Consider the following 53224-nt stretch of genomic DNA (forward strand, 5'->3'; position numbering starts at 1 on the left):
ACGCCACGCACAATGGGCGACGTCGTCGAGGGCCAGCCGATGCTGGTGCCGACGCCCCGTCAGGTCGATGATTTCATCCGCACGATCCCCAACGGCGTCGAGATGGATGTACGCGCCTTGCGCACCGCGCTCGCCATCGAGCATGGGGCGCAAGTGACATGTCCGGTTACCATCGGCTATCATCTGCGAACCGTCGCCGAAGCCGCCAATGAGGATCTCGAACGCGGCATGACGCTGAACGATATCACGCCGTACTGGCGTGTGCTCGACGTGAACACGCCGACAACGAAGAAGTTGTCCTTCGGCGCGGAATTCGTCGCCGTGCAGCGCAAGCGCGAAGGACTTAAACCATAATGCGTGTCGCCCAAAAGTGCGCAGCGGTTTTTGGGAGAACGACAAGCATAAAACAGGACATGGATGTCACCCGGAACCGGTTTTGGGACCATGTCATTCATAGACAAGCAGCCGAGGGACCATACGATGCGACGTGCCGACAGGCTCTTTCAGATCGTGCAGCACCTGCGTGGCGGCCGGCTGGTCACCGCCCAGAAGCTCGGCACATGGCTCGAGGTTTCCGAGCGGACCATCTACCGCGATATCGCCGATTTGCAGTCGACCGGAGTGCCGATCGACGGCGAGGCCGGCGTCGGCTACATGATGAGGGAGGGTTTCGACCTTCCGCCGCTGATGTTCACGCGTGACGAAATCGTCGCGCTGGTCGCCGGCGCCCGCATGGTGCGGGCCTTTGGCGGCGCGGCCATGGCGCGTGCGGCCGACGAGGCGCTGGTCAAGATCGGCGCCGTCCTGCCCGACGCCGAGAAGGACCGCATCGCCCGCACCGAGATCCACACGCCGATGTGGGTGGTGAGCGACGCCGCGCGTGAGGCGATCGACGTGATCGAGCGCGCTGTCGAGAAGCGACAGGTGCTGACCATCGACTACCGCGACGAGGCCGGCCGCGGCACCGGGCGTGACATCCGTCCGCTCGGTCTGTGGTTCTGGGGCAAGGTATGGACGCTGGTTGCCTGGTGCGAGATGCGCGACGATTTCCGCGCCTTCCGCATCGACCGCATCGCCTCGGTGGTCATCGCCGGCCGCATCTTCAAGCCTGAGCGCGGCAAGCAGCTTGCCGACTTCTACCGCGCGGTCGAGCGCAGCGAGGATTATGGCATGACGCCGGACCGGGCGGCGCGCAGCTGAGATTTCGACAATCAGTTAAAAAGCCCGCTCGAAGCGGGCTTTTTTGTTGAACTGTCGCAAACCTCACTCGTCGTCCGCATCTTCCTTCTTGGACTTGAGCGCCGAGAGCTTGGCGAACACGGCGTTGGCGTCCAGTTCGGCATCCTCGTCCTTCGGCTTCTCCGGCGCCGGCACCAGGCGCTCGGTCACGGCAGCCGGCAGCAGCGTGTCGCCGACAGGCTGCGCCTGCTCGCGGCCGCGCGAGGCGCGGTTGACTTCCATGTCGAGGTCGATCTGCGAAGCGAGACCCAGCGTCACCGGGTCCATCGGCTGCAGATTGGCCGAATTCCAGTGCTTGCGCTCGCGGATCTGTTCGATCGTCGACTTGGTCGTGCCGACCAGGCGCGAAATCTGCGCGTCCTTCAATTCCGGATGGTTGCGGACCAGCCACAGGATGGCGTTGGGCCGATCCTGGCGCTTCGACAACGGCGTGTAGCGGGGACCCTTGCGCTTGGATTCCGGCACCCGCACCTTGGGGTCGGACAGTTTCAGGCGCTGGTTCGGATCCTTCTCGGCGCGCGCGATCTCGTCGCGGGTCAGCTGTCCGGTCATGATCGGGTCCATGCCCTTGATGCCTTGCGCCGATTCGCCGTCGGCGATCGCCTTGACCTCGAGCGGATGCAACCCGCAGAACTGCGCGATCTGCTCGAAGGACAGCGCGGTGTTGTCGACCAGCCAGACGGCGGTCGCCTTGGGCATCAGCAGCGTATTGGCCATTTCAAAAATCCTTCTCGTTCGCCCGCGTTCCCGCGCGGGCGGTGGTTTAGAGCCACCAAAATGGGAAATTCGCGGCCTGTATAACCGCTCCGCTGCCGTTTCGCAATGTTTTTGGCGCAGGGCGCAGCCGTCGGACACCGGACAGCGGGGGAGGCCAGGAGGACCTCGGCTCCGGCGATCATTGATGCCGAGTTGTACAGGGGGTCCAAAACGACAAAACCCGCCGGACAGGGTCCAGCGGGCTCGGAACCGGCGACGGGATACCGTCTGCGGCGGCTCTTGCTTCTGCCGCGTGGTCAGGCCTCATCGGCCGACCAGGCTTCGAATTAGATGGCCTTGCGGGCAATCCTCTCGATGTCGCCGCGGCTGATGCCGAGGTCGCTGAGCTGACGGGCGTTGAGCTTGTTCAGCTCGCGCACGGTTTCGTTGTACATACGCCAGTTACGGAAAGCGCGGATCGGGTTCATGGTTGTCCTCCAGTTGTTAGATCAAATCGTTTCGATGACGCTTAGATAGGCAGTGCTGCCCACGAATTGAACAGACGTCTTTGCATAGCCGCAATGCAAATGCTGCATTGCAGCATTAAGCTTGTGTTCATCTTGCCGACAGGCTGAGCGCGGAGCATGGCGCGAGGTTCAGGTCAGGCCGAGCAGAGAATGGCGGCTCCCGAGAACCGGAGCGAAGCGTACTTCAGTACGAAGCACCGGCCTACGCCGGCCGTAGCCTTAACTGCCGCAACGCCTCATGAGGGCTTCGGCCGGCGAAGGCCGGAAGCGCAGGGAGCCGCCATTCGCAGGCCGGCCTCGCCTAAATCTCGCCCCATCTAGCCGACGTCGAGAACGATCTTGCCTATATGCTCGCCCTCTTCCATGCGCTCATGCGCCCGCCAGGCGTCGGTCAGCGGGAAGATCATGTCCATCACCGGCGCTACCTTCCGGGTGCCGAGCAGCGGCCACACCTGTGCTTCCAGTGCGGCGGCGAGCGCCGCCTTGAACTCGACCGTGCGAGGCCGCAGCGTCGAGCCGGTGTGGGTCAGCCGCTTGACCATGATTTTCGAGAAATCGGCGCTCGCCACCGCGCCGGCCTGGACGGCGATCTGGACGATCCTGCCCTCGACCGCGGCGGCCTCGTAGTTGCGCGCGATATAGTCGCCGCCGACCATGTCGAGAATGACGTCGGCCCCCTTGCCGCCGGTCGCATCCTTGACCGCCGCGACGAAATCCTCCTCGCGGTAGTTGATCGCCCGGTCGGCGCCGAGTTTCAGGCAGGCGTCGCATTTTTCCTTGCTGCCGGCGGTGGTGACGACATAGGCGCCGAAGGCCGACGCCAGCTGGATCGCCGTGGTGCCGATGCCCGATGAGCCGCCATGGACCAGCAGCGTCTCACCCTTTTTCAGGCCGCCGCGCTCGAACACATTGTGCCAGACGGTGAAATAGTTTTCCGGAACCGCGGCCGCCTCCGTGTGGGTGAAGCCGGCGGGCAGCGGCAGCACGCTGCCGGCATGAACCTTTACATATTCGGCATAACCGCCCCCCGGCGTCAGCGCGCAGACCCGGTCGCCGATGCGCCAGCGCGATATGTCGTCGCCAAGGACGGCCACTTCGCCCGATGCCTCGAGACCGGGCAGGTCGGAAGCGCCGGGCGGCGCCGGATAGGCGCCCTTGCGCTGCTGCACGTCGGGGCGGTTGACGCCGGCCGCACGCACCCGGATCAGGATTTCGCCGGGACCAGGCACCGGCACGTCGCGCGTTTCCGGTTTCAGCACCCGCGGCCCGCCCGGTTGCGAGATTGCAATGGCCGTCATCGTGGCTGGAATTTTATGTCCGCTCGCCATGAAATTTCCCGTCTCGGTCCGCCGGCTGCCAGCTTCTTGCCGGCTGTTTGCATCTACGCCCCTGCCCTATGTATGCTGATTGCCGGATCAGGCAAATGGCCAAATCAGCCCCAATACTGAATAGGGAGGAGCGACGATGGCGATCTTCGACGACGAACCCAAGAAGAAAGCCCGCCCGCATGAGATCGGACAGGATCTGTCGCTGCTTTCGGTCGGTGACCTGACCGAACGGATCAGCATCCTGCGCGAGGAGATTGCCCGGCTCGAAGCCGAGCTCCAGACCAAGGGCAGCACCAAATCGGCGGCCGAAGCCCTGTTTCGCCGCGGCTAGTTTTCGCGTTAGTTTCGGCGTTGAGCATCCGCCGCCGAAAAGCCCGAATGCGCCTGTCTTCAGACCCCGCCACCGAATCTCCAGACGGATCAAACAATGTTTGCAAGCTACAGGCCGATCCTCTCGCTGCTTCGCGGCACCGCTTTCCTGCTCGCGGCTTCGGGATTGCACGGCCTGTTGTTGCCGTTGCGCGGCCAGCTCGAAGGGTTTTCGACCGCATCGCTCGGCCTGATGGGCACGGCCTGGGCCGGTGGCTTCGTCACCGGCTGCTTCTTCGCACCGCGCCTGGTGCGCCGCGCCGGCCACGTCCGGGCGTTCGGCGCCTTTGCCGCTTCGGGCGCCATCGTGGCGTTGCTTACCGGCCTGATCATCGACGAATATGTCTGGATCCTGCTGCGCGCCTTCACCGGCTTCACCATGGCCGGAGCCTTCATGGTCATCGAAAGCTGGCTGAACGAGAAGGCCACCAACGAGAACCGCGGCACCGTCTTCGGCCTCTACATGATGGTCACCTATGCCTCGATCATGGGCGGCCAGATGATCGTTGCCGGCGGCGACGTCAGATCGGCATCGCTGTTCATGATCACCGGCATATTGTTCTGCCTGTCGCTGATCCCGACCGCGGTGTCGTCGGCTTCGTCTCCCAAGCCTTTGCAGGACGTCAAGCTCGACGTCAAAGGTCTCTACGCCAACTCGCCGGTGTCGGCGATCGCCTGCCTGTTGGTCGGCATCGCCAATGGCGCCTGGGGCACGCTTGGCGCCGTCTACGGCGCCCGTATCGGCATCTCCACCGCCCAGATCGCACTGATGATGAGCCTTGTCGTTATTGCCGGCGCGGCCATGCAGCTTCCGGCCGGACGCCTCTCCGACAAGACCGACCGCCGTTTCGTGCTGGCGGGCGCGGCTTTCGGCGCCGCACTGTTCGCCATCCTGATCTTCCTGTTCGAACCGCGTTCCGCCGTCCTCGTCATTGTCTTCGCCGCTGCCTACGGCGCCTTTGCCTACACGCTCTATTCGATCGCCGTGGCGCATGCCAACGACCACGCCCGATCGGAGGATTTCGTCAAGGTCTCGGGCGGCCTGCTGCTTCTGTATGGCTTCGGAACCATGATCGGGCCCTTGCTGGCTGCCGCCCTGATGGGCTGGCTCCGCCCCGAAGGCCTGTTCCTGGCCACCGCGCTGGCGCATCTCAGCCTCGCCGCCTACACGTTGCTGCGCATCAGCCGCCGCGCGCCGGTGCCGATCGAAGACCGCGATGCCTTCAAGACCCAGCCGGCCGATCGCTCGGTCACCCCTGAAGCACTGCGGCTCAGAAAAGCGGAAGCCGACGGTTGAGATTTGAAAAGCTTTGCCCCACAAGTATAGGCATGATCTTTTCTGACGCCTTCATGGCGATTGCCGACCCCAACCGGCGCTATCTTCTGGAAGAGCTCCGGCGTGGCCCGAAAACCGTCAACGAGCTGGCTTCGGGCCTTCCAGTCTCCCGCCCGGCCGTGTCCCAGCACTTGAAAGTGTTGCTGGACGCCGGTCTGGTTCAGGCCAGGGCCGAGGGCACGAGGCGCGTCTATACAGTCAGCAGTGCCGGCTTCCTCAAGCTCAATATTTGGCTTGATCAGTTCTGGGAAGCATAGGCCGAGATTCCAGCTCGCCTCCCTGGCTTTCAAGTGTCCGTTGCCAGCGCCTTGCCCAGCGCATCGAGCAGGAATCCGGTACCATGCTCGCGCGATGACGGTGTGTCGTGCCCATCGAGAAACGCGCCCTGCTCGGTGAGCACCAGACGCGTGCCCGTGCCTTCCGGGCGAAGCTCAATTGTCGCCAGCGAAACCGAGATTCTGACATCACCGAACAGCATGTCGTAGCTGTAGACGATGCGTTGGTTGGGCACGATGTCCTGATAGGTGGCGGTATAGGTGTGGATCGGCCCGTCCTTCGGCCCGCCGGCTGACCGCCGACGCGAAAATCCATTTCGTGCCTGTGGGTCATCGGGTTGTCGGGGTCGGCGAACCAGCGCCGCTTGGCGGCCGGATCGCTGAGCGCGAAATAGACTTTCGCCGGTGCAAATGGATAGAGGCGCTCGAGGACGAAGGTGGAGTGGACGACGGATCGTTCGGCCATGGTCAGGTCCTCTAGGTCAGCTTGATGGTTTCTGCGCGACGAAGACGCCGTCGCGATAGGACGCGCCGAAATAGACTTCGACGGCGCGCAACCTGTCGTCATGGAACAGATGCAGTTCGGTGTTGCGGAAGGTCTTTCCGTCCGCCGTCTCGCAGCGATAGAGGACAAAGGCGGCGTCCTCGTCCTCGCATATCCGCTCGATGACGATCGAGCTGAAGGCCGGGCTGTCCGGCCAGCAGCGCTCGAAATAGGTCGCACGGTCGATGGCGTCGTCATAGGGGCTGGTGAAGGTGAAATCGTCGGCGAGCACCGCCGCGACGGCAGCCTTGTTATTCGCCTGGTAGGCGGAAAAATAGCCGCGGATCAACTCCGCTCTGCTTTTGCCGGGCATGGTCATTTCTCCTCTGCTTCAGGTCATTCGGTCCCGGCGAGAAAATCGCCGAGCCGGTCGAGCCGACGCTCCCATGTCAGCCGCCGTTCGTTGATCCAGTGTTCTGCGCTGCGCAGCGCCTGCGGCGCGATCTGGCAGGTGCGCACGCGGCCGAGCTTTTCCGAGCGCACCAGCCCGCTTGCTTCGAGCACGTTGAGATGCTGGACGACGGCCGACAGCGACATCGCCAGCGGTTCGGCCAACTGGCTGACCGAGGCCGGCCCACGCGACAGCCGTTCGACCATGCTGCGCCTGGCCGGGTCTGCGAGCGCCTGGAACATCAGGTCGAGCTGGGCGGGATCGTGCAGCATCGCGATCAGCCGTTATTGTAGGGAAAGAACTTGAAGTAGGGCTGCGCCTCCTCGACCACCCGGGCGAAGGACGGCCGCTTGAGCAGGCGGTCGTGGTAGTGTTTCACGGCCGGATAGCTGTCGCCGAACGGCTCGACCTTGTTGGCGTAGAACAGCGCCGGCGAGGCCGCGCAGTCGGCCATGGTGAAGGTGGGGCCGGCCGCCCAGATTTTCGAACGCATCTCCTCCTCGATGATCGCATAGGCGTTGCGCAGTTGCGCGCGCGCTTCCTCGACCCCGAACGGATCGGTCTTGTCCTGCGGGCGCAACCTGTCGCCGACGATCTTCTGCATCGGAGCCTGCACGTAGAAATCGTAGAAACGGTCGGCCTGGCGGACCTGGAGAGCAAGGTCGGCCTCGGCCGGGATGAGCTCGACCGGCCCGGGATAATGCGCGGCCAGATATTCGATGACGATGGTCGATTCCAGCACCGTGCGATTGCGTGCATCGTCACGCAGCGCCGGCATCTTGCCGGTCGGCGACACCTTCAGGAATGCTGCCCGCGACTGCTCGTCGCCGAGGTCGACGATAACCGGCGTGAAGGGCGTGTCGTTCTCGTAGAACGCAATCAGCGGTTTCCAGCAGAACGATGCCAGCGGATGGAAATGGAAGGTCAGGGACATTTTTTGCTCGTCTGTTTGTGGTTCGCCGATGCTGGAGCGGTGCCAGCCTGCGCCGACACTGAAGCAATTACTTAACTATTTCCGTGAGGCGAATGTGTCAAGGTTCCAGACTGCCTTCAGGGTTTGGTATGCGTGACGATGGCGGCAACGATCGTGCCCCAGTCGTCGGGATGCAGTTCGTGGCCACCGCCTTCGACGCGGACAAGCCGCCCGCCGGCAACAGCGTCGGCAAGGGCTGCGCCATGCTCGACCGGAAAGATCGGATCCGATGTCCCGTGAATGACGAGCAGCGGAACCTTGATCTCGCGCAGGCGTCCTTTCAGATCCTCGCAGCTCTTCAGCATGAAATGGTTAGTCGCGCTCAGGAAGCCGCCGGATCGGTCGTAGTCCCGTTCGACGAACGCCCGCATCGCCTTCTCGTCGAAGTGATGCGCGGTGCTGGCGATCGCACGCGCATCCTTGACGACGAAGCCGACCACCTGGTCGCGGTTCGACCAGTCGACTCTGGCGCCATCGGCCGAGTGCTCCATATAGGCTTCGGTCGTTCCCGGCAGCTGCGATGTGTCGATCCCCACCGGCGAACTGCTGATTACGGTCAGCGAGATGACACGCAAGGGATGTTTCAACACCAGTCGTTGCGCGATCATGCCGCCCATCGACATCCCGATCACATGCGCCTTGCCGATGCCGCAACTGTCGAGGACGCGCACCGCATCGTCCGCCATGTCGTCGAACGTATACGGCGGCTCGCCCGGCGTATATTTGGTCGACAGGCCGGTGTCACGATTGTCGTAGCGGATCACGAAGTGGCCTTCGCCGGCGAGCTTTTTGCAGAGCGCCTCCGGCCACCAGAGCATCGAGGCCATGGCGCCCATGATCAGCAGAATGGCTGGATCTCCGGGATCGCCAAACGTCTGGGAGACGATTTCGGGTGCTGCGGCCCTTGTCATGGGACTCTCCTCCTATCGGCCAATCAAAGGCCAATCAAATTGGTTGCATTTTGCAATCGGTTGCACGATAATAAAACTGATACGATAATGCAACCGGTTTTTTGAGGAGAGTCGGATGAAAACCGAACACCGCTCGGGATGCCCTATCAATCTGTCGCTGGAAGTTTTCGGCGATCGCTGGAGCCTGATCATCCTGCGCGACATGATTTTTGGCGGCAAACGCCACTTTCGCGAACTGCTCAACGGCTCGATCGAGGGCATCGCTTCCAATATCCTGGCCGACCGGATGAAGCGGCTGATGGAACTCGGCATGCTGACCAAGGCCGACGACCCCTCGCACAAGCAGAAGGCGATCTACAGCCTGACCGAGATGGCCATCACGCTGGTGCCGATCATGGCGCATCTCGGCGCTTGGGGCCGCGTCTGGCTGCCGGTGAGCGAGGAGCTTTCGATCCGCGCCGAGCTGCTGGAGAAAGGCGGGCCGCCAATGTGGGAGCAGTTCATGGACGAGTTGCGCCACGACCATCTGGGCACGCCTGTCGCCACACCCGCGCAGCCTTCCGTCCGCGCTACATTGCAGGCCGGATATGAGGCGGTGGTAGCCCGCAAGGCGTCGAGCGGCATCGAGGCCCCGGCCGCTTGACCAACTTATTTCCCCATTATCAGGCCGGCTCTGCTATCAAGGGGCTGAAAAACATAATTTACGGGATTGGATAACGCTCTTGGTCGAGAACTCTAAGGATACTGCCCGCGCCAGGGCAGATATGCGTTTCAAGAAGCAGGAAGAGGCAGCCACGGTGCGGCAAAAGGCGATGGCGGAGTATGTCGCCGAGGCCGACGCCCGCCAGGCCAAGACCAACAAGCTCCGGGCATTGCGCCTTGCCAAGGAAGCGGAAGACCTCGCCAACGCCCCTGCCGTTCCGGTCAAGAAAGCGCCCCGAGCCAAGAAAAAATAGCGCGGCCTTCTTCATCGACGCCCGATCTGGATGCCGGCGGATCGTATCCGCCATGTGCCACGATCAGCAATGCCCGCCATTTCCGCTTTCCCACGCGAAGCAATTTCAACCGCAACCGGGATTTCGCATCCCGCATGTCAGGCGATGATTGACGCGTTTTGATCAGGAGACAGCCATGACCGCACTGACCCTCGAAAAAGCCAAGCACATCATCGACGCCGCCTTCGCCAAGGGCGCCGAGATGAAGCTCAAACCGCTCGGCGTTTCCGTGCTGGATGCCGGCGCGCATCTCGTCGCCTTCCAGCGTCAGGACGGCGCCTCGTTCCTGCGCCCGCAAATGTCGGCCGGCAAGGCCTATGGGGCGCTGGCCATCGGCATGGGCTCGCGCCGTGTCGAGGCTTTCGCCAAGGAGCGGCCGCATCTCGTCGCCGGCATTTCGGACGTTTCGGGTGGACGCGTATTGCCTGTCGTCGGCGGCGTGTTGATCCGCGACAAGGCAGGCGCCGTCATCGGCGCCGTCGGAATTTCGGGAGATACGTCGGACAATGACGAAGCCGCCGCCATCGCCGGCATCGAAGCGGCGGGCTTCATCGCCGATCCGGGCTGAGTGTAAGCGGAGCAGAATTCTGCACCGTTGCAACGCCTTAGCTTCACGGAATGGATCCCAAGGTCTGCGCCGTGTTGCTTCGCTCCTTGCTTCGCCCCAGGATGACGACCAGAAAGAGCAGCCACGCCAATCGCAAACGGATGCGATCATCCAACGAAGGCGGCTAGTTCAAATTTATGTCTCTACTCGCCGACCGCATCGACACCGAAAACCCGGCCAGCACGTCGAACAGCGCGATCACCATCAGCGTGAAGAAGACGGAATGCGCCGCGCCCTTCACCAGCAGGAACTCGACCAGGAACGCCACGAAGACCAGCGTCGACAACAGATGGTCCATGATCGAGGCGTTCGTGGTGCGCACCGACTTCACCATTTCGAGGAACAGGAAGATCAGCCCGACCACCACCATCAGGTCGCCGAGCGTCATCGAGAACACCCCGCCCGACATCATGCTGAACGAGAAGATCTCGGTCGCCCACGGATCGTCGCCGCTGCCGAATATTCCGAGGAGTCCGAGATTGTAGGCCACGAAGGGCACGATCAGCAGCGGGATGGCACCGAACATCAGGCGTCTCCTCTAGCAATTCCAGGAAAGCGGTTTCCCAAGGAATTGCCTAAACAATGGGGGCACCTTCTGTAGAATGCCCCGCAGGCACGCCGTCAAGATTTTTCGCTAGCGCCCGCAAACACGGAAAAAGACCGCGCGAAACAACCCTGTCAGCCACAGTTGCCCCGGCTGACCACCGACACGCCGGGATTCAGCGCTTGAACTGGCCTGTCCGCACGGCGGCGCCGATAGCGTTCAGGATGAAAAGGCCGGCGGTCATCGAGGTGATCTCGTTGACGTCGCGCGCCGGCGCGATCTCGACGATGTCGATGCCGACGACACGTCCCTTGGCGAACAGCCCCTTGATCAGTTCGATCGTCTGCCGGTAGCTGATGCCGCCAGGCGCCGGCCCTTCGACCGCCGGCATGACAGCGGGATCGAGACCGTCGGCATCGATGGTCAGGTAATAACGGCCACCGCCCGGGATGCGCTTGAGCAGCGCCGCCGTACCGATATCCTGCCATTCATTGGCGGTGACGATGTTGGAGCCGTAGGCGCGGGCCGCCTCGACCTCCTCAAGCCGGGCGCTGCCCTGGCCACGGATGCCGAGCTGGAAAATCCCGGCTATATGCGCCATCTCCGAAGCGCGGCGGATGGGGCTGGAATAGCCTTCCCTGACCCCGTTGACATTGTCGCGCCAGTCGAGATGGGCATCGATCTGAACCAAGGTGATCGGCCCTTCGCCGTCAAGCGCCCGCAGGATCGGGATCGGGATGCCGTGATCGCCGCCAATGGTGATCGGCAAGGCGCCGGCGACGCGGATCTTGCGGATCGCCGTTTCGGCCAACCTGTAGTGGCCGCCGGCGGCATCGCCGGGAACATCGCCGACATCGACCACCTTGACGTCCTGCCCGTCGAACAGGGTTCCGCCAATGTCGAAATCATAGCGGTCGAGCCCGAGGCTGATGCGCTGCGAGGCGCGCCGCACCGCGGTCGGCGCGTTGGTCTGGTCGTTGACCAGCTCGTCGATCGTGTAGGGACTGCCGTAAGGCATGCCGATGATGGCGACATCCGCCTTCAGCGCATCGAGGTCCTCGACCAGCGGGAAGTTCATGAAGGTCTGGAAGATATCGCGGGGTGCTGTGGTGAGCTTGGTCATGCGGTCCCTCTGAAGCCGGTCGATCATCGCGCGGAAGCGCCGCGACAAGGCATGCGGACTCAATACAGCACCGCCGCCGCAGCTTGTATCGCCACGGACGCCCGGTCTTTGGCATAGTTGGCGGCGCGGCGCACCAAACGCAAAAAAACCGGCCAATGGCCGGTTCTTTTGGCATTCAAACCCTTCGAAAGCTGGTCTCAGCTTTCCTTGGGCGTCAGCACCTGGCGACCGCGATACATGCCGGTCTTCAGGTCGATATGGTGCGGGCGGCGCATTTCGCCGGAATTCTTGTCCTCGACATAGGTCGGGGCCTTGAGAGCGTCGGCCGAGCGGCGCATGCCGCGCTTGGACGGAGAGGTTTTTCGTTTCGGAACGGCCATGGATATGCTCCACTACATGGTCAAAATGCCCCGATAGCCCTCGTGAAAGGGCCGCGTCAGGGCCATAATCTGAGAAAGTCGGGTGCCTATACACGCCCTGCGCCGTTTTGGCCAGCACCGTGGCGATTTTTTTTGAGCCGGCAGCGGTTCGACCTAATCAAGACAACCGACATACGCGCCCGAACGGCCGGCGCGGCGTTCGATCAGCGACGCCAGGCGCCGCAGACCCGGACCGGGCTTGGCCGGATTGCGGGCGATCGGATTGGGCAACGAGACGGCGAGCAATGCCGCCTGCCGCCGCGACAGCTGTTTGGCCGAAACCCCGAAATGATGCTGCGCCGCCGCCTCGATGCCGTAAATGCCCGGCCCCCATTCGGCGATGTTGAGGTAGATCTCCATGATCCGTCGTTTTGACATCACCGCGTCGAAATAGACGGCCAGCGGCAGTTCGACCACCTTGCGCACCGAGCCCAGCGGCCGTGACCACAGGAAAAGGTTCTTCACCGTCTGCATGGTGATGGTGGAGGCGCCGCGCGTCGCTTCGCCGGCCAGCGCGTCGTCGACGACGCCGCGCAATTCGCCGAGATCGATGCCGCGATGGAAGCAGAACTGCCCGTCCTCCGACATGATCACCGAATTGGCCAGCACCGGCGACACATCGTCGATCGACACCCAGCGCCGGTCGTAACCGGAGAAGGTCGCGAGGTCTTTGACCATCAAGGTCGATATCGGATGCACGAAGGACGGCAGATAGAGGAAGGTCAGCCCAATGGGTATCGCCGCCAGCACGACGGCGACGACCAGGCCGCGCCGTGCCAGGCGCTTCAGACCGGCGCGGTTCACGCGCCTTGGTCGCGCCATCTCAAACCCTTCGGTTTCATGATCGACGATCGGTTCCGTCAAGCCGCCCCCACCCGCGCCACTCTCCCGCCTCCGGCATAATGGCGCGAGGCTTCTTGCGCAACGTCTGAGTGTCGGCTACCGCTCCCGGCCATGACGAAAGACGAGCAATTGGCCTTTGAGGCCGCACTTCTGGGGCGGGCGGCGGCGATCGAGGCCGGGCTCAGGCTGCTGCTCGACGGCCGCACGCTTGCCGGCGAGATCGCCCGGCCGGAGCGTCTGATGGCGGCCATGCGCCATGGCGTGCTGAACGGCGGCAAGCGGCTGCGCCCCTTCCTGGTCATGGAAAGTGCCGCCCTTTTTGGCGCCGATGGCGAGGCGGCGATGCGCGTGGCGGCGGCCATCGAATGCGTGCATTGCTATTCGCTGATCCATGACGATCTGCCTGCCATGGACGACGACGATCTGCGCCGCGGCCAGCCGACCGTGCACAAGGCCTTCGGTGAAGCCACCGCCATCCTTGCCGGCGATGCGCTTCTGACGCTTGCCTTCGATGTCCTCGCCGATGAGGCGACGGCGCTGCCGGCGGAGCGCAGGGCGGCACTGGTGCTGGCGCTGGCGCGCGCGGCCGGCACTGGGGGCATGGTCGGCGGGCAGACGCTCGATCTCGAAGCCGAGCGCAGCAGGCCGGACGAAGCCGGCATTATCCGGCTGCAGGCGATGAAAACCGGCGCGCTGATCCGCTTCGCCTGCGAAGCCGGCGCGATTATTGCCGGCGCCGCACCGCAGGACCGCGACCGGCTGGCCGAATTCGGCTCGGCGGTCGGGCTTGCCTTCCAGCTCGCCGACGACCTGCTCGACCTGACCGCCGATGCCAGCCAGATGGGCAAGGCGACCGGCAAGGACGCAGCCGCCGGCAAGGCGACGCTGGTGGCGCTGCATGGCGCGAACTGGGCGCGCAGCCAGCTCCATGGGCTGGTCAAGCAGGCCCATGAATTGCTTGAGCCTTACGGTGAACAGGCAGCCTTGCTGAAGGCAGCGGCAAGCTTCGTGGCAATCCGCAACAACTGAGGTTGGGCAATCGGATGCCGAACCGTTTTCGGAATTTGTCGGCCTTGCGCTGCCTTGCTTTGGTGTCTCTCAAATGCCCCAAAGCAACTGGGCGCGCTATCTGACCTTGACGACGACCTTGCCCTTGGCGCGTCCTGTTTCGACGTAAGCCAGCGCCTCATTGGTCGCTTCAAAAGGAAAGACCCTGTCGACGACCGGGCGAATCGCCCCATCTTCGATGAGGGACGTGATTTTGCTCAGTTGCTCACCTTGCGCCGACATGAACAGGAACGAAAATCCCACGCCCCGGCGCTTGGCTTTGGTCCTGATACCACGGCTCAGCAGCCGCAGCAGCAGCCTTAGCACCACGTTCAGTCCCTGTTTCCTGGCAAATTCGGGATCCGGAGGACCGGAAATCGAGATGAGCTTCCCACCCGGTTTCAGCACAGTCAGGGATTTCTCAAGCGTCTTGGCGTCCTGGCTGTTCAGGACGACGTCGTAGCCCGACAGGATTTTCTCGAAGTCGTCCTTCCTGTAGTCGACGACGACATCGGCGCCGAGATCCCTGACCAGATCGGCGCTTGCCGCGCCCGCTGTTGTCGCAACGATCGCGCCGAGGTGCTTTGCCAACTGGATGGCGAATGTCCCCACGCCGCCGGAGCCAGCCTGGATGAAGATCTTCTGGCCTGTCTTCAGACCCGCCCTCTCGATGAGAGCCTGCCAGGCGGTCAGACCGACCAGCGGGATCGAGGCCGCCTCTTCCATGCTGAGGTTCGCCGGCTTCAGCGCCACGTCGGCTTCATCGATTGCGATGAATTCGGCGAATGTCCCGATCCGGCCGTCGGGCGGCCGCGCATAGACGGCGTCGCCGGGTTTGAATTTGCGGACTTTCGAGCCCACCCTGACAACCCTCCCGGCAACGTCGTGACCGAGGATGAAGGGCCGGCGATAGGGAAGGACGAGTTTGAATTCGCCGGTCCTGATTTTGGAATCCAGCAGGTTCACCCCGGCGGCATGGACCTCGACCAGGACGTCATTGTCCAGCAGCTCCGGCTCCGGCATCTCGGCCAGCCGCAAAATGCCTTTCTTGCTATAATTATCGACAACGAATGCCTTCATGGCAGTGACTTTCTGGAAGTGTCCGTTGGTGTGCCGTTTGTGTGTGAAATTCTCCGTCCCATCGTTGTTCAGACCGGCAGGCGGAACTGCTTGCGCAAGGTCTTGTCGAACATCCCCGCGGGGGCGAAGCGGCGCAGCAGGCTGACCTGGCGCGCTGCCTTCCCTGCGGTATAGCGCCGTCGCGGACGGGCGTCGGTCGCTGCCTTGACGACCACATCCGCCACCACTTCCGGCCGATCGGCTTTGGGCATCACATCGGCAAGCAGCGCCTTGAGACCGGCGCGCGCCTGATCGTAGTCCTTCAACAGGGAATCCGGCTCGATGCCGTTCTGGTCGAAGACGGTGCGCACGAATGCCGGCTCGATGACCGAGACGCGAATGTTGAAGGCGCGAACCTCATGATCGAGCGATTCCGAATAGCCCTCCAGCGCGTGCTTGACCGCCGAGTAGTGCGCTGAGTATGGCGCGGGCACCAATCCTAGAATCGAGCCGATGTTGACGATGCGCCCTTGGCCGCGGCGCCGCATCGACGGCAACACCGCATTGGTCATGCGCATGACGCCGAACAGATTGACGTCGAACAGAACCTGCACCTGTGCGACCGAAGATTCCTCGGCGCCGCCAAGCAGGCCGACACCGGCATTGTTCACCAGCAGATCGATACGACCGGTCTGGGCCAGCACGGTTGCAACGAGGGCGCTGACGGACTCCCCGTCGGTCACGTCGCAGGTCAGCATGGACACCTTAGCCGGGCCGTTGCCGGCCTTGCTGCGGCTTGTCCCGAAGACGGTATACCCCGCCCGCGCCAAGGCCTCGGCACTGGCGCGGCCGATGCCCGAAGAGGCTCCGGTCACGACTGCGGTTCTTCCCGAAAGGTTATTCATTTGATACTCCAGAGACATGAGGGCTAGCTTTTTGCCGTTGATTGAATTATGATCGTAATATCATATTACACTCATAATGCAATAGCAGAAAGGAAGAGCCGCCATGCGCTACGAAAAGGGCCGAAAGGACGCCTCCCGCGATCGCATCGTCGAGGTCGCAGCCCAGCGTTTTCGCGGTGACGGCATCGCCGCGTCCGGACTGGCAGCCATTATGGGCGACGCCGGGCTGACGAACGGAGCCTTCTATCCGCATTTCCAGTCCAAGGCGGAGCTCGTGCGTGAAAGCCTTGTAGCGGCACTGGAGAGCCAGGTGCAGCAACTGCAGGAGGTATTGGCCGCCGGTGGTCCGGAGATGGGCATAGCGGCGTATCTGTCAGCTGCGCACCGGGACAACCCGGGAACGGGCTGCGCCAACGCCGCGCTGCTCCCGGAACTCGCGCGTCAGCCGCTCGAAACGCGACAAGTCTATACCGAACGCTTGCTGGTTCTGGTGCGCCAGTTGTCTGCAGCGCTTCCGCAGGCCAGGGATCCGGAAGGCGTTGCCATGGGCGTCTTTGCGACCCTCATCGGCGCGCTTCAACTGGCCCGCGCGGTGGCAGGGACCGAATTGTCGGATCGCTTCCTTGCGGCAGGAGCAGATGCCGCGCGCAGGCTGATCCAGCCACGTGACGGCGAGAAGGCATCCATTTAGAGATAGAGCGGCAGCAGCAAAGAGCCTGACATCCTCATCATGGCGGGCCGCATTACAAGAAGGGTCGCTTTGCCTAAAGTCATCGGCCATTGCCAGCACGAGGCCATCTCAACCTGCATCAGGGAATGACCGCATTAGGGCCGGAAGCGACTGGCAGCTTCATGGCTCGGAATCGGACGGCCACCGCGACGCAGTCCGTAAGGGGGGTAACTTGCGACGGAGGAAATCGATTGGACGCCCGAAAATCGTGCTGATGAGGAGGGATAACTCACTTTGCCAAGTTAGAGCGGCGTGTTTCGCCCCTCAGTCACGCCTTGAGACCGAGTGCCTCCACAAGAAGAGCGAACGCTGCAGTGTGCTGGCGTCGGCTGGGATAATAGAGGTGATAGCCCGGGAAGGGTTGGCACCAGTCTTCCAGCACCCGGATCAGGCGTCCGTCTGCGATGAACGGAGCGACCTGGCTCTCAAACGTGTATGCTAGCCCGAGGCCGTCGAGGGCCGCAGCCTCCAGCATTTCCCCGTCATTGATAATGAGGGGGCCATTCATCCTGACTTCAAGTTCCTCACCGCCTTTTTCGAACTCCCAGGCAAAGAGCCCGCCGCTGGTCTTCTGACGGTAGCTGATGCCTTTGTGTTCCCCAAGTTCGCGCGGTGTCTTTGGAACCGTTCGGGTTGCAAAATACGACGGTGATCCAACCACCGCCATACGCAGGTCCGGGCCGATCCTTATTGCCACCATGTCCTTCTGGACCTGCTCGCCGATCCGGATACCGGCGTCGAATTTGCTTGCAACGATGTCAACCAGACCTTCGTCCAGGCTCAATTCCACTTCGATATCCGGATACTGCAGAAGGAGTTTGGCGATGACGGGCCACAGTACTGATTTGGCAGCATACCGGAATGTCGTCAGGCGAATGAGGCCAGTGGGCTTGTCGCGCAGGGCGGCGACGGCGGCGATCTCGCTTTCGATGTGATCGAAGGCCGGTCGCAGGCTTCGCAGCAAGCGCTCTCCAGCTACCGTCACGGACAGGCTGCGGGTGGTGCGTGAGATCAGCCGGACTCCCATGCGCTGTTCCAGCGTTCTGACAGCGTAACTGAGCGCCGACTGCGATAGACCAAGCTTTGCTGCGGCGCGTGTGAAGCTGCCCGCCTCTGCTACGGCGATGAAGACTGCCAGCTCGCTAAAATCTCCGCGCCTCATTTATCAATCCCATTTCTAACTTCATGCAGATTATAGAGGCTAATCGTATCGAGTCCTATTCCCTATGTCACCTGGCAGACAACGAAACGCTGAGACGGACGTGCCAAGCCAACGCGGCATAAACTGAAAGATACCGACCAGGAAGGATACGACTATGAGTAGAGTATGGATGATCACCGGCGCAGGGCGAGGCATGGGCCTCGACTTTGCCAAAGCGGCCCTGGCCATCGGCGATAAGGTCGTTGCGACCGGTCGTAACCCAGATCGGGTCGCCAAGGGGATCGGGCAGTCGGACAATCTTTTGGTCGTCACGTTGGACGTGACCAAGCCGGCCGACGCCGACGCCGCGGTGAAGGCAACCCTGGACCGCTTTGGTCGCCTCGACGTGATCGTCAACAATGCCGCGGGCTTCTATGCCGGCTATTTCGAGGACCTGACTCCGGCCCATATCGAACTTCAGCTCGCGTCCACCCTGACCGGCGCCATGAACGTCACCCGCGCAGTCCTGCCGGTCATGCGCGCGCAGGGTTCTGGCAAGGTCATTGCCATCTCATCGACGGCCGGCCTGGTCGGCTTTGAGTTCTGTTCTGCATACGCCGCGGCAAAGTTCGGCGTTGATGGCTGGATCGAGTCACTGCAAGCCGAGGTGGCGCCGTTCGGCATTGAAACGATGATCGTGAACCCCGGATTTTTCCGCACGGAGCTGCTGACGGACGAATCCACTCAATATGCTCCGTCATTCGTCAGCGATTACAGCGAACGTCGCGCCCAGCAGATAACGGGCTGGAAAGCCGCGAACGGCCAGCAAATCGGCGACCCCGCCAAACTCGCGCAGGCGTTGATCACTCTGGTCGACAAGCCGGAGCTGCCCCGTCGGTTCATCGCCGGTGCCGATGCTCTTGCAATGGTCAGGCAGAAACTCGCTCTGCTGCAGCAGCAGGTCGATGCCCATGAGGAGCTATCCGGCTCACTAGCCTTCGACAGCTGAACGTCGCATCCAGCACTGCCGTCGTCGCAGGTCTATTTATGAGCGCCATCGATAGGCTCATGCGAATTCTGGGGGCTAATCCGAATGTCGCGCCCGTGCTCTCCTGAGGGTTGACCGTTGGGCAACCGGCCAACGACCGAACTTCGGAATGGACGTTCCCTTTCCCACTGATGCCGCCAGGCGTCGTCGGTCCGATTAGCTTCGCGTCCTATATCCCGCCCGCCACTCGAGGAGACGACATGCCAGAGCCCCGACAGCTAGCCTTGGACATCAACAGCCGGCGCCACCAGTTCAATCTTGATGTACGCGTGACTCTGCTGGATGCACTACGCGAGCATGCCAACCTGCCCGGCACGAAAAAAGGCTGTGATCATGGGCAGTGCGGCGCCTGTACCGTCCACGTCGACGGCGAGCGGGTATTGAGCTGCCTGACGCTGGCGGCCCAGGTCGAAGGCCGTCAGGTCACGACGATCGAGGGCCTCCAGGCTGCCGACGGCGTGATGCACGCAGTCCAGACCGCGTTCATCGAGCACGATGCATTCCAGTGCGGCTATTGCACCCCCGGTCAGATCATGTCGGCCGTTGCATGCATTCGTGAGGGCCACGCCGATACGGACGAGGACATCCGCGAATACATGAGCGGCAACATCTGCCGGTGCGGCGCTTACCCCCATATCGTCGCCGCGGTGCGCGATGCCGCCAGCCGCCTGAAGAAGGAGGCAGCACTATGAGACCTTTCGAGTATCTCCGCGCCAAAGATGCCGCGAGGGCGCTTGCCGAGGCTGCCAAGCCAGAGACAAGATTTCTCGCCGGTGGGACCACGCTTCTTGACCTCATGAAGCTGAATGTCGAGCGTCCTGCGCGGGTGGTCGACATCACGCGCCTTTCCGGCCTGGACACGATCGAGGTATCGGCGGATGCCATTCGCATCGGTGCGCTCGCCAAGATGAGCAAGGTCGCCGACCACGCCGATATCAAGCAGGCTGCGCCGGTGCTTTCCGAAAGCCTGTGGCGCGCTGCCTCGGCACAGCTGCGCAACATGGCGTCCATCGGTGGAAACTTGATGCAGCGAACCCGTTGCACCTACTTCCGGGACCCGGACGCTTATTCGAACTGCAACAAGCGCAATCCAGGTTCCGGATGCGCTGCCCTTGGCGGCGTCAACCGCAACCACGCGGTGCTCGGCACGAGTGACGCGTGCATAGCAATCTACCCCGGAGATTTTGCGGTTTCCCTGGTGGCATTCGACGCCACGGTCATCATCCGGGGAGCTTCCGAACGCAAAATTCCCGCCGACGAATTCTTCCTTCTCCCTGGCGATACCCCGCACCTTGAGCATGAGCTGTCGGCCGGCGAGATGGTCGTCGGGATCGAGATCCCGCGTTCGGCAGCCCTGGAACGCTCGCATTATCTCAAGGTCCGGGATCGCGCGTCGTACGAGTTCGCCGCGGCCAGCGCTGCTGTCGGAATCGAATTGGAAGCCGATGGCAAGACAATTCGCGAAGTACGCATCGCGGTCGGCGGCCTCGCCACCAAACCCTGGCGCCTGCGCGCCGTCGAAAATTTGCTCAAGGGAAAGACGCTCGACGAGGCGACGATTCGTAGCGCCTCGTCAGCCGCCGGCGACGGCGCGAAGTCGAGCGGACATAACGCATTCAAGGTTGAACTGGCACCGAAGGTCGTGGCCCGCGCCCTGATGACGGTAGGAGGTATCGCATGACACATGGTAACGCGTTCGAACTCAACCGCCGCACCGTCTTGAAGCTCGGCGCCGGCGTAGCCGCTGTCGCTGGCGCCGCTGTCGATCTCTCGTCAAAAGCCGTTGCGGCTGAGACCGTCCCCGCCAAGGCGCCAGCTCTCGGTGCCAGGCTTTCCCGCGCCGAAGGCCCGTTGAAAGTAACCGGGCAGGCTCGCTATGCGATCGAGCAGAAGCTGGAGAACCTGGCCTATGGCGTAACTGTCCAATCGACGCGGCCGGCAGGGCGTATCGCCAGTATCGATACGTCGGCCGCCAAGGCTCTACCGGGTGTCCTGGATGTCTACACCGCGCAGAATTCCCTGAAGCTCAACAAGCCGACCGTCTACAGCAAGGGCGGCGGAGCGACCGAGGAATTTACCCCAATTCAAGACGATGTGGTCCGTTTCAACGGCATGCATATCGCGCTCGTGGTCGCAGAAACCTTTGAGCAGGCAACGGAAGCGGCAAGTCTTCTCAAGATCGAATATGAGGACGGCGACCCTATTCTCGACATCAACGATCCCAAGGCAAAAGTGCAGCCCATCGATGAGATGGGTGCCGCGTGGGGCGATGCAGCGACAGCGTTGGCCAATGCCGAGGTCAAGGTAGACGTCACTTACACGACGTCACGCGAATACAATGTGCCGATGGAGCCGCATGCGTGCATCGCTTCCTGGGACAACGGGAAAATCACCGTCTGGGAGCCCAGCCAGTGGGTTGGCGGGGCACGGAGCGTCGTGTCGGAATGGCTCGGCATCGACATCGAGAATGTGCGGGTGATCTCGCCCTATGTCGGCGGTGGGTTCGGGTCCAAGATCGGGGCACATCCGCATGTGGGGCTGGCTTGCGCGGCCTCGCGGAAACTGGGCAGGCCGATCAAGGTTTCTCTCACGCGGCCGCAGACCTTTACCGGCCTTGGCGGCCGACCGGCGACACGGCAGACACTCTCAATCGGAGCCTCGAAGGACGGAAAGATAAGCTCGATCGTCCATGAGAGCTGGAACGAGACGGCGATTGACGAAGTCCATATCGAGGCTTGCAACAATGTGACGAAGATCATGTATGCGACGCCGAACTTTTCTTCACGTCTCAACGTCGTCCCGGTCAATACGGTCCAGCCCGGCTGGAAACGGGGCCCCGGCGAAAACCCCAGTGCCTATGCTGTGGAAAGCGCGATCGACGAGCTGGCGTACGCGCTCAGCATGGATCCGGTCACGCTGCGCCTTGCCAACTGGGCGGAGACGGATCCCAGCAATGGGATGAAGTGGAGCACTCGACAGTTACGCGAAGCCTATGCCGTGGGCGCGGAAGCCTTCGGCTGGTGGAACCGGAACCCGGCCCCTCGCTCGATGCGCGAAGGCCGCGAGTTGATCGGTTATGGAATGGCCGCCGGGTCATACCCCATGATCCGTACCGCGAGCGAAGCCAAGATCGTACTCCATGCCAGTGGACAGATCGAAGTCCTCAGCGCGGGCACCGACATGGGAACGGGGACCTATACCATTCTCGCCCAGACAGCGGCTGACGCATTGGGCGTTCCTGTTGAGACAGTCGCGGTGCGGCTGGGCGATACCCTCCTCCCCAGATCGGCGCTCGCAGGCGGTTCCCAGCAGGCCAACAACCTGACGGGAGCGGTGGACAAGGCGGCCAGGAATGCACGGGACGCCTTGCTGGCGCTTGCCGCATCCGATCCGAAGTCGCCGCTGGCAGCCTCGAAGGCGACTGACCTCACGTTCGAAAACGGCTCGGTGCAACCGACCCGACGGCCGAACGGCGGTATCGGCATCGCGGAACTCTTGAAGGCAGTGGGCAAAGACAAACTGGAAATCGAGGGCAACACCTTTGCTCCCGGCGCCACCGAGGAGATGAAGAACGGAGCTGACCGCAGTTTTGCACAGTTGAAGGGCGCTGTGGAAGGAGGCGTCTCGGCCCATAGCTGGTGTGCGCATTTCGTGGAAGTTCGGATCGATGAGGATTTTGGCACGATCCGCGTCAAGCGCATGGTCTCGGCATTCGATAGCGGCAGGATCTTCAATCCGAAGCTTGCGGAAAGCCAGTGGATCGGCGGTATGGTCATGGGTCTCGGGCAGGCTCTCCTGGAAGAAGGTTACGTCGACCAGCGAGACGGGCGCACCATCAACGCGAATTTTGCCGACTATGCCGTCCCGGTTAACGCCGATGTGCCCGACATCCAGGTGATTGCGGTTGGAATTCCGGACATGCAGGCAACCGCTCTTGGCGGCAAAGGCGTCGGCGAGATCGGTGTCGTAGGGGTCGCACCTGCGATCGGTAATGCCGTCTTCCACGCGACCGGCAAACGCATTCGAAGCCTTCCGATCACGCTGGAAAAGCTCGTTTGAGTTCGGTCGATGCGCCCTGGTGACCCTCAGGCTCGCAAATAGGCGAGCATGCAAAAACAACGATTCTAAACCCAAGGCAAAACTGGGTCGCTAATCGCTGGTCGCCGCCTGTTGTAACGTCACCAAGCAACGCCGGGAAAGTGTGCAACGGTTTTCCCGGCGCGTTCAATCGTCTTTGATCAGCACGATCTTCGCCGGATCGAAATCGATCCCGACCATCGTCCCTTCCGCCACGGCGGGTGTGACATCAGGCGATGTCGCGAACAGTTCGACCGCCGGATCGCTGATCGCGATTCGGTATTCCATGTGGTCGCCGAGATACGAGCTCTTGACCACCTGGCCCTTCATGGTGCCCGCTGGCTGGCCGGGCAAGATGCGCACGGCATTCGGGCGCACAGCGAGGATCGCCGGCCCCGGAGCGTTACCGCGACCCGGCATGTCGAGCAGCAAGGGTCCGACCTTGACCCTCGCTCTGGTCGCATTGCTGGAAAGCACCTCGACGTCGAGCAGATTGGCGTCGCCCATGAAGTCGGCGATGAAACGGTTGGTCGGCTCGTTGTAGAGGTCGCGCGGCGTACCGTCCTGGGCGACGCGAGCGGCGTTCATGACGATGATGCGATCGGAGACGGCCAGCGCCTCTTCCTGGTCATGCGTGACATAGACCATGGTCAGCGCCAGATCTTGCTGGAGGCTGCGGATTTCGTCGCGCACCCGCCGGCGCAGCTTGGCGTCGAGATTGGACAGCGGCTCGTCGAACAGCAGCACCTTCGGCTCCAGTACGATGGCGCGCGCCACCGCGACGCGCTGCTGCTGGCCGCCGGACAATTCGCTCGGCTGGCGCTTCTCGTAGCCGGACAGGCCGACAAGCGACAGCTTTTCGGCGGCGCGCTCGGCTGCCTGCGCCTTGCCAAGCCCCATAGCCCGCAAGCCGTAGCTGACATTCTCCATCACGTTCATGTGCGGGAACAGCGCATAGGACTGGAACACCATGGAGACATCTCGCTCGGCGGCGGACAGCAAGGTGACGTCCTTGTCGTCGATCAGGATGCGCCCGGTGCTGGTCTGTTCCAGCCCGGCGATCAGCCTGAGCGTCGTCGTCTTGCCGCAACCCGAGGGCCCGAGCAGCGTCACCAGGCTGGCCGGCGCGATGTCGAAGCTGACATTGTCGACGGCGATCACCGCGCCGTATTTCTTGGTGACGCCCTCGAACCGCACCGCTGGCCTGTCCGTCGCAACCGGGGCAGCAGTCTTCGCCGTCTGATCCACGCCGCTTCTCCCCATCAGATTGCTGCCACAACGGCTTCCGGACCAGGCCGGCGCCGGCCGAGCCGGCGTTCGCCGACCAGCAGCTGGATGCCGATGAGGATGACCATCATGACGACGATCATCACCGCCGAATAGACAATCGCGATGCCGTATTCGCCGACATCTGCGCGCCCGACAATGTAGACCGTGGCGAGGTTGAACCGGCCGCTCGCCAGGAAGATGACGGCGCTGACCGCCGTCACCGCGCGCACGAAACTGTAGATCATCGCGGTCACGATCGCCGGCTTCAGGATCGGCAGGATCACCCGCCGCAAGGTAGCAAAAGACCGCGCCCCAAGCGTCAGCGATGCCTCGTCCAGGCTCTTGTCGATCTGGCCCAGATTGGCGAGCCCGGCACGGATCGCCACCGGCATGTTGCGGAAGATGAAGGAGATGACGATGATCAGCCCGGTGCCGGTCAATTGCACCGGCGGCACGTTGAAGGCAAGGATATAGCTGACGCCGATCACCGTGCCGGGAATGGCGAAACTCATCATGGCCAGGAATTCGAACATGGTGCGCCCGGCGAAACGCTGCCGGTCGAGCAGATAGGCCGTCAGGATGCCGAGCGCCGCGGTGAACGGCATGGCCACCAGCGCCAGGCCGATGGTCATCAGCAGCGACGGCCAGGCCGAGCCGCTGAAAAACCAGCCATTGACGCCTTTCTCGATCGAAAAGGCGGTGAGGAAATATTCGAGCGTCGGCGTGTTGTCGCGCCCGATCGATTGCACGAAACCGCCGCCCAGGATGATGCCGTAGACCACGATGGTCAGAACCAGCCACGGAACGACGGCGGCGTAGCAGCCGATCCGCAAGGCCTTGGGCAGCGTCGCCGATACACCGCCATCGCCCTTGCCTGCGACGGTGACGTAGCTGCGGCTGCCGATCCAGCGGCGCTGGATGACGAAGGCTGCCAGCGTGAACATCAACAGCACGATCGCCAGCACCGCCGCGCGGCCCTGGTCGTGCGCCGCACCGACCACTGCAAAGAAGATGTCGGTCGACAGCACGTTGAAGTTTCCGCCCAGCACCAGCGGATTGGCGAAATCGGCCATGCTCTCGATAAACGAAATCAGGAAGGCGCTGGCCAGCCCCGGCCGGATCAACGGCCAGGTGACGGTGCGAAACGTGCGCCAGCGGCTGGCGCGCAGGGTTTGTGATGCTTCCTCCATGCTTGGGCTGACCCCTTGCAGCACGCCGACCAGAACCAGGAAGGCGATCGGCGTGAAGGCCAGCACCTGCGCGATGGTGATGCCGGCCATGCCATAGATCCAGCGGCTGCGCGGAATGCCGAGATGCACCGACATGAGGTTGGTGACGATGCCGGCGCGGCCGAAAAGCAGGATCAGCGCCAGGCCGATGACGAAGGGCGGCGTGATGATCGGCAGGATGGACAGGCCGCGCAGCAGCCATTTGGCCGGCAGCTTGGTGCGAAGCGCAATCAGCGCCAGAGCCAGCCCAAGCGCCGTGCAGAAAAAGCCGACGAGGACTGCAATCGCCACCGTGTTCCACGCCACGCCGCAGGAGCCCTCGCCATAGAGGCAGCGCAGGCTCCATATGTTGGCGCTGAAGATCTTTTCGACGAACAGCGCCGGCACGACATTGCCGTCATTGTCCTTGATGGCCGAGGTGAGGATCGACAGCAGCGGATAGGCGACGAACAGGATCAGCGAAGCAATCACGATTGAGAGCGAGCCGACGACGAAACGGTCGCCCTTGCACCATCCCCGCGCGGCGAGCGCCTCGGCGATGAACATCAGCATCGCCACGGCATAGAGCGCCGCGCCCCAGCCAAGCCCCGGCTGCATCGGTCCCGGCGTGCCGGCGATCCGGGTAAGCAAGCCAAATCCCCAGCCCGAATGGATGATGGAAAAGCCTTCGATGGCCAGCCACAGCAGGCCCGCCGCGCCTGCAACCGCAAGGCTCTTGGGGTTATTGCGCGCCACCAGCCAGCTCGCCAGCAGAAGCGGCAGGACAAGCGGCAACAGCCAGGGCCGGCCACCGAGCGCCAGGATAATGGCCGGTGTCGCATCCGCCGGCTGTGCCAGCCAGTCGAACGACAGGAAGCCGCCTTCGACTTTGTACCAAGGCAAGAGCACGAAGCTCGCCCACGCGGCCATTACCCAGGCGAGCGCGCTGCGTCCAGGAGCGGAACTGACCATGGAACCGGCCGCGGCCATTCAATGTCTTTCTGTGCCAAAGGATGGTGCGCCAGCTGCCGCGAAGGGCAGCCGGCGATCAGATGCTAGAGTGAGCGCAAAAGAACGCGCTCAGCCGCCGTTGCGGACCTCGTCGGTGAACTTCTTCAACAGTCGCTTGCGTTCGGCCGACGAGCCGTATTTGGCGAAGTCGTAGTCGATCAGCTTGATCTTCGAGAGGTCCGGCGCCTCGGGCGGCACCGGCGTGGCGGTGTTCGACGGGATCTGGAAGCTGCCGTTCGGCGCCGCGAGCTTCTGCGCATCCGGGCTCAGCGCCCAGTCGTAGAATTTCTGCGCCTCTTCGACATGCTTGGCGCCCGTCACGATGCTCATCGAGCCGATCTCGAAGCCGGTGCCCTCGCAAGGCGACACCACCTTCACGGCAGGGTTCTGTTTCGCGGCATTGATCACGTCGTGCTGGAAGGAGATGCCGATCAGCGTCTCGCCCTTGCCGACGGCGAGCGCCGGCGCGGCCCCTGCCTTGGTGTATTCGGCGATGTTCTTGTTGAGCTGCTTGAGATAGTCGAATGCCTTGTCCTCGCCCATCAGCTGGACGATGGTGGCAAGCATGGTCCAGGCCGTGCCCGATGAATTCGGGTCGGCCATCTCGATCTCGCCCTGGAATTCCGGCTTGACCAGATCGGCCCAGCACGCCGGCGCGGTCAGCCCGCGCTGCTTCAGATCTTCCTCATTGTAGCCGTAGCCGAGCGCACCGAGATAAATGCCGACCGTGCGGTTCTTCGACCTGTCGGCCTGCTTCAGCGCCCAGTCGCGCAGGTTTGCCAGTTGCGGCGACTTGTATTCCTGGGTGAGGCCCTCTTCCGCCGCCTGCAGATGCGGGTCGCCGGTGCCGCCCCACCAGATATCGGCTTGCGGATTGTCCTTCTCGGCCCGGAGGCGGGCGTAGATTTCGCCGGCGCTCATGCGGGTCATGTCGACGCTGACGCCCGTCTCCTTCTGGTAGGTGGTCGCCATCGCCCGGCACCAGGCCTCGTCGACGGCGCAATACATTGTGAGGCTGCGGTCGGCCGCCTGGGCGGCACCCGCCAATCCGAACATGGCCAGCGCCGCGCCAAGGCCAAGCCAGGCGGCGCGCAAGCCTTGCTTACTGTCAAATGTCTTCATCGATATTCCTCCCTGTCTTCTCACTGGAAACGATCTACCCGTCGTCGAGCGGCACTCCGATCACCTGGGACAATGTCGCCGCGACACCGGGTGCTGCCGCAAGCACGGGATTGCCCTTCGCCATGCCGTCGCCGTCGAGGAACCGGTTCACACGGCCGCCGGCCTCCTCCACCAGCAGCAATCCGGCCAGGCAGTCCCACGAATTGATGTGCAGCTCGGCATAGGCATCCGAGCGGCCGTCGGCCACATAGGCCAGCCCAAGCGCTCCGGAGCCGGAGCGCCGCACATTGGCGCCGAGTGCCCAGACAAGGCTCACCTTGTCCAGATAGTCGCGATTGGGAATCCTGGGCGACCAGCCGAACTCGACAAAGGCGCGGTCGAACGCTTGCGTCGGCGACACATGGATCGGCGCGCCATTGCGCGTCGCGCCGTGCCCGCGACGGGCAAAGTACGTTTCGCCGATGGCCGGATTGGCAATGCCGCCGATCTCGCTGCGGCCGTCCTCGACGAAAGCTATCGAAATGCAGAAATGCGGAATACCGCGCATGAAATTGGCGGTGCCGTCGATGGGGTCGACGACCCACATGCGGGCAGAGCCGATGCCACCGCCTTCCTCGCCCAAAAACCCGTCCTGCGGAAAAGCCTCTGCCAGCGTCGCGCGGATGTGCTCCTCGACCTTGCCGTCGGTTTCAGTGAGAAAATCCTGCGGGCCTTTCATCGCCACCGGCTGGACGGCGCCCTGCCCGGCATAGCCTTCCATCGCCAGTTGCCCGGCCGTGACAAGCAGTTTCCGGCAGACCTCGGCACGCCTGTCCATCTCGGCCTCGGACAGCCGGTCCGCCTTCGGATGCGCCGCCGCCCTGCTCATGCAGCCGGTCCGGACAATCGCGCCCTCAATGCCGTCTTCGGCGAAATGGACAGGGTATTCCTCCGATGCCACTCTTGAGCCGGCTTGTATTGCACGGCTGTGCAAAGCTGTTGCATTCGGCCATGCCTGTCAAGTGCGGTGGGTGGCAATGGCAGAAGAGTTGCATTACATTGCACTGGCGTGCAAAGAATCACGAAAACAGCAGCGAGAGCGTTCGCTTGACGGTTCCGAGAATCCGCACCGGTTTTTCCAGCGCCCAGCAGGTTGCCGACCTCGCCGGGGTTTCACGTTCGGCGGTGTCACGTACCTTCACGCCCGGCGCTTCCGTTTCCGGGGAAACCCGCGAGCGGGTGATGCTGGCCGCCGAGCAACTCGGCTATCACGTCAACCATCTGGCTCGCGGCCTGATGCGGGCCTCGACCGGCATTGTCTGCCTCATCGTTGCCGATGGCGACACGCCCTATCATGCCCGCCTGCAGAAGGCGCTGACCCAACATCTGCGGGACGCCGGCAAAATGGCCATGGTGTTCAACACCTCCGGCCCCAGCCACCATGTCGACCAGGCGCTGCGCAACACGCTGAACTATCGCGCCGATGCGAGCATCGTTCTGTCCGGCTCGCCGCCGCAGTTGCTGATCCGCACCTGTCTTGAGAACGGCCAGCGGCTGGTGCTGATCAATCGCGATGACCGCTTCGACGGCCCGCACAATATCGGTGTCGACAACGCTGCAGCCGCAGAGGCAGCGCTGCATGCCTTCATCCGGGCCGGCTGTACCCGCCCCGCTTTGGTGACCTCGGCTGCCGGCACGCCCAGCCTGCTCTCCCGCGAAACCGCCTTCCTTACCGCCGCGCAGAAGGAAGGGCTGGAGGTGACCGTGTGGCGCGAGGGCCGCACCGGCTATGCCACCGGAGCCGATGGCGCCAGGCGGCTCTTTTCCGGCCGGCAGCGGCCGGATGCGGCGTTCTGCGTGACCGACCTGATTGCGTGCGGCTTTCTCGATGCGGCCCGCCACGAGTTCGGCATCAACGTACCCCGCGATCTCTGCGTCATCGGCTTTGACGACATTGAACAGGCCGACTGGGCCTCTTACCGGCTGACGACGTTCTCGCCGCCGATCGAGGAGATCGCCAGGCGCGCCGTGCGGCTCGCGACCGGCGCGCGGGAGGAGGCTGGCAGCCGCCTGATCTGCCATGCGCCCATGGTCTGGCGCAGCACGGTGAGGCCGGGTCAGGGCTGATGCGAAACATGTGTCGGTCAAGACGGGAAACGTACTGATGTCCAAGAAAAAGGCCAGGAAGACCCGCCAGGCGGCAAGACCGGTGGAGATAGCTGTAGGCCCCGAAATCCGGAGCATGATGCGCAAGTTCGGCCTGACCGAGGAAGAAGCACTGCGGATGATGCGCGAATGCGATGCCACCCTCTATGGCGCCAACTCCGGGCACGTGCAGCCAGGATCTTGACGGCCCGCCAGGCGCGAACGGAATTTTAATGTAAATCAAGCGTAATCCCGACCGTTAAAATGATGCGTATGTGTTGGGGTTGCGCATGCCGGAATATTCTTTCTTCATCCGCTCGATCCGGATCCGCTACATCTCGGGATTGCTCATCTTTGCGCTGGCTTCCACCGCGGTGATGTTTGCGCTCAATCGCGTCAATTCCTTCCGCCACGACATCGACGCGCTGAGCAGCAATCTCGTCGTCTTCACCCGCGACCTGCGCAACGCCTCCAGCTTTGCCGAAACCGCCAGCACGACCTGGCGCACCGAAACCCGTGACGGCCTTGCCGCCGCAGCGCGCGGCCATTCGCAACGCCTGACCAGCGAGATCGAAACACTGTCCGCGGAGTTGGCCGCGATCAAGCCGAGCCTGTCGGCCAAAACGCTGGACGAACTCTCGTCGGCCGCCGTCAACGGCGACCTGTTCTGGTCGTCGCGCGACATCGTGCGCAACTTCAACCTGATGTCGGCGGCGCAACAGACCGACGAATGGAGTTCGCGCGAAATCCTCAACCAGAACGACCTGTTCGTCCAGCCGATGCTGGTGCGTGTGCGTACCGCCATGGATGGCGAACGCCATCTGGCCGACGCCTCCAGCGACAGGCTGCTGTTGTGGGCAAGCGGCCTTCTGTTCGCGGTTCTTGCCATCGTTGCCCTCTGGATCTTCCGGCCGATGGAAAATGCGATCCGCCGCGCCTTCACCGAATCCGCCGCATCCTTGTTCAAGGCCGAAGCGGCCGACCGCGCCAAATCGGAATTCCTGGCCAATATGAGCCATGAGATCCGCACGCCGATGAATGGCGTGCTGGGCATGGCCGAACTGCTCGCCAAGACCGAGCTTAACGCGCGCCAGAAAACCTTCACCGAAGTCATCGTCAAGTCCGGCAATGCGCTGCTCACCATCATCAACGACATCCTCGATTTCTCCAAGATCAATGCCGGTCAGCTGACGCTCGATCCTGCACCCTTCCGGCTTGCCGAAGCGGTCGAGGACGTGGCCACACTGGTGTCGGCGCGCGTCGCCGAAAAGAACCTCGAGCTGATCGTGCGTGTCGACCCGCGCCTGCCTGCCCATGTCGTCGGCGATGCCGGACGGTTCCGTCAGATCGTCACCAATCTGCTCGGCAATGCGGTGAAGTTCACCGAGAAGGGCCATGTGCTGATCGATGTCGGCGGCGAGGTGGTCGACGGCATGGTCCAGCTCAAGGTCCGCGTCGAGGACACAGGCATCGGCATTCCTGCCGAGAAGCTCGAGAACGTGTTCGAGAAATTCGCGCAGGTCGACGGCTCGTCGACGCGCCGCCATGAAGGCACCGGCCTCGGCCTTGCCATCGCCGCCCGCCTCATCGACCTGATGGGCGGCAAGATCGGCGTCGAAAGCGAGATCGGCCGCGGCTCGGTGTTCTGGTTCGCCGTGCCGCTGCCGGCGCATCAGCAGGACACGCGCAACGAGGTCGTGCCGGTCGATGTCACCGGCGCCCGCGTGCTGGTCATCGACGACAACCCGGTCAACCGCGAGATCTTGCTGGAACAGCTCAGAAGCTGGAGCTTCGACTGCGCGGCCGCCGAAAGCGGCGCCGTCGGCCTCGCCTTTCTAGACCGGGCCAGCCAGCTCGGTGCTGCGGTCGACTGCATCATCCTCGACTACCAGATGCCCGGCATGAACGGCGCCGATGTCGCCAAGGCGATTTCCGCCGACAGCCGTCTCTCCGCCATCCCGGTGGTGCTGCTGACCTCCGTCGACCAGGTCGATTTCGGCAAGATGGTCATCGATTTCGGCATCGCCGCGCATCTCACCAAGCCGGCGCGCTCGGCCATCCTGCTCGGCACCGTCATCTCGGCCATCCAGAAAGCGCGGGCCCAGATCGGCAAGGCCCAGTTCGTTCGCGAGCCTGTTGTTCCGCAGGCGGCACCCGTGACGCTACCCGCCTTCACCGTCATTCGCGGCCCGGCAATTCCGGCGGCCACAGTGCCTGAATCGATCGCCACGCCAAACGGCCCGATCGATATTCTGATCGCCGAGGACAATGACGTGAACCAGCTGGTGTTCGGCCAAATCCTCAATGGGCTTGGCCTCAGCTACCGCATCGCCAGCAATGGCCGCACGGCCGTTGAGATGTACCGGGCGCTGCGGCCGAAGCTGATCCTCATGGACGTCTCCATGCCGGAGATGAACGGCTACGAGGCGACCCGCGCCATCCGGGCGGCGGAGGCAGCGAGTGGCAATCACACACCAATCATCGGCGTCACCGCTCACGCACTGAAGGGCGACCGCGACAAATGTATCGAGTCCGGAATGGACGACTATCTGCCCAAGCCGGTGTCGCCCGACCGCCTCGGCAGTAAGATCGGCACATGGCTCAGCGAAACGGTGGCGGTAAAGAGGGCTTGATCAAATCGCCGCGTCCAGACGATAGCGGTGCATCCAGTCGAGACTGGTCTCGTCGGAGAGCTTGGCGACGCCCGGCTTTACGTCGGCGGCATTCGGCGCCGGAACGCCCAGGGCCTTGCAGATGGATGACAATGCCGCTGCCGGATCGGCTGACAGGCGCTCATAGCCGATGCGCAGCGGGACGATCCCCTGCTCCGCGGACCAGACATTCCAGCCCGCGTCATAGGCTTCGAGTTCGGCAAGCTCGCGCTGGATCCGCTTGAAATCGTAGCGGGGTTCCTGCGGCGGTGCGACCCGCTCGATCTCGGTTCCGTCGGGCGCGATGTGCCAAAGCCCAGTCTGCTCGGCCTTGATCAGCGACACCGCCTGCGCCAGCTTGTTTTCGCGCGAAAGATGGATGTAGAGGATCCGGCCGAAGGCCTTTTCAAAGCGTGCTTTGTCCGATGGCAGGTCTGGGTAGATCCGGTCGAGGATGGCCGAGAGTTCACCCAGGTTTTCCCGCATCAGGCGCAAGCCGAAGACGCCTGTTCCGCCCCTTCCCGCGCTGATTGCCGCACCGAGATAGGCGACGTCGAAATCATGCGCGCTCATCGTCTCGGGATGCGGCAATTTCCACTCTTCGGCCCATTCCGCTTTGTCCTGCCGCCGGTAGAATGAGTGCGGATCGCCGGCTGTTTTCGTCGAGGCCAGAAGGCCGCACAGCAAGGTGCTTCCGGTTCTCGGCGTGCCGCAGATTATGTAGCCGTCAAGCATCTGGGACTCTGTCGCTTGTCATGGATTGGGCTAACCCCGCCAGGGCGCGGTGACACGCGCGCTTCGCGAAAGGCTCCAGTCTAGCCGCGCCGGAAGGGATAGAGGAATTGCTGCCAGTATCCGTTCGGAACGGGATGTCCGTGAATGCCGTAGCCGTTCGGCCAGCGCCCTTCGGGCATATGATGGGTGCCGAACAGCCGGTCGAGCAGCGGGAAATGGATGGCGAAATTTACGTCGATCGCTTCTTTTTCGAGGCCGTGATGCCAGTGGTGGTAACGCGGCGACACCAGCACCTTTTCGACTGGACCGAAACTGGTTCCGATGTTGGAATGGATGAACGACGAATAGACGTAGACGATCAATATATACGTCTGGATAGCCGATTCATCGAACCCCAGCACGAACATCGGGGTGGCCGTCAGGCTGCGCAGCACGATGATTTCCAGGAAATGCATGCGCGCACCGGCAATCCAGTCCATCGACTTGGCGGAATGGTGCACGGCATGGAACTTCCACAGCCAGGGAATGCGATGAAAGGCCCGATGCACCCAATACTGGGCAAGGTCGGTCAGGAACATCACCGCCAGCAACTGCACCAGCCAAGGCAAGTCGTGGACCCAGGCGCGCACCGAACCAAGGGCGCCCTGTGCATTGACGAAGTTGGACGGCGCCAAGGTCAGGTAGGTCAAAATCTGCACCAGCAGCGATGAGACCAGATAGTAGAACAGGTCCTCGCGCCATTCGTCGCGGAACACGGTCTGATCCTTGTTGCGCGCGAAAAGACGTTCGAGCGGAACGAACAGCACACCCATGAACAGGGCGTTCAGGATGAAGAAATCAAGCCCGAAGAACACCCCTTCGATGTGCAGTTGATGTCGCACAGGAAGCATGCCGACCAGCGACGCCAGCAGCACAGTGAACATGGCTGCCGCGCCGAGCGTCTTTTGCCTGCGCAGCGTCATGCTGAGGATCGCCAGGATATAGCCGGAGATGAGGACGAAATAGAGCGCCGGCTTGAAGAACAGCATCTGGTGGATGGGGGCCAGATCCGGCATCGATGTAAGCGACGGGTAGCGCAGCACGATGACCATCAGCAGGGCGGTGACCCCGGCAAGCAAGCCGATCGAGCCGGACAGCCAGCCAGAACCGAACGGCCGTTTGGCGCGCGGCGTTTCAAGTTCACTTACAACGCGTCTAAGGAAATTTGCCACCGCCCCCATGCCCCGCCTTTTTGACGATCGCAAAAGCTCTCGTCGAGATATGGACCTCTTTTGCTACAGCAGGGCTCATTAATATTTAATCGCCACGACCCTGCACATGACGGGTGACTATCGCTTTTGGGCGATTGGAAGAGCTATGATTGCAACAAAAGAACACCGGGCACTATAGTCGGAATCTTTCCTGGATGCGACGGGCGCATTCAAGCGGCATCAGCTGGCTGGTGTCGACTTGGAGGTCGTAGTCTATGCCGTTGTGGACGCGTCCATATTGCCAGCGCGCCAGGCCGGGCAGCCTGTCGGCGCGCGCGGCCTCGCGCGCTTCCAGTACAGCGCCGGCGGCAGCATGTCGATGAAAGCATCCATCTGGACATGCAGGAAGGGCTCGGTGGCGATCGTTTGCAGCGCCCTGGCGATCGAGCTTTTGCCGGCGCTGCCGACGCCATTGAGCAGGACGATTTTGGCCGTCCTGTCGCCCCCTCGGCCTATCGGTTGCGCACGACGATACAGGCGCCGCCGACGCTTTGCAGTTTCTGGCAGATGACGTTTGCGGCGGCACGGTCGTCGACGCCGATCCTGACGGCGTAGATGCCGCGTCGGCCGATCGGCGTGCGCACCCGGCTGACCACCGGGTCACGACCGGAAAGCAGCGCCGGAAACCGGCTCCTGACCCGCAGCCACTGATTGATCGCAGCTCCCCTGCGGAAATTGCCGGCCACCTGGACGCCCCATGGCTTCACATTGATCGACGCCATCGCCACGGTTCTCGACATGATCACCGGCAGCTTGCGGCAGGCGACGGCAAAGCTGGTTTTCCCGTCGAGCGGCTCGATCGTTCCGGCGTAGGCGCTGTCGGAGAACTTGTCGGCCGGTTCGCCCATGATGTCGAAGACGTAGCTCTCGGTCTCCATCGGCAGGAAACCGCCGGAACCCAGCCAGCGCGAAACGCGGCTCTCGCCGGCATTGTAGGCAGCCGCCGCCAGGCCGAGATTGCCGAAGCCGGTCTTCATTTCGGCGAGATATTTCGCCGAAGCCGGGATCGCCTGCTCGATGTCGAAAGGATCGGCCAGCCCGCGCATCTTGGCGGTGCCCGGCATGAACTGGGCGATGCCTTCGGCACCGACCGGGCTAACCGCATTGGGATCGAAGCGGCTTTCTTTCCAGATCAGCCGGGCGAAGTAATCCTTCGGCAGACCGTTCCGCTCGGCATGCGTCTCGATCAGGTCACAGACACGGCCGATCAATCGTTTCGCCGCCGAGCGCGATTGCGGTGGATCGGCAAGTGCCTGTCCGACACCCAGCCCGCAGAGCAGGATCACACCGGCTTTGAGCAGCCCCCGCATGGCTCATTCGGCCGCGGCTTTGCCGTGCTGTCCAAACCGCTGCTCGATATAGTCGGCAACCATTTTTTCGAAATCGGCGGCGATCGACGGACCGCGCAGCGTCGCCGACTTCTTGCCGTCGACGAAGACGGGTGCGGTCGGCGTCTCGCCGGTGCCGGGCAGCGATATGCCGATATCGGCGTGCTTGGATTCGCCGGGGCCGTTGACGATGCAGCCCATCACCGCGACCTTGAGGTTCTCGACGCCGGGATATTTCTCCCGCCAGACCGGCATGTTCTTGCGCAAATCGGCCTGGATGTTCTGGGCGAGTTCCTGGAACACGGTGGATGTCGTGCGGCCGCAGCCGGGGCAAGCGGCGACGATCGGCACGAACTGACGGAAGCCCATGGTCTGCAGCAGTTCCTGCGAGACCTGCACCTCACGCGTGCGATCGCCATTCGGCTCCGGCGTCAGCGAGATGCGGATGGTGTCGCCAATGCCTTGCTGCAAGAGGATGCCCATGGCAGCCGACGAGGCGACGATGCCCTTGGATCCCATGCCGGCTTCGGTGAGGCCAAGATGGAGCGCATGGTTGGAACGCGTGGCAAGCTCGGTGTAGACCGCGATCAAATCCTGCACGCCGCTGACCTTGGCCGACAGGATGATCTTTTCGCGGGCGAGGCCTATCTCTTCGGCCATTTCGGCCGACAGGATGGCCGACTGCACGATCGCCTCGCGGGTTACTTCCTGCGCCGTCAGCGGGAAGCCTTGGCGCTGGTTCTCGTCCATCAGCCGGGTGAGCAACTCCTGATCGAGCGACCCCCAATTGACGCCGATGCGCACCGGCTTGTCGTATCTGATCGCCATTTCGACGATCGCTGCGAACTGGCGGTCCTTCTTGTCCTTGAAGCCGACATTGCCGGGATTGATGCGGTATTTGGCCAGCGCCTCGGCGCAGTCCGGATGGTCGGCCAGCAGCTTGTGGCCGATATAGTGGAAGTCGCCGACCAGCGGCACATTGATGCCGAGCCGCTCGAGCCGTTCGCGGATGCGCGGCACGGCGGCAGCGCTCTCGTCACGATCGACGGTGATGCGCACGATCTCGGAGCCGGCGCGATGCAAAGCCGCAACCTGCGCGACGGTCTGGTCGATATCGGCCGTGTCGGTGTTGGTCATCGACTGCACGACGACCGGCGCGCCGCCGCCGACGACCACGCCGCCGACATCGACGCCGACCGATGTCCGGCGCGCAAAGGGGGAGGAAAAATACCCGGTCATGCCGGCAGCCTCTTGATCACCCGAGCGACATACGTCCACGTCGACGCACGCTCAAACAGCTATCAGCGCATAGCGCTGAGGTTCGGGCATGAGGTGGAGGAGCAAAGATGGCTTGTCAATGGCGACAGACAAGCAGAGCCGCCAAATCGCAGCAGCGCGGCGACCCCACAGACGGGTTTCGCCGGCCAACAGTATCGGAATTAAGTAGCAAAAACAGGCCTCCGGCGGCATGTCGCCACCGGAGCGATAGTCACGCGCCAAGGCGGCGCGTCTAATCCTGGAAGGGCGTCAGTGTCTCGTCGGTTTCGCCTTCAGTTTTTCAATCTCGTCCTTGAGTGCCAGCTTGCGTCGCTTCAGATTCACGATTTCGAGGTCGTCGACCGATGGATGGTTCATCGCATCGTCGATCTCGCGTTCGATATCACCGTGTTTCCGCTGCAACTCATCAAGATGGGATGCAAGAGACATGATTGGTTCTCCCTTTCATGGTTTCCTCGATTGCAGCCGTCAAAGGCACGTCCACCGCAGGTCGCATCTGTGACGGCACCATGACAGTCTGCCACCATCCGGCTGCGATGTCGAATGCTGCGTGGTAGCATTCCACGACAATGTGATATGTGATATTGGCTGCGCGCCGGCGGCAATTGATGCCGCCCCCGCCCAATCATGCCCATTGCCGGGCGCCGCAGACATGCAGACGGTAGAGAATGTCCGACCAGGAAAAGGCCGATGTCCGCCTCGAATTTTCCCGCCTGAAGCAGGAGCATGCCGATTTCGACGCGGCCATCAATGCGATGATCGCCATGGGCTGCGACCCCTTGCAGATCCAGCGCATGAAGAAGAAGAAGCTTTTCCTCAAGGACCGGCTGATGGCGCTGGAAGACAAGATCATTCCGGACATCATCGCTTAGCCGACGGCCTCGGGGCCTAACTGCTCACCCCGCTATCGACAGCCGCGCCGCGCGATGGCGCAGCAACGTCAGCAATTCGTCGGTCTTCTCCGCTGAAGTGTCGATCGGCACCACCAGGCACAGCGTCGCCTCGACCTTGCCGGCGGCCGCGAAGACAGGGGCGGCCAGGCATTTGGTGTAGGCGTCGACCAGCCCCGAAGTGATGCAATAGCCGGTCGTTCTGGCCGTCGCGATATCGGCAATGAAGTCGTCGAACTGCAGCCTGCGGCCGTCGGGCAGCAAAAGGTCGTCTTCCGAGACCATGTCCTGGATGGCGGCCCTTTCCAATCCGGCCAGAAGCAGCCGCCCCGATGCCGTCCATGGCAGCGGGATCTGTAAGCCAGTGGCCGAGCTGATGCGGAACGGCCTGGTGCCGGGGCTGGAATGGACGATGGTATAGCGCCCGCTTTGCAGCATGCACAATTCGGAGGTCTCGCCGGTCTCGCGCGACAGATTGTCGACCTCCTGCCGGCCCCGCCTAAGCAGGTCGTTGCCCCGGACATAGTCCATTCCATAGAGGTAGAGCTTCTTGCCGAAATAGACCCGGTTGCCGTCGCCCTCCATCTCCAGGAGACCCGCATCGACCAGCGAACGCACCAGCGTATAGGTGGTGGAGCGCGGCGCATTCACCCCCTTGGCGAGATCGCCAATGCCGATGGCGCGCTGCGTGACATGCAGGAATTCCAGGATCTCCAGCACCCGGTTGAGGCCCTTCTCGCGCGAGCCGGAGGTCTTGTCGGGCGTCGGGCTCTCGGCTGGACCAAGCTCCGCCCGATCCGTGAGTCCATTGCTGTCTTGCATAACTGATTCCTGATGTTAGTATCTGTCTTGTATAGGATACATGTGTCTATTGTAAGAGACAATTCAAGTCGGCGACACGTGTGTCTGTAAGGGGAACTCAAACAACAGGAGGTCGCAGTGAACGACGCATCCAAGCGAGATTTTCTGAAACTGGGCATGGCCGGGCTTGCAACGGCGGGCGTGATGACCGCTGTCAGCGCCGAAAAGGCGGCGGCACAAGCCGCATCCGACAGCGTTCTGCGCACCGCGCTTGACCGCGGCAAGCTGATCGTCGGCACCGGCAGCACCAACGCGCCATGGCATTTCGAAAACGATGCCGGCGAGCTGGTCGGCATGGACATCACCATGGGCCGCATCCTGGCCAAGGGTCTGTTCGACGATCCGAGCAAGGTCGAGTTCGTCATGCAAGATCCGGCGCAGCGCATCCCCAATGTCACCACCAACAAGGTCGACATTACCATCCAGTTCATGACCATGACCGCGCAGCGCTCGCAGCTGATCCACTTCTCCAGGCCATACTATGTCGAGGGCGTCGCCCTGCTGACGCTGCCGACCGCGGAAAACAAGACCTTCGACAAGCTGCTCGCCGGCGGTTCGGCGACGCGCATCTCGATCCTGCAGAATGTCGACGCCGAAAGCTCGGTCCATTACGCCCTGCCGGAGGCGCAGGTGCTGCAGATCGACACCCAGGCCAATGTGCTGCAGGCACTGGAATCGAAACGCGCCGATGCCGCCGCTGTCGATCTTTCAACCGTGCGCTGGCTGGCCTCGCGCAACCCCGACAAATATTTCGATGCCGGCAAGAGCTGGTACTCGATGCTCTACGGCGCGGCGGTCAGGCAGGGCGACCTGGACTGGCTGACCTTCGTCAACCAGACCTTCACCATCGCCATGTTCGGCCATGAGACCGCACTCTACGACGCCGCCTTCAAGGACTATTTCGGCCAGGAGCCGCCGGCCCGCCATCCGGGTTTCCCGGTTGTCTGACAAGTGCTGGCGGAAGGGTTAGCCCTTCTGCCTTCTAGTTCGCATCCCCTTGGTTATTGCGGGAGACGCATGGGCTATACGCTCAACTTCAACCTGATCTGGCGGCATTTCGACAAGCTGTGGGGCGGCCTTCTGCTCAGCCTCGAGCTTGCCGTGATTTCGATTGCCATCGGCGTCGTCATCGGCCTGATGCTGGCGGTCTGGTATGTCTCGGCCGGACGCGTGGTGCGCGCCATCATTGCGGCTTACGTCGAATTCATCCGCAACGTGCCGCTGATCCTGCTCGTCTATCTCGTCTTCTACGGCCTGCCGACGGTGATCGACGTCGCCTACGACGCGCCGACCTCGTTCGTGCTGACGCTGTCGGTCTATAGCGGCGCCTATCTGGTCGAGGTGTTCCGCTCCGGCCTGGAAGCCGTGCCGCGCGGCCAGCTCGATGCCGGCAAAGCCATCGGCCTGACGCCCTGGCAGCGGCTGGTTCATGTGCGCCTGCCGACCATGCTGCGCATCACGCTGCCGGCGCTGTCCAACACCTTCATCTCGCTGTTCAAGGACACGTCGATCGCCTCGGTGATCTCGGTGCCCGAGCTCACCTTCGGCGCCCAGTGGATCAACTTCAACACCTTCCGCATCGTCGAGGTCTATCTGGTGACGACGGCGATGTATCTGGTGACCGGTTACACCCTGCTGTTCGGACTGCGGCTGGTCGAACGCCGGTTCAGGGCTGCGCGCTGACATGCTGAGCCAGATCCTCTACGCCGTACCGTTCCTCGCCCAGGGCTTCGCCATCACTTTGTGGGTGTCGCTGCTGGTCGTGGTGCTGTCGCTGATTGCCGGCGTCGCGCTCGGCGTCAGCCTGGTCTACGGCCCGGCGCCGCTGCGCTGGGCCGTGCGCATCTTCTCCGACACCATCCGCGGCATCCCGATCCTGGTGCTGATGTTCTTCGTCTATTACGGCCTGCCGGCCATCGGCCTGCATCTGCAATCCTTCTCGGCGGCGGTGCTGGCGCTCACCTTGTTCAAGACCGCGCAGGTCATTGAGTATCTCCGCGGCGCCGTCGGCTCCATTCCCAAAGGGCAGTCCGAGGCGGCGATGGCGATTGGGCTGACCTTCCGCCAGCGGCTCACCTACGTCATCTTTCCGCAGGCCTTCCGGCGCTTCCTGCCGCCCTGGATCAACGGCGTCACCGATGCGGTCAAGGGCAGCGCCCTGGTCTCGCTGCTCGGCATCACCGACCTGATGCAGGCGATCAACCAGGTCATCGGCCGCACCTATGAGGCGATGCCGCTCTACATCCTCGGCGCCTTGATCTATTTCGCCGTCAACTATGCGCTTTCCTACGCCAGCCGGCGGCTGGAACGGCGCTTTGCCTTCATCCGGGACTAGCACGATGGCCACAAGCTCGAACGACAATGCTGCCCTTCTCGACATTGCCGGGGTCTCGAAAGCCTTTGGTTCGGTCGAGGTGCTTCGCTCGGTCAGCCTCAAGGTGGACAGGGGCGAGGTGGTCACCGTCATCGGCCCTTCCGGCAGCGGCAAAACCACCCTGCTGCGCTGCGTCAACTTTCTCGAAAGCTACGACTCAGGTTCGATCCGCATCGACGGCAAGGAGGTCGGTTTTCGTGAGGCCGGCGCGCGCCAGCGGCGCAGCGAGCGCGACCTTGCCAACATGCGCGCCGAAACCGGCATGGTGTTCCAGAGCTTCAACCTGTTTCCGCACCTCACCGCCGCCGGCAACATCATGCTCGGCCTCACCAAGGTGCGCGGCAAGAGCAAGGCCGAGGCGCGCCAGATCGCCGAGCATTGGCTGAGCCGCGTCGGCCTCGCCCACAAGGCCGACAGCCTGCCGGCGGAACTCTCCGGGGGCCAGCAGCAGCGCGTCGGCATAGCGCGGGCAGTCGCCATGGAGCCAAAGATCCTGCTGCTCGACGAGATCACCTCCGCGCTCGATCCCGAATTGGTCGGCGAGGTGCTGGCCGTTGTGCGCAGCCTGGCCGAAGACGGCATGACAATGGTGATGGTCACGCACGAGATGGCCTTTGCCCGCGACGCTTCGAGCCGCATTGTCTTCATGGCCGATGGCGGTGTCAGCGCTGTTGGCCCGCCGAAGGAGATCCTTGCCGAAGAGACCACCAATGAGCGCCTGCGCTCTTTCCTGGCGCGGTTCCGCGCCTCGCATTTCTGACATGGGCGGCCCAAAGCAATTCCAGGAAAAGTGTAAGCGGTTTTCCCGGGAAAAGCGCGAAGCGCTTTCCCTTGGGAATTGCGTAAAACAACAGGCCGGCCCAAGGAGAATTCTTCCATGACGCCTTACATCCGGCTCGCCGAGCTCGGCCTGACGCTGCCCGAGCCGCCGACGCCGATCGCCAATTTCGTCACCCATGCGGAAAGCGGCCGGCTGATCTTTCTTTCGGGTCAAGGGCCGCTGCGCGCCGACGGCACGCTGTGCACCGGCAAGGTCGGCGAGGACGTCACCGTCGAGCAGGCCTATGAGCATGCCCGCCTCACCGGCCTCAACCTGCTCGCCGTCATGCACGCCGCCGCCGGCGATCTCGGCCGCATCGTGCGCGTCGTCAAATTGCTCGGCTTCGTCAATGCGACGCCGACCTTCAGCGACCACCCGAAAGTGGTCAATGGCTGCTCGGACCTGTTCGCCAGCGTCTTCGACAAGATCGGCGGCCATGCCCGCTCGGCGATCGGGGTCGGCTCGCTGCCTGGAAACATCACCGTCGAAATCGAAGCGGTCGTCGAGATCGCCGCCTGACCGTCAAGGGATTGCTGAACATGAAAACCTATTCCGACACCGGCTCCAACACCACGATCCGTGAACGGCTGGGACTGCGGCCGATCATCAACGTCTCCGGCACGATGACGACGCTCGGCGCCTCGATCATCGTTCCCGAGGCGATCAGCGCCATGGCCGAGATCGCCTCGCAATGGGTGGAGATGGACGATCTGCAGCGCGCCGCAAGCGTGATCACCGCCCGCCTCACCGGCGGCGAGGCCGGCTTCATCACCGCCTGCTGCGCCTCAGGCATCACAATGGCGATCGCCGGGGCAATGACCGGCACCAATTTGCTGGCGATCGAACGGCTGCCCGACGACACCGAAGGCCTGAAGTCCGAAGTCGTCATCCAGCTTGGCCATATCGTCAATTACGGCGCACCGATCGACCAGTCGATCCGCGTCGCCGGCGCCAAGGTCATTCCGGCCGGCACGGTCAGCGTCACGCAGGATTATCATGTGCGCGAGGCTATCAACGAGCGCACGGCGGCGGCGCTCTACGTCGTGGCGCACCACACCGTGCAATACGGCATGCTTTCCCTTGAGGAATTCTGCGATATCTGCCACGCCAGGGGCGTGCCGGTGATCGTCGACGCGGCTTCCGAATATGACCTGCGCAGCTTCCTGGCGCGCGGCGCCGACATCGTCGTCTATAGCGGCCACAAATTCCTTTCGGGGCCGACCAGCGGCATCGTCGCCGGCCGCAAGGATCTCGTCCGCGCCGCCTATCTGCAAAACCGTGGCGTCGCCCGCGCCATGAAGGTCGGCAAGGAAAGCATCGCCGGCACGATGGCGGCGCTCGAAGCCTGGGAAAAGCGCGACCATGCCGGCATCCGCCGACGCGAGGAAGCGGCGCTCCATCTGTGGAGGGATTCGCTGCAGGGAATACCCGGCATCGTCGCAAACATCATTCCCGACCCGACCGCCAATCCGCTCGACCGGCTGCAGATCTTCGTCTCCCCCGAAAGCCGCTTCAGTGCCGCCGGCCTCGCCTCGGCATTGGCGGCCGAATCGCCGCCCATCATCGTGCGCAACCACGAGGTCGAGCGTGGCCATTTCTTCCTCGACCCCTGCAACCTGCACCCAGGCGAGGCCGAGATCGTCGCCGAACGCCTCCGCGCCGTGCTCACCGCGGCCGACAGGCCGGCGGATGCGATGAGACAGCCGCGAAAGGATTCATCCGGCGCCCTGCGCTGGCCGGACTAGGCTGCGGCGGCCGCCATCCTTGCGGCTTCGCCCGAATTCCGCTAAGGCGCGCCTTTACCGCCGGGAGCATGCGCTTGACCGACCACCGCGCCGACGTCGCCATCATCATGGGCAGCCAGTCCGACTGGGCGACGATGCGCCACGCCGCCGAAACGCTGGAGGCGCTGGGCATTCCGCACAAGCGGCTGATCGTCTCCGCCCACCGCACCCCGGACCGCCTCTATGATTTCGCCAAGGGCGCCAAGGCGGCCGGCTACAAGGTGATCATCGCCGGCGCCGGCGGCGCCGCCCACCTGCCCGGCATGACGGCGGCGATGACGCCGCTGCCGGTGTTCGGCGTGCCGGTCGAATCGAAGGCGCTGTCCGGCCAGGATTCGCTGCTCTCCATCGTCCAGATGCCGGCCGGCATTCCGGTCGGCACGCTTGCCATCGGCAAGGCGGGTGCGGCCAACGCCGCCCTTCTGGCGGCCGCCGTGCTGGCGCTGAACGACGAAGAACTTGCCGCCCGCCTGGATGCCTGGCGCGCCGCCCAAACCGCCAGGGTCGCCACCGAACCGACGGACGCGCCGTGAGCCTGCCCGCGGGATCGAGCATCGGCATCATCGGCGGCGGCCAGCTCGGCCGCATGCTGGCTGTCGCCGCAGCGCGCCTCGGCTACCGCACAATTATCCTCGAACCGCAGGCCGATTGCCCGGCGGCTCAGGTCGCCAACCGCCAGATCACCGCCGCCTATGACGATGCGGACGCCCTTGCCGAACTGGCGGCAGTCAGCGCCGTCGTCACCTACGAATTCGAGAATGTGCCGGTAGCGGCTGCCGGCGCGCTCGCCGCCAAGGTCCCGGTCTATCCGCCGCCCAGGGCGTTGGAAGTCGCCCAGGACCGGGTGGCGGAGAAGCTATTCCTTAACAGCATCGGCATCAGGACAGCGGATTTCCGCTCCGTCGACAATGACGACGAGCTGACGGCGGCGCTGAGAGAGTTCGGTGGCAGCGGCATCTTGAAAACCCGCCGCATGGGCTATGACGGCAAGGGCCAGCGCGTCTTCCGCAACATGGAGACGGGCGGCTTTGCCGGCACATGCGAGACCATGGGCAATGTGCCGCTGATCCTCGAATCCTTCGTCGCTTTCGAGCGCGAAATCTCGGTCATCGCCGCGCGCGGGTTGGACGGCGCGGTCGCCGCCTACGATCCGGCTGAGAACGTCCACCGCGACGGCATCCTGCATACCTCGACCCTGCCGGCCCAGATCAGGCTGGAGACGGCGGCGACGGCACAGGGGGCGGCGGCGAAAATCCTGTCGGCCCTCGACTATGTCGGCGTCATCGGCGTCGAGTTCTTCGTTCTTGCCGATGGCACGCTGCTGGCCAACGAAATGGCGCCGCGCGTGCACAATTCCGGCCACTGGACGGAAGCCGCCTGCATCGTTTCGCAATTCGAGCAGCATATCCGCGCCATTGCCGGCCTGCCGCTGGGCAACCCTGGCCGGCATTCAAACTGCATCATGGAAAACCTGATCGGCGACGATGTGCTGCGCGTACCCGCTTTGCTCGCCGAGCCCGATCTGATGCTGCATCTCTACGGCAAGGCGGAAGCGCGCCCAGGCCGCAAGATGGGCCATTTCACGCGCATCAGCCGCCGTAGCTAAGCCATTCCGGCACTTTGCGCGAGGGCGTGGCTCGAGCCTATTGCAGCTCGTCGTTCAGATCCCCGTCCTCGTCGGGGCTGGCGCAACTCGCATCGCCTTCCCTACAATTGGCGCCCGCGGTGAGCTGTTTGATGCGCTGGTCCGTCAGTTCGGTCAGGCATTGTGAAACCTCCATCGGATGGATGGAGCCGCCTTCGCTGTCTGTCGTCGTATAGGCGCATTCGGCGTCGCGGAAGGCGATCCAGGCGCGTTGCGCGACCTGCAGCAGCTTCCTGCCCTTGTCGTCGTTGCGACCGACGAGATCCTTGTAGGCCTGGTTGAGCTTGGCATCGGCGGCCCGATAGTCCTCGCCGGCGCAGATGTTCATCATCTGCTGGCTGTCGTCGTTGCGGTCGCATTCCTGCGCCTGCGCGATGGAGGCGGCTGCCATAACGGCAAGGCTCGCGGACACAAACAACAGGCGCATAGAGGTCTCCAAATCGGCTTGCGGGTGCCGCACCATTCCAGCCCGCCTTCGGCCGCGCAATGGCGTGGAGCCGAGATGGCGGATATTTGATGGCCAAAGCCATTCTCGGCCTCTATCCAGCACGCTTGCGGTTGACACGGGCAAGGCTCCTCGTTTATGAGCCACCGCAAGTTCAAAGGCGCGCTTTTCAGGCGCGCCTTAATAATTCGGCCCGGACAGGGCCCAGACCGACGGGCAAGACCATGAAGATCAAGAATTCGCTCAAGGCGCTGAAGGCGCGTCACCGCGACAACCAGCTGGTTCGCCGCAAGGGCCGCGTCTACATCATCAACAAGACCGCTCCACGCTACAAGGCGCGCCAGGGCTGAGTGTTCGGCCGGAGGCTCGTTGCCTCCGTCCATACGATGGTAATTGCCTGGTTTCAGGCACTTTCACGCTAATTTCAGTTTGACGATCCGCCGTCCGGGGTTAGATTCCGGCGATGCGGATTCTTTTTGCATTTTTGGCGACCCTGTTTCTTTTCGGCGTCGCTCCGGCGTCGGCGGACGATCCGCCGGCAAAGCCGCCGGTTGCCCTGACCAGGGAAGCCAGGCTCGACCAACTGTTTGCCGAGCTGAAGCGCGAGCGCAACGAAAAGGCGGCCGAGCGCATCGCCGGGCGCATCTGGGGCGAATGGTTCCAGTCCGGCAGCGCCTCGATCGACCTGATGATGCAATGGTCGCAAAAGGCGATGGACGACCAGAAGTTCGACGTCGCCCTCGACTTCCTCGACCAGGTCGTCGTCCTGCAGCCAAAATATGCCGAAGGCTGGAACCGGCGCGCCACCGTGCATTACATGATGAAGAATTTCGGGAAGTCGATGTCCGACATCGACCAGACGCTGCAGCTGGAACCACGCCATTTCGGCGCGCTTTCCGGCCTGGCCCAGATCATGGCCGCCACCGGCCACAAGCAATCGGCGCTGGAAGCCTGGCAGAAGGTGCTTACCATCTATCCGATGATGCGCAGCGCCCAGGACCAGGTCGCGGCAATTTCGGAAGAGCTTGCCGGCGAAGGAATTTGATTAGGCAGTAGGAATTAGGGATTAGTGAGTAGTCAGTAGAGAAGATTGGTCGAGACGCCACCTCCCTACTCCCTACTCCCTACTCCCTACTCCCTACTCCCTACTCCCTAGAACTTATCCCCCTCCACCCCCGTATCTCCGCGCATGAACCTCATTTACGCCGCCTGTGCTTTGCTCCTCGCGCTCGTCTTTGCCCTGGCCGGTGTCACCCGGGCCGGCGCGTGGCTGATCGAGTGGCGCAACCCGCCGGCCGGCGAATTTGCCGACATCGACGGCACCCGCATCCACTATGTCCACGTGCCGGCTCCGCAAAATGCAGAGCTGCCGGCCATCGTCTTCATCCACGGCGCCAGCGCCAATCTCAGGGATCAGATGCTGCCGATCAGGCCTTTGCTCGAAGGCCGCGCCGAGATGGTTTTCCTCGACCGGCCGGGCTTCGGCTGGTCGGCACGCGGCCCCGGCAACAATGAGAGCCCGTCGGCGCAGGCCGACACCATCGCCAGCCTGATGGACCGTCTCGGCATCCACAATGCGATCATCGTCGGCCATTCCTATGGCGGCGTGATCACCGCCGCCTTTGGCCGCGAACACCCGGAGAAGACGCTCGGGCTGGTCTTTCTGTCGCCGGTCAGCCACCCCTGGCCGGGCGGCGCGACCGCCTGGTACTACAAGCTGACCGCCACCCCCATCATCGGCTGGCTGTTCTCGGAGACATTGACCTATCCGGCAGGCACGCTGCAGATGGACGGCGCCACGGCCTGCGTGTTTTCTCCCAACAAGGTGCCGGAAGGCTATGTCGGCAATGCCTCGATTCCGCTGGTGCTGCGTCCCGGCGCTTTCCGCGCCAACGCCATCGATGTCGCCGGCCTCTACGACTATACGCTGAAGGCCGCGCCGCATTACCGCGACATCACAGCGCCGACCATCGTCATCTCGGGCGACCGCGACAAGGTGGTCTATGCCTCGATCCATTCGGTCGGCCTGGTCAGGGACATCCCCGGCGCCGAACTGATCTGGGTCCACAATCTCGGCCACAAGCCGGATTGGATCGCCTCCGACCTCGTCGTCGGCGCGATCGAGAAAGTCGCCGGCAAGGTCGTCGACCTGCAGGCAATGGCAAAAACCGTGGAAGCACGCATCGCCGGCGATGCGTACAACGATGCACAGTGCCCCGACATTACGGTGCCCGACGCGCAACTCGCCCCGACGTGACGGCCGCATGTATGTCCTGAAGCACGGAATCAAGAAAAACCCCGAAGCGTTCTGGGCGCTACCGGATAGCATCTTCTTCGGCTACGGCGCCTGCCACATCCTTGCGGGCACCTTCCTCAGCCATCCTCCCCTGGACGGATTCTACGGCGAACGGATCATTCCGGGCGAGGATTTCTACGGCAACCATATCTACATGACGAACGGCGTGATCGCCTTCGACTATCACGGCTATTCCAGCCGAGAGCGGCTTCTGCAGCACCACGGAAGGGGATGGGCTTCGCATAGCGCAGGCTGGCACTGCACGCTGGAAAGGGTCGATTTCGACCTGCTCGACACCGCCGACCTCAACCGGCGAAAGATGCGCGGCCCGGATCAGTATCTCTATTACCCAATCCCTCGCGCACACCGCTTCCTTCAGCGTATCGATCACGCCGAAGGTGCGGCAAGAGCGCTGCGAACTGTGATGAGTTGAAGCCTCTGTCAACCTATGTTGCGGGTGGCCTGCACGTCCGACCCGACATAGGCGATGCGCAGCATGTTGGTCGAACCCGGCGTCCTCAGCGGCACGCCCGCCGTGATGATGACGCGGTCGCCCGGCTGACCGAACCCCTCTTCGAAAGCGATGCGGCAGGCGCGGTCGACCATGTCGTCGAGGTCGCTGGCGTCGGGCGAGACGACGCAATGCGTGCCCCACAAGAGCGACAGCCGCCGCGCCGTGTTGAGGATCGGCGACAGCGCGATGATCGGCACTTGCGGCCGCTCGCGCGCGGCGCGCAGGCCCGTGGTGCCCGACGCCGTATAGGTGATGATCGCCGACAGTTTCAGCGTCTCCGCAATCTCGCGGGCGGCGAGCGAAATGGCGTCGGCGCCGGTTGCTTCCGGTTCCGAGCGCTGCGCGTTGATGATGCCGGCATAGGTCGGGTCGGTTTCGACCTTGGTGGCGATGCGGTTCATCATCGCCACCGCCTCGACCGGATAGGCGCCGGCAGCGGATTCGGCTGAAAGCATGATGGCGTCGGCGCCCTCGAACACGGCGATCGACACGTCGGACACCTCGGCGCGGGTCGGCACCGGCGCGGTGATCATCGATTCCAGCATCTGCGTGGCGACCACCACCGGCTTGCCGGCGCGGCGCGCGGCGCGCGTGATCTGCTTCTGGATGCCGGGCACCGCTTCCAGCGGCATTTCCACACCGAGATCGCCGCGGGCGACCATCAGCGCGTCGGAGAGTTCGATGATTTCGGCCAGCCGGGCGACCGCCTGCGGCTTTTCAATCTTGGCCATGATCAGTGCCCGGCCGCGCGCGATCTTGCGGGCTTCCGCCAAATCCTCCGGCCGCTGCACGAAGGACAGCGCCACCCAGTCGACGCTTTCCGCCAGCACCGCATCGAGGTCCTTGCGGTCCTTTTCGGTCAGCGCACCGACCGGCAGGTCGGTGTCGGGCAGGCTGACGCCCTTCTTGTCGGAAATGGTGGTGCCGGCGACGACGGTGCAGGTGATAGACTTGCCGTCGCTCTTCACCGCCCTGAGCTCCAGCTTGCCGTCATCGATCAACAGACGGTGGCCGGCCTCGACCGAGCTCAGGATTTCGGGATGCGGCAGGTAGACCCGGGTCGACGTGCCGGGCTCGGGATTGTTGTCGAGGGTGAAGGTCTGGCCCGGCGTCAGAACCTCCTTGCCGTTGGCGAACTTGCCGACGCGCAGCTTCGGTCCCTGCAAATCGGCCAGGATGCCGATCGGACGGCCAACTTTCTCCTCGACCGCGCGGATGCGGCCGACCAGCGTGCGCATCAACTCGTGATCGGTGTGGCTCATATTGATGCGGAAGACATCGGCCCCGGCTTCGAACAGCTTCTGCAGCATCTCCTCGGACGAGGAGGCAGGACCGATGGTGGCGAGGATCTTGACCTTGCGGCTACGTCTCATTGACTGTTTGTTCCCGGGGCGGCTGGAGCGCCTCCCGTTGTGGACTCATCGGTCAGCTGGACCATCCAGCTTGCCTGCTCGCCCGTGTCATATTCCTGGAATCCGGCGCGCTGGAAGCCCCGGGCGACGCAATCGGTAACGCCTGCGATCTTGAACTCTTTTTCAGCCACGCACATGTTGATCGGGCCATCCCAGCGCCCGCCGCGCTCGGCGTCTTCTGCATAAAGATAGTAAAACCTTGATGACAGCGGACCTTCGATCAGCGTCTTGCAGCTCGATCCTTCGATGTGCCACCACCCCTCGGTGATCCAGCCTGCCTTGGCGCGGTAGCCGATGCCAACGCCGACCAGGTTCTGCGTGGCGTTGCAGACGCGGAAATCGGCGCGGGCAGGCGAAGCCGCGACCAGCGCGGTGAGCCCTAGCGTCAGGGTCAGGAGCGGCACGGCAAAGGCGGTGCGCGCACGCGGCCTGCCGGCGGAACCCATCCCGAAACCCCTCAATAACGTCATCTGCATCTCTCAACGCCCCTTTTCGGAAAAGTCCGGGCGCATGTCAACGCGCCGTTCTGTCCAATTCCAATCGATTTAGAAAGGCCCCCGACACGCGATCTGCCGCGCGTCACAGGATTTTCGCAGAAACCGTGGCCAAACAACGGCATTGCGCAACAATCCTCTTCGTGGGAATGACGGTACCACCCTCCCCGGAAGCCAGCGAACAGACCTTTCCAGCCAATGACCCGATCCACAGTTTTCGCGCCTTTCGATATCGTCGAAGGCGACCGCAAGCGAGGCATCGTGCTTGTCGCCGACCATGCCCGCCGCGACCTGCCGGAGCAGTATGGCAGTCTCGGCCTGCCGGCGGCGGAACTCGATCGCCATATCGCCTACGACATCGGTGTCGAGACGGTGACGCGCGAACTGGCCGCAGCGCTCGACGTGCCGGCGGTGATCGCCAATTTTTCGCGGCTGCTGATCGATCCCAATCGCGGCGAGGACGACCCGACGCTGATCCGCCAGCTCTATGACGGCACCGTCGTGCCGGGAAACTATCCTATGGCACCGGCCGAACGCGAAAGGCGGCTCGACGGCTTCTACCGGCCTTATCAGGACGCGGTCGGCGCCATGATCGCGTCGGTGGCGCACGCCTCAGGCAAAGCGCCGTTCATCTTCTCCGTACACTCCTTCACCCCTGTCATGCAGGGCTTCATCCGCCCTTGGCATGTCGGCATATTGTGGGACCTCGACGACCGCGTGGCGCGGCCGCTGATCGACATGCTGGCGCAGGATAAAAACCTCGTCGTCGGCGACAATGAACCCTATGACGGCGCGTTGCGCGGCGACACCATGTTCAAGCACGCCATCGTCAACGGCTTTGCCCATGCGCTGATCGAGATCCGCCAGGACCTGATATCAGACCGCAAGGGGGCGCTGGCCTGGGCGGAACGGCTGGCGCCGATCGTTGACGCCATCGACCGCCGTCCCGATATACATCAGGTGAAGATGTTCGGCTCGCGCACCGGGCCGCTGTGAGGATCCAAGGCAATGACCGAACTCAGCGATGACCAGAAACGCGATTTCGAGGCCGCGGCCTTCCGCCGGCTGGTCGAGCATCTGCGCGAGCGCAGCGATGTGCAAAACATCGACCTGATGAACCTCGCCGGCTTCTGCCGCAACTGCCTGTCGAACTGGTATCGCGAAGCGGCCGAGGCTGAGGGCGTCGATCTCGGCAAGGATCAGTCGCGCGAAATCGTCTACGGCATGCCCTATGCGCAATGGCAGGCGCTGAACCAGACCGAGGCTTCGGACGCCAAGAAAGCGGAGTTCGAGGCAAGACGGCCGAGGGATCACTGAAGTAGCGCGCGGTTCACAGGATTGACGTCGGCGGGACAGCGCCTAACGGTTTCCCCTTAGATGTGGCCCACAAGCTTTTCGCAGCCAAGCGCTTGACGAGAAATTGAATCGATCTAATTTGCCGCGCAAAGCCATTCTTTGACCGGATTCGGGCCATGAACGCGCAAAACACCATGCAGAGCGCCCTTCAGGGGCGATGGGCCGTAGCAGCGATCTTCCTCGCCAACGGCTTCCTGACCGGCAGCTGGGCGCCGCAGATTCCGGTGTTCCTGACCCGGCTCGACATCTCGAAATTCACCCTCGGCCTGCTGATCCTTCTGTTCGGCGTCGGCGCGGTCGCGGCCATGAGCTGGTGCGGCCATCTGATCTCCAGGCATGGCTCGCGCACCGTGTTGCGCTGGTTCGGCCTGTGCGGCAGCCTCGGCCTGCTGATCGTGGCGCTGGCGCCCAACGTGCCGCTGGCGTCGATCGCCATGATCATCTTCGGCGGCTCGATCGGCGGCATGGATGTCGCCATGAACGCCAATGCCGTGGTGGTCGAGCGCCGGCTGTCCCGCGCCATCATGTCGTCCTCGCACGGCTTCTGGAGCCTCGGCGGTTTCGCCGGTGGCGGTCTGGGCGGTTACGCCATCCAGACTTACGGCCACCTCGCCCATGCGGCTGTGGTCACGGTCATAGCTTTTGCCGTCATTGCCGTGGCGGTCGGCTACCTCATCGCCGAGGACAAGCCGCAGGCCGCCGAGCATCACAGATTAACGCTGCCGGCCAACCCGCTGGTCTATCTTGTCGGGCTCATGGCGCTGCTGACGATGATTTCCGAGGGCGCCGTGCTCGACTGGGCAGCGCTTTATCTCAGGCAGGAGCTCGGCGCCGACCTCGCCATCGCCGGCCTTGCCTACGCCGCCTTCTCCGGCGTCATGGCTGTCATACGCTTTTTCGGTGACGGCGTGCGCAACCGCTTCGGCGCGGTGGCCACGCTGCGCGGCTCGGCGGTGGTCGCCGCCGCCGGCATGCTGGTCGCCGGCCTGTCGCCTTCGCCCTGGATCGCCATCGCGGCTTTTGCTCTCTGCGGCTTCGGCATCGCCAATATGGTGCCGATCATCTTCTCGGCCGGCGGCAACCAGGAAGGCATGTCGTCGGGCACCGGCATGAGCGTCGTCACCACCATGGGCTATTCCGGCATATTGGTGGCGCCGTCGGCGATCGGCTTCGTTGCCGAGCATTCCAGCTTCGGCCCGATCTTCGTCGCCATGTCGGCGCTGCTGATCG

Annotated in this window: 62 protein-coding genes and 1 pseudogene (2 of these 63 running past the window's edge); 33 read left to right on the forward strand and 30 right to left on the reverse strand. The window is 63.2% G+C overall.

What is annotated here, in order from left to right:
- Window positions 1–354, forward strand: partial view of a hypothetical protein gene (locus ACYG9Z_RS11205; RefSeq protein WP_031196067.1) — the 3' portion only. It extends 57 nt beyond the left edge of the window; 354 of the gene's 411 nt are visible here — the last part of the coding sequence; the start codon falls outside the window, past its left edge; its stop codon occupies window positions 352–354.
- Between the two features lie 126 nt (window positions 355–480).
- Window positions 481–1200, forward strand: a complete 720-nt coding sequence (locus ACYG9Z_RS11210) for a helix-turn-helix transcriptional regulator (protein WP_023683994.1) — start codon at window positions 481–483, stop codon at window positions 1198–1200.
- 63 nt (window positions 1201–1263) lie between these two features.
- Here ACYG9Z_RS11210 and ACYG9Z_RS11215 read toward each other — a convergent pair whose 3' ends face one another.
- From ACYG9Z_RS11215 to ACYG9Z_RS11225, 3 genes are all read right to left on the reverse strand, one after another.
- Window positions 1264–1956 carry a DUF1013 domain-containing protein gene (locus ACYG9Z_RS11215; protein ID WP_023670142.1) on the reverse strand — a complete coding sequence of 231 codons (693 nt, stop codon included), beginning with the start codon at window positions 1954–1956 and terminating at the stop codon, window positions 1264–1266.
- 326 nt (window positions 1957–2282) lie between these two features.
- Window positions 2283–2423 (reverse strand): DUF1127 domain-containing protein, encoded by a 141-nt coding sequence (locus ACYG9Z_RS11220; protein ID WP_023670143.1) that lies wholly within the window; start codon window positions 2421–2423, stop codon window positions 2283–2285.
- A 356-nt stretch (window positions 2424–2779) separates the two neighbouring features.
- Window positions 2780–3790 (reverse strand): NAD(P)H-quinone oxidoreductase, encoded by a 1011-nt coding sequence (locus ACYG9Z_RS11225; RefSeq protein ID WP_032903975.1) that lies wholly within the window; start codon window positions 3788–3790, stop codon window positions 2780–2782.
- Between the two features lie 136 nt (window positions 3791–3926).
- On the opposite strand from ACYG9Z_RS11225, the gene ACYG9Z_RS11230 reads away from it, so the two are divergent.
- The 3 genes from ACYG9Z_RS11230 to ACYG9Z_RS11240 all read left to right on the forward strand — a co-directional run bounded on the left by ACYG9Z_RS11230 (window position 3927) and on the right by ACYG9Z_RS11240 (window position 5752).
- Complete coding sequence (locus ACYG9Z_RS11230; protein WP_023670145.1) at window positions 3927–4121, forward strand: DUF1192 domain-containing protein; 195 nt, start codon at window positions 3927–3929, stop codon at window positions 4119–4121.
- A 96-nt stretch (window positions 4122–4217) separates the two neighbouring features.
- Window positions 4218–5456 (forward strand): MFS transporter, encoded by a 1239-nt coding sequence (locus ACYG9Z_RS11235; protein ID WP_023683997.1) that lies wholly within the window; start codon window positions 4218–4220, stop codon window positions 5454–5456.
- A gap of 32 nt (window positions 5457–5488) precedes the next feature.
- Window positions 5489–5752, forward strand: a complete 264-nt coding sequence (locus ACYG9Z_RS11240; RefSeq protein WP_023690079.1) for an ArsR/SmtB family transcription factor — start codon at window positions 5489–5491, stop codon at window positions 5750–5752.
- A 29-nt stretch (window positions 5753–5781) separates the two neighbouring features.
- Here the strand turns inward: ACYG9Z_RS11240 and ACYG9Z_RS11245 are convergent, their stop codons facing one another.
- The 5 genes from ACYG9Z_RS11245 to ACYG9Z_RS11265 form a co-directional block, all read right to left on the reverse strand.
- The gene (locus tag ACYG9Z_RS11245; RefSeq protein WP_023699360.1) at window positions 5782–6006 is read right to left on the reverse strand and encodes an SRPBCC domain-containing protein; all 225 of its coding nucleotides are present in this window, start codon (window positions 6004–6006) and stop codon (window positions 5782–5784) included.
- 246 nt (window positions 6007–6252) lie between these two features.
- Window positions 6253–6627, reverse strand: coding sequence for a nuclear transport factor 2 family protein (locus ACYG9Z_RS11250; RefSeq protein WP_032887163.1), 375 nt, complete (start codon window positions 6625–6627; stop codon window positions 6253–6255).
- Window positions 6628–6650: 23 nt separating this feature from the next.
- Window positions 6651–6977 (reverse strand): ArsR/SmtB family transcription factor, encoded by a 327-nt coding sequence (locus ACYG9Z_RS11255; RefSeq protein ID WP_023699361.1) that lies wholly within the window; start codon window positions 6975–6977, stop codon window positions 6651–6653.
- Between the two features lie 5 nt (window positions 6978–6982).
- Window positions 6983–7639, reverse strand: coding sequence for a glutathione S-transferase family protein (locus ACYG9Z_RS11260; RefSeq protein WP_023683999.1), 657 nt, complete (start codon window positions 7637–7639; stop codon window positions 6983–6985).
- A gap of 116 nt (window positions 7640–7755) precedes the next feature.
- Window positions 7756–8589 carry an alpha/beta fold hydrolase gene (locus tag ACYG9Z_RS11265; protein WP_023699362.1) on the reverse strand — a complete coding sequence of 278 codons (834 nt, stop codon included), beginning with the start codon at window positions 8587–8589 and terminating at the stop codon, window positions 7756–7758.
- Window positions 8590–8704: 115 nt separating this feature from the next.
- Here ACYG9Z_RS11265 and ACYG9Z_RS11270 point away from each other — a divergent pair, with 115 nt between their 5' ends.
- The 3 genes from ACYG9Z_RS11270 (at window position 8705) to ACYG9Z_RS11280 (ending at window position 10152) form a co-directional block, all read left to right on the forward strand.
- Window positions 8705–9232, forward strand: coding sequence for a winged helix-turn-helix transcriptional regulator (locus tag ACYG9Z_RS11270; RefSeq protein ID WP_023684001.1), 528 nt, complete (start codon window positions 8705–8707; stop codon window positions 9230–9232).
- A 79-nt stretch (window positions 9233–9311) separates the two neighbouring features.
- Entirely contained in the window at window positions 9312–9545 is a 234-nt protein-coding gene (locus ACYG9Z_RS11275) for a hypothetical protein (protein ID WP_023684002.1), read from the forward strand.
- 175 nt (window positions 9546–9720) lie between these two features.
- A complete protein-coding gene (locus ACYG9Z_RS11280) occupies window positions 9721–10152 on the forward strand; it encodes a GlcG/HbpS family heme-binding protein (RefSeq protein ID WP_023701310.1) in 432 nt (143 codons plus the stop codon).
- A 163-nt stretch (window positions 10153–10315) separates the two neighbouring features.
- Here ACYG9Z_RS11280 and ACYG9Z_RS11285 read toward each other — a convergent pair whose 3' ends face one another.
- The 4 genes from ACYG9Z_RS11285 to ACYG9Z_RS11300 all read right to left on the reverse strand — a co-directional run bounded on the left by ACYG9Z_RS11285 (window position 10316) and on the right by ACYG9Z_RS11300 (window position 13099).
- Window positions 10316–10717 carry a hypothetical protein gene (locus ACYG9Z_RS11285; protein ID WP_023752896.1) on the reverse strand — a complete coding sequence of 134 codons (402 nt, stop codon included), beginning with the start codon at window positions 10715–10717 and terminating at the stop codon, window positions 10316–10318.
- A gap of 193 nt (window positions 10718–10910) precedes the next feature.
- Window positions 10911–11858 carry an agmatinase gene (locus tag ACYG9Z_RS11290; protein WP_023752895.1) on the reverse strand — a complete coding sequence of 316 codons (948 nt, stop codon included), beginning with the start codon at window positions 11856–11858 and terminating at the stop codon, window positions 10911–10913.
- A 197-nt stretch (window positions 11859–12055) separates the two neighbouring features.
- On the reverse strand, window positions 12056–12238 hold the full coding sequence (gene rpmF / locus ACYG9Z_RS11295; RefSeq protein ID WP_008834724.1) for a 50S ribosomal protein L32: 183 nt from the start codon (window positions 12236–12238) through the stop codon (window positions 12056–12058).
- A gap of 153 nt (window positions 12239–12391) precedes the next feature.
- Window positions 12392–13099: a transglycosylase domain-containing protein gene (locus ACYG9Z_RS11300; RefSeq protein WP_050586887.1), complete on the reverse strand. Its 708-nt coding sequence runs from the start codon at window positions 13097–13099 to the stop codon at window positions 12392–12394.
- A gap of 132 nt (window positions 13100–13231) precedes the next feature.
- Here ACYG9Z_RS11300 and ACYG9Z_RS11305 point away from each other — a divergent pair, with 132 nt between their 5' ends.
- Window positions 13232–14149 carry a polyprenyl synthetase family protein gene (locus ACYG9Z_RS11305; protein WP_023752894.1) on the forward strand — a complete coding sequence of 306 codons (918 nt, stop codon included), beginning with the start codon at window positions 13232–13234 and terminating at the stop codon, window positions 14147–14149.
- Between the two features lie 96 nt (window positions 14150–14245).
- Here ACYG9Z_RS11305 and ACYG9Z_RS11310 read toward each other — a convergent pair whose 3' ends face one another.
- Window positions 14246–15247: an NADP-dependent oxidoreductase gene (locus ACYG9Z_RS11310; protein ID WP_023752893.1), complete on the reverse strand. Its 1002-nt coding sequence runs from the start codon at window positions 15245–15247 to the stop codon at window positions 14246–14248.
- A 68-nt stretch (window positions 15248–15315) separates the two neighbouring features.
- A complete protein-coding gene (locus ACYG9Z_RS11315; RefSeq protein ID WP_023752892.1) occupies window positions 15316–16131 on the reverse strand; it encodes an oxidoreductase in 816 nt (271 codons plus the stop codon).
- A 103-nt stretch (window positions 16132–16234) separates the two neighbouring features.
- On the opposite strand from ACYG9Z_RS11315, the gene ACYG9Z_RS11320 reads away from it, so the two are divergent.
- A complete protein-coding gene (locus ACYG9Z_RS11320; RefSeq protein WP_023711646.1) occupies window positions 16235–16822 on the forward strand; it encodes a TetR/AcrR family transcriptional regulator in 588 nt (195 codons plus the stop codon).
- 307 nt (window positions 16823–17129) lie between these two features.
- Here ACYG9Z_RS11320 and ACYG9Z_RS11325 read toward each other — a convergent pair whose 3' ends face one another.
- Entirely contained in the window at window positions 17130–18023 is an 894-nt protein-coding gene (locus tag ACYG9Z_RS11325; RefSeq protein WP_023711644.1) for a LysR family transcriptional regulator, read from the reverse strand.
- 154 nt (window positions 18024–18177) lie between these two features.
- Here ACYG9Z_RS11325 and ACYG9Z_RS11330 point away from each other — a divergent pair, with 154 nt between their 5' ends.
- From ACYG9Z_RS11330 to ACYG9Z_RS11345, 4 genes are all read left to right on the forward strand, one after another.
- Window positions 18178–19011 (forward strand): SDR family oxidoreductase, encoded by an 834-nt coding sequence (locus ACYG9Z_RS11330; protein WP_023752891.1) that lies wholly within the window; start codon window positions 18178–18180, stop codon window positions 19009–19011.
- Window positions 19012–19250: 239 nt separating this feature from the next.
- A complete protein-coding gene (locus ACYG9Z_RS11335) occupies window positions 19251–19742 on the forward strand; it encodes a (2Fe-2S)-binding protein (RefSeq protein ID WP_023730815.1) in 492 nt (163 codons plus the stop codon).
- On the forward strand, window positions 19739–20731 hold the full coding sequence (locus ACYG9Z_RS11340) for an FAD binding domain-containing protein (RefSeq protein WP_023733039.1): 993 nt from the start codon (window positions 19739–19741) through the stop codon (window positions 20729–20731). Before ACYG9Z_RS11335 ends, ACYG9Z_RS11340 begins: the two co-directional genes overlap by 4 nt.
- Complete coding sequence (locus ACYG9Z_RS11345; protein WP_023752890.1) at window positions 20728–23109, forward strand: xanthine dehydrogenase family protein molybdopterin-binding subunit; 2382 nt, start codon at window positions 20728–20730, stop codon at window positions 23107–23109. The genes ACYG9Z_RS11340 and ACYG9Z_RS11345 overlap by 4 nt, the downstream gene beginning before the upstream one ends.
- Window positions 23110–23274: 165 nt before the next feature.
- Here the strand turns inward: ACYG9Z_RS11345 and ACYG9Z_RS11350 are convergent, their stop codons facing one another.
- The 4 genes from ACYG9Z_RS11350 to ACYG9Z_RS11365 all read right to left on the reverse strand — a co-directional run bounded on the left by ACYG9Z_RS11350 (window position 23275) and on the right by ACYG9Z_RS11365 (window position 28605).
- Window positions 23275–24375 (reverse strand): ABC transporter ATP-binding protein, encoded by a 1101-nt coding sequence (locus ACYG9Z_RS11350; RefSeq protein ID WP_023752889.1) that lies wholly within the window; start codon window positions 24373–24375, stop codon window positions 23275–23277.
- A gap of 14 nt (window positions 24376–24389) precedes the next feature.
- Entirely contained in the window at window positions 24390–26594 is a 2205-nt protein-coding gene (locus tag ACYG9Z_RS11355; protein WP_460222815.1) for an ABC transporter permease, read from the reverse strand.
- A gap of 90 nt (window positions 26595–26684) precedes the next feature.
- Window positions 26685–27737 (reverse strand): ABC transporter substrate-binding protein, encoded by a 1053-nt coding sequence (locus ACYG9Z_RS11360; protein ID WP_050586882.1) that lies wholly within the window; start codon window positions 27735–27737, stop codon window positions 26685–26687.
- Window positions 27738–27771: 34 nt separating this feature from the next.
- The gene (locus tag ACYG9Z_RS11365) at window positions 27772–28605 is read right to left on the reverse strand and encodes an inositol monophosphatase family protein (RefSeq protein ID WP_050586885.1); all 834 of its coding nucleotides are present in this window, start codon (window positions 28603–28605) and stop codon (window positions 27772–27774) included.
- 218 nt (window positions 28606–28823) lie between these two features.
- On the opposite strand from ACYG9Z_RS11365, the gene ACYG9Z_RS11370 reads away from it, so the two are divergent.
- The 3 genes from ACYG9Z_RS11370 to ACYG9Z_RS11380 all read left to right on the forward strand — a co-directional run bounded on the left by ACYG9Z_RS11370 (window position 28824) and on the right by ACYG9Z_RS11380 (window position 32494).
- Window positions 28824–29843 carry a LacI family DNA-binding transcriptional regulator gene (locus ACYG9Z_RS11370; RefSeq protein WP_031195645.1) on the forward strand — a complete coding sequence of 340 codons (1020 nt, stop codon included), beginning with the start codon at window positions 28824–28826 and terminating at the stop codon, window positions 29841–29843.
- A gap of 37 nt (window positions 29844–29880) precedes the next feature.
- The gene (locus ACYG9Z_RS11375) at window positions 29881–30066 is read left to right on the forward strand and encodes a hypothetical protein (protein WP_023684018.1); all 186 of its coding nucleotides are present in this window, start codon (window positions 29881–29883) and stop codon (window positions 30064–30066) included.
- A gap of 85 nt (window positions 30067–30151) precedes the next feature.
- Complete coding sequence (locus ACYG9Z_RS11380; protein ID WP_352519844.1) at window positions 30152–32494, forward strand: response regulator; 2343 nt, start codon at window positions 30152–30154, stop codon at window positions 32492–32494.
- Here ACYG9Z_RS11380 and ACYG9Z_RS11385 read toward each other — a convergent pair whose 3' ends face one another.
- The 7 genes and pseudogenes from ACYG9Z_RS11385 to ACYG9Z_RS11415 form a co-directional block, all read right to left on the reverse strand.
- A complete protein-coding gene (locus ACYG9Z_RS11385) occupies window positions 32495–33247 on the reverse strand; it encodes a Stf0 family sulfotransferase (RefSeq protein ID WP_023742774.1) in 753 nt (250 codons plus the stop codon).
- 80 nt (window positions 33248–33327) lie between these two features.
- On the reverse strand, window positions 33328–34467 hold the full coding sequence (locus ACYG9Z_RS11390; RefSeq protein WP_031244228.1) for a sterol desaturase family protein: 1140 nt from the start codon (window positions 34465–34467) through the stop codon (window positions 33328–33330).
- A gap of 163 nt (window positions 34468–34630) precedes the next feature.
- The gene (locus ACYG9Z_RS11395; protein ID WP_460222898.1) at window positions 34631–34792 is read right to left on the reverse strand and encodes a phosphotransferase-like protein; all 162 of its coding nucleotides are present in this window, start codon (window positions 34790–34792) and stop codon (window positions 34631–34633) included.
- Window positions 34793–34860: 68 nt separating this feature from the next.
- Window positions 34861–35004, reverse strand: a pseudogene (locus tag ACYG9Z_RS11400) (phosphotransferase-like protein); the annotation flags it as partial.
- Window positions 34950–35807: a lytic transglycosylase domain-containing protein gene (locus ACYG9Z_RS11405; protein WP_023752883.1), complete on the reverse strand. Its 858-nt coding sequence runs from the start codon at window positions 35805–35807 to the stop codon at window positions 34950–34952. The pseudogene ACYG9Z_RS11400 and the gene ACYG9Z_RS11405, both read right to left, overlap by 55 nt.
- 3 nt (window positions 35808–35810) lie before the next feature.
- The gene (gene ispG / locus ACYG9Z_RS11410; protein ID WP_023752882.1) at window positions 35811–37064 is read right to left on the reverse strand and encodes a flavodoxin-dependent (E)-4-hydroxy-3-methylbut-2-enyl-diphosphate synthase; all 1254 of its coding nucleotides are present in this window, start codon (window positions 37062–37064) and stop codon (window positions 35811–35813) included.
- A gap of 288 nt (window positions 37065–37352) precedes the next feature.
- Complete coding sequence (locus ACYG9Z_RS11415) at window positions 37353–37532, reverse strand: YdcH family protein (protein ID WP_023684024.1); 180 nt, start codon at window positions 37530–37532, stop codon at window positions 37353–37355.
- 239 nt (window positions 37533–37771) lie between these two features.
- Here ACYG9Z_RS11415 and ACYG9Z_RS11420 point away from each other — a divergent pair, with 239 nt between their 5' ends.
- Window positions 37772–37975 (forward strand): YdcH family protein, encoded by a 204-nt coding sequence (locus ACYG9Z_RS11420; protein ID WP_023673103.1) that lies wholly within the window; start codon window positions 37772–37774, stop codon window positions 37973–37975.
- Window positions 37976–37999: 24 nt separating this feature from the next.
- On the opposite strand, the gene ACYG9Z_RS11425 is transcribed toward ACYG9Z_RS11420, so the two are convergent.
- Window positions 38000–38815: an IclR family transcriptional regulator gene (locus ACYG9Z_RS11425; RefSeq protein ID WP_023752881.1), complete on the reverse strand. Its 816-nt coding sequence runs from the start codon at window positions 38813–38815 to the stop codon at window positions 38000–38002.
- A gap of 156 nt (window positions 38816–38971) precedes the next feature.
- Between ACYG9Z_RS11425 and ACYG9Z_RS11430 the strand changes: the two genes are divergently transcribed.
- The 8 genes from ACYG9Z_RS11430 to ACYG9Z_RS11465 all read left to right on the forward strand — a co-directional run bounded on the left by ACYG9Z_RS11430 (window position 38972) and on the right by ACYG9Z_RS11465 (window position 45438).
- On the forward strand, window positions 38972–39802 hold the full coding sequence (locus ACYG9Z_RS11430) for a transporter substrate-binding domain-containing protein (protein WP_023673105.1): 831 nt from the start codon (window positions 38972–38974) through the stop codon (window positions 39800–39802).
- Between the two features lie 69 nt (window positions 39803–39871).
- Window positions 39872–40537, forward strand: coding sequence for an amino acid ABC transporter permease (locus ACYG9Z_RS11435; RefSeq protein ID WP_023673106.1), 666 nt, complete (start codon window positions 39872–39874; stop codon window positions 40535–40537).
- A gap of 1 nt (window position 40538) precedes the next feature.
- Entirely contained in the window at window positions 40539–41189 is a 651-nt protein-coding gene (locus ACYG9Z_RS11440; RefSeq protein WP_023673107.1) for an amino acid ABC transporter permease, read from the forward strand.
- Between the two features lie 4 nt (window positions 41190–41193).
- The gene (locus tag ACYG9Z_RS11445) at window positions 41194–41988 is read left to right on the forward strand and encodes an amino acid ABC transporter ATP-binding protein (protein ID WP_023673108.1); all 795 of its coding nucleotides are present in this window, start codon (window positions 41194–41196) and stop codon (window positions 41986–41988) included.
- 117 nt (window positions 41989–42105) lie between these two features.
- On the forward strand, window positions 42106–42567 hold the full coding sequence (locus ACYG9Z_RS11450) for a RidA family protein (RefSeq protein WP_023673109.1): 462 nt from the start codon (window positions 42106–42108) through the stop codon (window positions 42565–42567).
- Between the two features lie 20 nt (window positions 42568–42587).
- On the forward strand, window positions 42588–43793 hold the full coding sequence (locus ACYG9Z_RS11455) for an aminotransferase class V-fold PLP-dependent enzyme (protein WP_027050794.1): 1206 nt from the start codon (window positions 42588–42590) through the stop codon (window positions 43791–43793).
- Between the two features lie 74 nt (window positions 43794–43867).
- Entirely contained in the window at window positions 43868–44365 is a 498-nt protein-coding gene (purE, locus tag ACYG9Z_RS11460) for a 5-(carboxyamino)imidazole ribonucleotide mutase (protein ID WP_023752880.1), read from the forward strand.
- The gene (locus ACYG9Z_RS11465) at window positions 44362–45438 is read left to right on the forward strand and encodes a 5-(carboxyamino)imidazole ribonucleotide synthase (RefSeq protein WP_023752879.1); all 1077 of its coding nucleotides are present in this window, start codon (window positions 44362–44364) and stop codon (window positions 45436–45438) included. Before purE ends, ACYG9Z_RS11465 begins: the two co-directional genes overlap by 4 nt.
- A 37-nt stretch (window positions 45439–45475) precedes the next feature.
- On the opposite strand, the gene ACYG9Z_RS11470 is transcribed toward ACYG9Z_RS11465, so the two are convergent.
- Window positions 45476–45904 (reverse strand): lysozyme inhibitor LprI family protein, encoded by a 429-nt coding sequence (locus ACYG9Z_RS11470; RefSeq protein ID WP_023684031.1) that lies wholly within the window; start codon window positions 45902–45904, stop codon window positions 45476–45478.
- 242 nt (window positions 45905–46146) lie between these two features.
- On the opposite strand from ACYG9Z_RS11470, the gene ykgO reads away from it, so the two are divergent.
- From ykgO to ACYG9Z_RS11490, 4 genes are all read left to right on the forward strand, one after another.
- Window positions 46147–46272, forward strand: coding sequence for a type B 50S ribosomal protein L36 (gene ykgO, locus ACYG9Z_RS11475; protein WP_006327841.1), 126 nt, complete (start codon window positions 46147–46149; stop codon window positions 46270–46272).
- A gap of 113 nt (window positions 46273–46385) precedes the next feature.
- Window positions 46386–46967 carry a tetratricopeptide repeat protein gene (locus ACYG9Z_RS11480; RefSeq protein WP_023711628.1) on the forward strand — a complete coding sequence of 194 codons (582 nt, stop codon included), beginning with the start codon at window positions 46386–46388 and terminating at the stop codon, window positions 46965–46967.
- A gap of 144 nt (window positions 46968–47111) precedes the next feature.
- On the forward strand, window positions 47112–48179 hold the full coding sequence (locus tag ACYG9Z_RS11485) for an alpha/beta fold hydrolase (RefSeq protein ID WP_023752878.1): 1068 nt from the start codon (window positions 47112–47114) through the stop codon (window positions 48177–48179).
- A gap of 7 nt (window positions 48180–48186) precedes the next feature.
- The gene (locus ACYG9Z_RS11490; protein WP_023752877.1) at window positions 48187–48651 is read left to right on the forward strand and encodes a hypothetical protein; all 465 of its coding nucleotides are present in this window, start codon (window positions 48187–48189) and stop codon (window positions 48649–48651) included.
- A gap of 8 nt (window positions 48652–48659) precedes the next feature.
- Here ACYG9Z_RS11490 and pyk read toward each other — a convergent pair whose 3' ends face one another.
- The gene (gene pyk, locus ACYG9Z_RS11495) at window positions 48660–50105 is read right to left on the reverse strand and encodes a pyruvate kinase (RefSeq protein ID WP_023673117.1); all 1446 of its coding nucleotides are present in this window, start codon (window positions 50103–50105) and stop codon (window positions 48660–48662) included.
- Window positions 50102–50590: a DUF1036 domain-containing protein gene (locus ACYG9Z_RS11500; protein ID WP_023673118.1), complete on the reverse strand. Its 489-nt coding sequence runs from the start codon at window positions 50588–50590 to the stop codon at window positions 50102–50104. Before ACYG9Z_RS11500 ends, pyk begins: the two co-directional genes overlap by 4 nt.
- Window positions 50591–50836: 246 nt before the next feature.
- On the opposite strand from ACYG9Z_RS11500, the gene ACYG9Z_RS11505 reads away from it, so the two are divergent.
- From ACYG9Z_RS11505 to ACYG9Z_RS11515, 3 genes are all read left to right on the forward strand, one after another.
- Window positions 50837–51634: an N-formylglutamate amidohydrolase gene (locus tag ACYG9Z_RS11505; RefSeq protein ID WP_023752876.1), complete on the forward strand. Its 798-nt coding sequence runs from the start codon at window positions 50837–50839 to the stop codon at window positions 51632–51634.
- 12 nt (window positions 51635–51646) lie between these two features.
- Window positions 51647–51955, forward strand: coding sequence for a DUF1244 domain-containing protein (locus ACYG9Z_RS11510; RefSeq protein WP_023690051.1), 309 nt, complete (start codon window positions 51647–51649; stop codon window positions 51953–51955).
- A gap of 155 nt (window positions 51956–52110) precedes the next feature.
- Window positions 52111–53224, forward strand: partial view of an MFS transporter gene (locus ACYG9Z_RS11515; RefSeq protein WP_023752875.1) — the 5' portion only. The gene runs 62 nt beyond the window's last position; only the first 1114 of its 1176 coding nucleotides appear in the window; the start codon lies at window positions 52111–52113; its stop codon lies off the right edge, out of view.

Source organism: Mesorhizobium sp. RSR380A (assembly GCF_054719385.1).

Coding starts and splice junctions, on each gene's coding strand:
- ACYG9Z_RS11210 (WP_023683994.1), top strand. CDS start 481: ATGCGACGTGCCGACAGGCTCTTTCAGATCGTGCAGCACCTGCGTGGC.
- ACYG9Z_RS11215 (WP_023670142.1), bottom strand. CDS start 1,956: ATGGCCAATACGCTGCTGATGCCCAAGGCGACCGCCGTCTGGCTGGTC.
- ACYG9Z_RS11220 (WP_023670143.1), bottom strand. CDS start 2,423: ATGAACCCGATCCGCGCTTTCCGTAACTGGCGTATGTACAACGAAACC.
- ACYG9Z_RS11225 (WP_032903975.1), bottom strand. CDS start 3,790: ATGGCGAGCGGACATAAAATTCCAGCCACGATGACGGCCATTGCAATC.
- ACYG9Z_RS11230 (WP_023670145.1), top strand. CDS start 3,927: ATGGCGATCTTCGACGACGAACCCAAGAAGAAAGCCCGCCCGCATGAG.
- ACYG9Z_RS11235 (WP_023683997.1), top strand. CDS start 4,218: ATGTTTGCAAGCTACAGGCCGATCCTCTCGCTGCTTCGCGGCACCGCT.
- ACYG9Z_RS11240 (WP_023690079.1), top strand. CDS start 5,489: ATGATCTTTTCTGACGCCTTCATGGCGATTGCCGACCCCAACCGGCGC.
- ACYG9Z_RS11250 (WP_032887163.1), bottom strand. CDS start 6,627: ATGCCCGGCAAAAGCAGAGCGGAGTTGATCCGCGGCTATTTTTCCGCC.
- ACYG9Z_RS11255 (WP_023699361.1), bottom strand. CDS start 6,977: ATGCTGCACGATCCCGCCCAGCTCGACCTGATGTTCCAGGCGCTCGCA.
- ACYG9Z_RS11260 (WP_023683999.1), bottom strand. CDS start 7,639: ATGTCCCTGACCTTCCATTTCCATCCGCTGGCATCGTTCTGCTGGAAA.
- ACYG9Z_RS11265 (WP_023699362.1), bottom strand. CDS start 8,589: ATGACAAGGGCCGCAGCACCCGAAATCGTCTCCCAGACGTTTGGCGAT.
- ACYG9Z_RS11270 (WP_023684001.1), top strand. CDS start 8,705: ATGAAAACCGAACACCGCTCGGGATGCCCTATCAATCTGTCGCTGGAA.
- ACYG9Z_RS11280 (WP_023701310.1), top strand. CDS start 9,721: ATGACCGCACTGACCCTCGAAAAAGCCAAGCACATCATCGACGCCGCC.
- ACYG9Z_RS11285 (WP_023752896.1), bottom strand. CDS start 10,717: ATGTTCGGTGCCATCCCGCTGCTGATCGTGCCCTTCGTGGCCTACAAT.
- ACYG9Z_RS11290 (WP_023752895.1), bottom strand. CDS start 11,858: ATGACCAAGCTCACCACAGCACCCCGCGATATCTTCCAGACCTTCATG.
- rpmF (WP_008834724.1), bottom strand. CDS start 12,238: ATGGCCGTTCCGAAACGAAAAACCTCTCCGTCCAAGCGCGGCATGCGC.
- ACYG9Z_RS11300 (WP_050586887.1), bottom strand. CDS start 13,099: ATGGCGCGACCAAGGCGCGTGAACCGCGCCGGTCTGAAGCGCCTGGCA.
- ACYG9Z_RS11305 (WP_023752894.1), top strand. CDS start 13,232: ATGACGAAAGACGAGCAATTGGCCTTTGAGGCCGCACTTCTGGGGCGG.
- ACYG9Z_RS11310 (WP_023752893.1), bottom strand. CDS start 15,247: ATGAAGGCATTCGTTGTCGATAATTATAGCAAGAAAGGCATTTTGCGG.
- ACYG9Z_RS11315 (WP_023752892.1), bottom strand. CDS start 16,131: ATGAATAACCTTTCGGGAAGAACCGCAGTCGTGACCGGAGCCTCTTCG.
- ACYG9Z_RS11320 (WP_023711646.1), top strand. CDS start 16,235: ATGCGCTACGAAAAGGGCCGAAAGGACGCCTCCCGCGATCGCATCGTC.
- ACYG9Z_RS11325 (WP_023711644.1), bottom strand. CDS start 18,023: ATGAGGCGCGGAGATTTTAGCGAGCTGGCAGTCTTCATCGCCGTAGCA.
- ACYG9Z_RS11330 (WP_023752891.1), top strand. CDS start 18,178: ATGAGTAGAGTATGGATGATCACCGGCGCAGGGCGAGGCATGGGCCTC.
- ACYG9Z_RS11335 (WP_023730815.1), top strand. CDS start 19,251: ATGCCAGAGCCCCGACAGCTAGCCTTGGACATCAACAGCCGGCGCCAC.
- ACYG9Z_RS11340 (WP_023733039.1), top strand. CDS start 19,739: ATGAGACCTTTCGAGTATCTCCGCGCCAAAGATGCCGCGAGGGCGCTT.
- ACYG9Z_RS11345 (WP_023752890.1), top strand. CDS start 20,728: ATGACACATGGTAACGCGTTCGAACTCAACCGCCGCACCGTCTTGAAG.
- ACYG9Z_RS11355 (WP_460222815.1), bottom strand. CDS start 26,594: ATGGCCGCGGCCGGTTCCATGGTCAGTTCCGCTCCTGGACGCAGCGCG.
- ACYG9Z_RS11360 (WP_050586882.1), bottom strand. CDS start 27,737: ATGAAGACATTTGACAGTAAGCAAGGCTTGCGCGCCGCCTGGCTTGGC.
- ACYG9Z_RS11365 (WP_050586885.1), bottom strand. CDS start 28,605: ATGAGCAGGGCGGCGGCGCATCCGAAGGCGGACCGGCTGTCCGAGGCC.
- ACYG9Z_RS11375 (WP_023684018.1), top strand. CDS start 29,881: ATGTCCAAGAAAAAGGCCAGGAAGACCCGCCAGGCGGCAAGACCGGTG.
- ACYG9Z_RS11380 (WP_352519844.1), top strand. CDS start 30,152: ATGCCGGAATATTCTTTCTTCATCCGCTCGATCCGGATCCGCTACATC.
- ACYG9Z_RS11385 (WP_023742774.1), bottom strand. CDS start 33,247: ATGCTTGACGGCTACATAATCTGCGGCACGCCGAGAACCGGAAGCACC.
- ACYG9Z_RS11390 (WP_031244228.1), bottom strand. CDS start 34,467: ATGGGGGCGGTGGCAAATTTCCTTAGACGCGTTGTAAGTGAACTTGAA.
- ACYG9Z_RS11405 (WP_023752883.1), bottom strand. CDS start 35,807: ATGCGGGGGCTGCTCAAAGCCGGTGTGATCCTGCTCTGCGGGCTGGGT.
- ispG (WP_023752882.1), bottom strand. CDS start 37,064: ATGACCGGGTATTTTTCCTCCCCCTTTGCGCGCCGGACATCGGTCGGC.
- ACYG9Z_RS11415 (WP_023684024.1), bottom strand. CDS start 37,532: ATGTCTCTTGCATCCCATCTTGATGAGTTGCAGCGGAAACACGGTGAT.
- ACYG9Z_RS11420 (WP_023673103.1), top strand. CDS start 37,772: ATGTCCGACCAGGAAAAGGCCGATGTCCGCCTCGAATTTTCCCGCCTG.
- ACYG9Z_RS11425 (WP_023752881.1), bottom strand. CDS start 38,815: ATGCAAGACAGCAATGGACTCACGGATCGGGCGGAGCTTGGTCCAGCC.
- ACYG9Z_RS11430 (WP_023673105.1), top strand. CDS start 38,972: ATGGCCGGGCTTGCAACGGCGGGCGTGATGACCGCTGTCAGCGCCGAA.
- ACYG9Z_RS11435 (WP_023673106.1), top strand. CDS start 39,872: ATGGGCTATACGCTCAACTTCAACCTGATCTGGCGGCATTTCGACAAG.
- ACYG9Z_RS11440 (WP_023673107.1), top strand. CDS start 40,539: ATGCTGAGCCAGATCCTCTACGCCGTACCGTTCCTCGCCCAGGGCTTC.
- ACYG9Z_RS11445 (WP_023673108.1), top strand. CDS start 41,194: ATGGCCACAAGCTCGAACGACAATGCTGCCCTTCTCGACATTGCCGGG.
- ACYG9Z_RS11450 (WP_023673109.1), top strand. CDS start 42,106: ATGACGCCTTACATCCGGCTCGCCGAGCTCGGCCTGACGCTGCCCGAG.
- ACYG9Z_RS11455 (WP_027050794.1), top strand. CDS start 42,588: ATGAAAACCTATTCCGACACCGGCTCCAACACCACGATCCGTGAACGG.
- ACYG9Z_RS11470 (WP_023684031.1), bottom strand. CDS start 45,904: ATGCGCCTGTTGTTTGTGTCCGCGAGCCTTGCCGTTATGGCAGCCGCC.
- ykgO (WP_006327841.1), top strand. CDS start 46,147: ATGAAGATCAAGAATTCGCTCAAGGCGCTGAAGGCGCGTCACCGCGAC.
- ACYG9Z_RS11480 (WP_023711628.1), top strand. CDS start 46,386: ATGCGGATTCTTTTTGCATTTTTGGCGACCCTGTTTCTTTTCGGCGTC.
- ACYG9Z_RS11485 (WP_023752878.1), top strand. CDS start 47,112: ATGAACCTCATTTACGCCGCCTGTGCTTTGCTCCTCGCGCTCGTCTTT.
- ACYG9Z_RS11490 (WP_023752877.1), top strand. CDS start 48,187: ATGTATGTCCTGAAGCACGGAATCAAGAAAAACCCCGAAGCGTTCTGG.
- pyk (WP_023673117.1), bottom strand. CDS start 50,105: ATGAGACGTAGCCGCAAGGTCAAGATCCTCGCCACCATCGGTCCTGCC.
- ACYG9Z_RS11500 (WP_023673118.1), bottom strand. CDS start 50,590: ATGGGTTCCGCCGGCAGGCCGCGTGCGCGCACCGCCTTTGCCGTGCCG.
- ACYG9Z_RS11505 (WP_023752876.1), top strand. CDS start 50,837: ATGACCCGATCCACAGTTTTCGCGCCTTTCGATATCGTCGAAGGCGAC.
- ACYG9Z_RS11510 (WP_023690051.1), top strand. CDS start 51,647: ATGACCGAACTCAGCGATGACCAGAAACGCGATTTCGAGGCCGCGGCC.